Raw genomic sequence first — 48,143 nt, 5'->3', positions numbered from 1 at the left:
GTGGGGAACCCTCAGCCCACCGGGAGAGGGGATAAGGACAACATCACATCTCGATCTCTATATCGCCTTTTGCCCGGCAGCAGCAGGGCAAAATTTCCCCTTCACTGATAAAGGCTAGCGGTTCGGTCAGCCAGTCTACCTGGCCTGCGACCAGACGGCAGCGGCAGGAGCCGCAGTAGCCTTCACGACACTGGTACTCGACTTCTACCTGATGTGCTTCAAGCGCCACCAGCAGAGAAGGGTGCTCTTCCTGGCACAACACCTCTGTACCCGAAAGGCTCAGCGTTACGCGGCTCATCAGAGCTGGAAATCGCTCAGGTCGTCGGTGTTGACTTCAGAATCAATCTGACCGACCAGGTAAGAACTCACTTCCACTTCCTGCGGCGCGACCTGCACGTTATCGGACACCAGCCAGGTGTTGATCCACGGGATTGGGTTAGAGCGCGTCTGGAACGGCAGGTCGAGACCGACGGCCTGCATGCGGATGTTGGTGATGTACTCAACGTACTGGCACAGAATGTCTTTGTTCAGGCCAATCATGGAGCCGTCGCGGAACAGGTAGTCTGCCCACTCTTTCTCCTGCTGGGCCGCCAGCACGAACAGGTCGTAGCATTCCTGTTTGCACTCTTCCGCAATTTCCGCCATCTCCGGATCGTCTGCACCGCTGCGCAGCAGGTTCAGCATATGCTGAGTCCCGGTCAGGTGCAGGGCTTCGTCACGGGCAATCAGACGGATAATTTTGGCGTTGCCTTCCATCAGTTTGCGCTCGGCAAACGCGAAGGAGCAGGCGAAGCTCACGTAGAAGCGGATCGCTTCCAGGGCGTTGACGCTCATCAGGCACAGATAGAGCTGTTTTTTCAGGGTCCGCAGGTTTACGGTGACGGTTTTACCGTTCACGTTGTGCGTACCTTCGCCCAGCAGATGCCAGTAGCTGGTCATCTCGATCAGTTCGTCATAGTAGTGTGCAATGCCTTCGGCGCGCTTCTGGATCTGTTCGTTGGTGACGATATCATCAAACACCACCGCCGGATCGTTCACGATGTTGCGGATGATGTGGGTGTAAGAGCGGGAGTGGATCGTCTCGGAGAACGCCCAGGTCTCAACCCAGGTTTCCAGCTCAGGAATCGAGATCAGCGGCAGCAGCGCCACGTTCGGACTACGACCCTGAATGGAGTCCAGCAGCGTCTGGTATTTCAGGTTGCTGAGGAAGATGTGCTTTTCGTGTTCCGGCAGCGCCTGGAAATCGATACGGTCGCGGGAAACGTCAACTTCTTCCGGACGCCAGAAGAAGGAGAGTTGCTTTTCAATCAGCTTTTCGAAGATGTCATATTTTTGCTGATCGTAGCGTGCCACGTTGACCGGCTGGCCGAAGAACATCGGCTCTTTGAGCTGGTCGTTTTTCGTCTGTGAAAAGGTGGTATATGCCATTGCGGTGAGTCCTGTGGTGTTATTTCCCCTCACCCCGGCCCTCTCCCACAGGGAGAGGGGGAAAGAGTTCCCTCTCCCTGTGGGAGAGGGTTAGGGTGAGGGAATTTATTAGATCTTACATGCGCCGCTTTCGCAGCCATCGTCCTGAATTGACGGCGCCAGGTCGTCCTGGGCGTCTTCCGCACCATCACGGGTGTTGTGATAGTACAGGGTCTTCACGCCAAATTTGTAGGCGGTGAGCAGGTCTTTCAGCAGTTGCTGCATCGGAACCTTGCCTGACGGGAAGCGCGTCGGGTCGTAGTTGGTATTGGCAGAGATCGACTGGTCGATAAACTTCTGCATGATACCCACCAGTTGCAGGTAGCCATCGTTGTTTGGCATTTCCCACAGCAGCTCGTAGTTGTTGCCCAGCGTTTCGTAATCCGGTACCACCTGACGCAGCACGCCGTCTTTCGACGCTTTGATGCTGACGTGGCCGCGCGGTGGCTCAATACCGTTGGTGGCGTTGGAGATCTGCGAAGAGGTCTCGGACGGCATTAAGGCAGAGAGCGTGGAGTTACGCAGGCCGTGAGTTTTAATGGACTCGCGCAGGCCTTCCCAGTCGAGGTGCAGCGGCTCGCTGACGATCGCATCCAGGTCTTTTTTGTAGGTGTCGATCGGCAGAATGCCTTTCGCGTAGGTGGTTTCATTGAACCACGGGCACGCGCCTTGCTCTTTCGCCAGCTCGTTGGAGGCTTTCATCAGGTAGTACTGAATGGCTTCGAACGTCTGGTGCGTCAGATTGTTGGCGCTGCCGTCGGAGTAACGCTTGCCGTTTTTCGCCAGCCAGTAGGCGAAGTTGATCACGCCGATACCTAAAGTGCGACGGCCCATTGCGCCGCGTTTTGCCGCCGGGATTGGGTAATCCTGGTAGTCCAGCAGGGCGTCGAGCGCACGAACCGCCAGCACGGCCAGCTCTTCCAGCTCGTCCAGGCTCTTAATCGCACCCAGGTTGAACGCAGAGAGCGTACACAGGGCGATTTCACCGTTTTCATCGTTCACATCGTCCAGCGGTTTGGTCGGCAGGGCGATCTCCAGGCACAGGTTGGACTGGCGCACTGGCGCAACCACCGGATCGAACGGGCTGTGGGTGTTGCAGTGGTCAACGTTCTGGATGTAGATACGGCCGGTAGAGGCACGTTCCTGCATCATCAGGGAGAACAGATCGACCGCCTTCACGCGCTGCTTGCGGATGCTGTCGTCTTTTTCGTATTTGGTGTACAGACGCTCGAATTCGTCCTGATCGGCGAAGAACGCGTCGTACAGACCCGGGACGTCGGATGGGCTGAACAGGGTGATATCTTCACCTTTCAGCAGGCGGGTGTACATCAGCTTGTTGATCTGCACGCCGTAGTCCATGTGACGCACGCGGTTGCCTTCCACGCCGCGGTTGTTCTTCAGAACCAGCAGGCTTTCCACCTCCAGGTGCCACATTGGGTAGAACAGGGTCGCAGCGCCACCGCGCACGCCGCCCTGAGAGCAGGATTTTACTGCCGTCTGGAAGTGCTTGTAGAACGGGATACAGCCGGTGTGGAACGCTTCACCGCCGCGGATCGGGCTGCCCAGCGCACGGATACGACCAGCGTTGATGCCGATACCAGCACGCTGGGAGACGTATTTTACGATGGCGCTGGAGGTCGCGTTGATGGAATCCAGGCTGTCACCACACTCGATCAGTACGCAGGAGCTGAACTGACGGGTAGGGGTACGCACGCCAGACATGATTGGCGTAGGCAGAGAAATCTTGAACGTAGAGACCGCATCGTAGAAACGCTTCACGTAGTCCAGACGGGTTTCACGTGGATAATTAGAGAACAGGCAGGCGGCCACCAGAATATAGAGGAACTGAGCGCTCTCGTAGATTTCGCCCGTCACACGGTTCTGAACCAGGTATTTGCCTTCGAGCTGCTTCACCGCCGCGTAGGAGAAGTTCATGTCGCGCCAGTGATCGATAAACCCGTTCATCTGCTCGAACTCTTCTTCCGTATAGTCTTCCAGCAGATGCGTGTCGTATTTGCCCAGCTCAACCATTTTCACTACGTGATCGTAAAGCTTTGGCGGCTCGAACTGGCCGTAGGCTTTCTTACGCAGGTGGAAAATCGCCAGACGCGCAGCGAGGTACTGATAATCCGGTGCATCGCGGGAGATCAGATCTGCCGCTGCTTTGATAATGGTTTCGTGGATATCAGACGTTTTGATGCCGTCGTAGAACTGAATGTGAGAACGCAGTTCGACCTGGGATATAGATACGTTGTTCAGTCCTTCTGCTGCCCAGTCGAGAACTCGATGGATTTTGTCCAGATTGATACGCTCGGTAGTACCGTCGCGCTTTGTCACCAGCAGACTCTGATTCATGTGGGTTTTTACCTGTCCGTGAAATAAAAAAATATCCCCCGCTTATCCACAGAACCGTCTTGTGACTAACTCTGTGGATAAATACTACATATAGGGGTTTTGCGATAAGAAGAACGCTATATGGTGAGTATTCTAGTATCGAATCTTTTCAGCACAAGGGTTGATTTTGACGTTAAATTGAGGTTGTGAAAGGGTAAAAAAGGCTAAGTCCTCGTACCGTAAGGCCTGGAAGAGATGTCAATATTCCAGAAAAAAAATTCAAAATTTGATCGAGTGCTGATTTCTTCAACGGGAGGTCAGAATTGCGCAACATGATGTCGCGCAATCTTTATAAGAATAACGAATGACGTTAGTCGTTTTTGGCGGTTGTGTGCAACATATAGTTAACATCCACGCCCGGGGCAAGTTTGAATTTATCCGTCAGAGGATTGTAGTGCAGACCCGTCATGTGCTGCTCCTTAAGCCATGTCTGGTCAACCCAGCCCAGCAGTTCGGCAGGCTTGATGAACTTCTTCACGTCGTGCGTCCCTTTCGGCACCATGCGCAGCACATATTCCGCGCCTACCACGGCCATCAGCCAGGCTTTGCCGTTGCGGTTGATGGTCGAGAAGAAGACCTGTCCACCCGGTTTCACCAGTTTTGCACAGGCGCTGACGACCGACTGCGGATCGGGAACGTGCTCCAGCATCTCCATGCAGGTCACCACGTCATACTGGTGCGCATGTTTAGCCGCGTGCTCTTCCACGGTTTCCTGGACATATTCTACCTGTACGCCGGACTCCAGCGCATGAAGACGCGCAACCTGTAGAGGTTCGAAGCCCATGTCCAGACCGGTGACGGTGGCCCCTTCGCGCGCCATGCTTTCCGCCAGGATGCCGCCGCCGCAGCCGACGTCGAGCACTTTCTTACCGAACAGACCGCCGGAACGCTCCGCGATATAGCCCAGACGTAGCGGGTTAATACGATGCAGAGGTTTGAACTCACCTTCGAGATCCCACCAGCGGGACGCCACCGCTTCAAATTTGGCAATCTCTTCGTGGTCAACGTTGTGAGCCACCGGGGATTTTTCGGCATTCATGGGCGCTTTTACTCCTTATTTAGCAAGACAAATGAGTATATCAGGCAATCCCTGTGAATAAAGCGTATAGGTTTACCTGTATCACCGCGGCTGTGTTATAATTTGCGACCTTTGAATCCGGGATACAGTAGAGGGATAGCGGTTAGATGAGCGACCTTGCGAGAGAAATTACACCGGTTAACATCGAGGAAGAGCTGAAAAGCTCCTATCTGGACTATGCGATGTCGGTCATTGTTGGCCGTGCGCTGCCGGACGTCCGCGATGGCCTTAAGCCGGTACACCGTCGCGTACTATACGCCATGAACGTATTGGGCAATGACTGGAATAAAGCCTACAAAAAATCTGCCCGTGTCGTTGGTGACGTAATCGGTAAATACCATCCCCATGGTGATTTCGCGGTGTACGACACCATTGTCCGTATGGCGCAGCCTTTCTCGCTGCGTTACATGCTGGTAGATGGTCAGGGTAACTTTGGTTCTATCGACGGCGACTCCGCCGCGGCAATGCGTTATACGGAAATCCGTCTGGCGAAGATTGCCCATGAGCTGATGGCTGACCTGGAAAAAGAGACGGTTGATTTCGTTGATAACTACGACGGCACGGAAAAAATTCCTGACGTTATGCCAACGAAGATCCCAAACCTGCTGGTGAACGGTTCGTCCGGTATCGCAGTGGGTATGGCAACCAACATTCCGCCGCACAACATCACGGAAGTGATTAACGGCTGCCTGGCCTACATCGACGATGAAGACATCAGCATTGAAGGGCTGATGGAACACATCCCGGGCCCGGACTTCCCGACGGCGGCAATCATCAACGGCCGTCGCGGTATTGAAGAAGCGTACCGTACCGGTCGCGGCAAGATTTACATCCGTGCTCGCGCCGAAGTGGAAGCGGACGCCAAAACCGGCCGTGAAACCATTATTGTTCACGAGATCCCGTATCAGGTGAACAAAGCGCGTCTGATTGAAAAAATCGCCGAGCTGGTAAAAGAAAAACGCGTTGAAGGCATCAGCGCGCTGCGCGACGAGTCTGACAAAGACGGTATGCGCATCGTGATTGAAATCAAGCGCGACGCGGTGGGTGAAGTTGTGCTGAACAACCTTTACTCCCAGACTCAGCTTCAGGTCTCCTTCGGTATCAACATGGTTGCGCTACACCATGGCCAGCCGAAGATCATGAACCTGAAAGAGATCCTGAGCGCGTTTGTGCGTCACCGCCGTGAAGTGGTGACTCGCCGTACCATCTTTGAACTGCGCAAAGCGCGCGATCGTGCCCATATCCTTGAAGCACTGGCCGTTGCGCTGGCGAACATCGACCCGATCATCGAGCTGATTCGCCGTGCGCCGACGCCGGCAGAAGCGAAGGCGTCGCTGGTTGCGCGTCCATGGGATCTGGGCAACGTGGCGGCGATGCTGGAACGTGCCGGCGATGATGCTGCGCGTCCTGAGTGGCTGGAGCCGGAATTCGGCGTGCGTGACGGTCAGTACTATCTGACTGAACAGCAGGCCCAGGCGATTCTGGATCTGCGTTTGCAGAAACTGACCGGCCTTGAGCATGAAAAACTGCTCGACGAGTACAAAGAGCTGCTGGAGCAGATTGCCGAGCTGCTGCATATCCTGGGTAGCGCAGAGCGCCTGATGGAAGTGATCCGTGAAGAGCTGGAGCTGGTTCGCGATCAGTTCGGCGACGAGCGTCGCACCGAAATCACGGCCAACAGCTCTGATATCAACATTGAAGATCTGATCAACCGCGAAGACGTGGTCGTGACGCTGTCTCACCAGGGTTACGTGAAGTATCAGCCGTTGACCGACTACGAAGCACAGCGTCGTGGCGGTAAAGGCAAATCTGCGGCGCGTATTAAAGAAGAAGACTTCATTGACCGTCTGCTGGTGGCCAATACCCACGACACGATCCTCTGCTTCTCCAGCCGGGGCCGTCTGTACTGGATGAAAGTCTATCAGCTGCCGGAAGCGAGCCGTGGCGCGCGGGGTCGACCTATCGTTAACCTGCTGCCGCTGGAAGCGAACGAACGTATCACCGCCATTCTGCCGGTACGCGAGTACGAAGAGGGCGTGAACGTCTTTATGGCAACCGCGAGCGGTACCGTGAAGAAAACCGCCCTGACCGAATTCAGCCGTCCACGTTCCGCCGGGATCATCGCGGTGAACCTGAACGAAGGCGACGAGCTGATCGGCGTGGATCTGACCTCTGGTTCTGATGAAGTGATGCTGTTCTCTGCGGCCGGTAAAGTGGTGCGCTTTAAAGAGAACGCCGTGCGCGCAATGGGTCGTACGGCGACCGGCGTGCGTGGTATCAAGCTGGCGGGTGAAGACAGCGTGGTTTCCCTGATCGTTCCGCGTGGCGAAGGCGCAATCCTGACCGTCACCCAGAACGGCTACGGTAAACGTACGGCGGAAAGCGAATACCCGACCAAGTCTCGCGGCACGCAGGGCGTTATCTCCATCAAAGTGACCGAGCGCAACGGTTCCGTTGTTGGCGCGGTACAGGTGGACGACGCGGACCAGATCATGATGATCACCGATGCCGGTACGCTGGTGCGTACCCGCGTGTCAGAGATCAGCGTGGTGGGTCGTAACACCCAGGGCGTTATCCTCATCCGTACTGCGGAAGATGAAAACGTCGTCGGTCTGCAACGCGTTGCTGAGCCGGTGGATGACGAAGAGCTCGACTCTATCGACGGCAGCGTCGCGGAAGGGGATGATGAAATCGTCCCGGAAGCGGACACCGATGATGAAGCAGCGGATGACGCTGACGAGTAACGTCTCCTGACGCATAAAGGGCCGGTTTCCGGCCCTTTTGTTTTGCGCAAGCAGACAAGTGAACGTTGCGACAAGCCGCGTTTACCGCTACCTTAACCACATTCTTTTTTCCCCGATGGCGGAGCCTCGCCCCTTTGAAATACCTCGTCTCCTTTCGTACCACGTTAAAAGTCTCTCGCTATCTGTTTCGGGCGCTTGCGCTACTGCTATGGTTGCTGGTGGCACTGCTCTCGGTGTTTTACATCGTTAACGCGTTACACCAGAAAGAAGCGGAGATCCGCCAGGAGTTTAACTTAAGCTCGGATCAGGCCCAGCGCTATATCCAGCGCACGTCTGATGTGATGAAAGAGCTTAAGTATATCGCTGAGAATCGACTGACGGCGGAGAACGGCATTCTTGCCCTCCGCGGTCGGGATGAAAAAACCGAAGTACCTGATTTCGAACCGCTCTTCCCGGACTCCGATTGTTCCGCGATGGGCAAAGCCTGGCGTGGCTCACTGGAGTCCCTGTCATGGTTTATGCGCTACTGGCGCGATAATTTTTCGGCCGCTTACGATCTAAACCGCGTCTACCTGATTGGCAACGAAAATCTTTGCATGGCGGACTTCGGTCTGCGGGATATGCCCGTCGAACGCGAAGACGCGCTGAAAAGCCTGCATGAGCGCATAGTGAAATACCGCAATGCGCCTCAGGAAGAGCGCGGGAACAACATCTTCTGGATAAGCCAGGGGCCGCGCATGGGCGTCGGCTATTTCTATGCCCTGACTCCGGTTTACCTCGGAAACCGCCTGCAAGCGCTGCTGGGGATTGAACAAACCATCCGCATGGAAAACTTCTTCACGCCGGGCAGTCTGCCGATGGGCGTGACCATTCTGGATGAGAACGGCCACCCACTCATCTCCCTTACCGGGCCTGAAAACCGCCTGAAGGTGGAGCCCAGCTGGATGCAGGAGCGGTCATGGTTTGGCTATACCTCCGGGTTCCGCGAGCTGGTGCTGAAGAAAAGTTTACCGCCATCGTCGCTGAGCATTGTCTATTCGCTGCCGGTGGACAAGGTGCTGGAGCGCATTCGCATCCTGATCCTTAACGCCATTTTGTTGAACATCGCGGTAGGCGTCGCGCTGTTTATGCTGGCGAGAATGTATGAGCGGCGGATCTTTATTCCGGCGGAAGCGGATGCTCAGCGTCTGGAGGAGCACGAGCAGTTTAACCGTAAGATTGTCGCCTCGGCGCCGGTAGGGATCTGTATCCTGCGTACTCAGGACGGGACAAATATCCTCAGTAACGAGCTTGCCCATAACTACCTGAACATGCTCACGCATGAAGACCGCCAGCGGTTAACGCAGATCATCTGTGGGCAACAGGTTAACTTTGTGGATGTGCTGACCAGCACCCACACCAACCTGCAAATCAGCTTCGTCCATTCGCGCTACCGCAATGAAAACGTGGCGATTTGCGTGCTGGTGGACGTCTCCGCGCGCGTTAAGATGGAAGAGTCATTGCAGGATATGGCGCAGGCGGCGGAGCAGGCCAGCCAGTCGAAATCGATGTTCCTCGCGACCGTCAGCCATGAGCTGCGTACGCCGCTGTACGGCATTATCGGTAACCTCGATCTTCTCCAGACCAAAGAGCTGCCGAAAGGGGTCGACCGCCTGGTGACGGCGATGAACAACTCGTCCAGCCTGCTGCTGAAAATTATCAGCGATATTCTCGACTTCTCTAAAATTGAATCCGAGCAGTTGAAAATAGAACCGCGTGAGTTCTCCCCGCGCGAGGTGATGAACCATATCAGCGCCAACTATCTGCCGCTGGTGGTGCGCAAACAGCTGGGGCTGTACTGCTTTATCGAGCCGGATGTGCCGCTGACGCTGCATGGCGATCCGATGCGTCTGCAACAGGTCATCTCGAACCTGCTAAGCAACGCCATCAAATTCACCGATATCGGCTGTATTGTGCTGCATGTCTGCCGGGCAGGGGAGTACCTGACTATTCGCGTACGCGACACGGGTGTTGGCATTCCGGCGAAAGAGGTCGTTCGCCTGTTCGATCCGTTCTTCCAGGTGGGGACGGGCGTCCAGCGTAATTTCCAGGGGACCGGGCTGGGTCTGGCGATTTGCGAGAAGCTTATCAGCATGATGGATGGGGATATCTCCGTCGATACCGAGCCGGGTATGGGCAGCCAGTTCACCATCCGTATCCCGCTCTACTCGGCACACTATCCGGTGAAAACCACGGTCGACGGGCTGAGCGAAAAGCACTGCTGGCTGGCGGTGCACAACGCCTCCTTACATGATTTCCTGACCTCGATGCTGACCAGCAGCGGCGTGCGGGTCTCACGCTATGAAGGCCAGACGCCGGACGCAGATGACATGCTGATTACTGACGTTGAGCCAGACAAGGCGTGGGCGGGGCGGGGCGTGGTGATGTTCTGCCGCCGTCATATCGGTATTCCGATTGAGCGTTCGCCCGGGGTATGGGTGCACAGTGTGGCGACACCGCACGAAATGTTGGGCTTGCTGGCGCGTATTTACAGCGTACAGCTTGAGGACAGCGATGGCGCTACCGAGCTGGCTTCCCCTGATGAGCTGGCATCGGTGAATGACGATATGATGATTCTGGTCGTCGACGATCATCCGATTAACCGTCGTCTGCTCGCAGACCAGCTTGGCTCTCTGGGCTATCAGTGTAAAACGGCCAATGATGGCGTGGATGCCCTGAATGTCTTAAGTAAGAATCATATTGATATTGTGCTCAGCGATGTGAACATGCCTAACATGGACGGCTATCGTCTGACGCAGCGTATCCGACAGCTGGGGCTGACGCTGCCGGTGGTGGGGGTGACAGCCAACGCACTGGCGGAGGAGAAGCAGCGCTGTCTGGAGTCGGGAATGGACAGCTGCCTGTCGAAGCCGGTCACGCTGGATGTACTGAAGCAGACGCTATCCGTGTATGCGGAGCGGGTGCGAAAAGCGAGACAATAAAAAAGGCCCGAAAGGGCCTTTTTTATGTGTCCGACGGCACTGCGCTTGCGCGGGCCTACGGGGTCTTTAGACCGGGTAACCGCGAGGGTCACCCGGCGTAGACAGCGATGATCAATCTTTGTCCGTTGCGCTCAGCGTCACGGAAGAGAGATAGTTCAGCAGGGCGATATCGTTATCCACACCCAGCTTCATCATCGCGGATTTTTTCTGGCTACTGATGGTTTTAATACTGCGGTTCAGTTTCTTGGCGATTTCAGTAACCAGGAAACCTTCAGCGAACAGACGCAGAACTTCACTCTCTTTAGGCGAGAGACGCTTGTCGCCATAGCCACCTGCGCTGATTTTTTCAAGCAGGCGTGAGACGCTCTCAGGCGTGAATTTCTTCCCTTTCTGTAGCGCCGCCAGCGCTTTAGGCAGATCGGTAGGTGCGCCTTGTTTCAGCACAATCCCTTCAATATCAAGATCCAGAACGGCGCTCAGGATCGCCGGGTTATTGTTCATGGTCAGAACAATGATCGAAATGTCCGGGAAGTGGCGTTTAATGTATTTGATGAGCGTAATCCCATCACCGTATTTATCCCCAGGCATGGAGAGATCGGTAATGAGCACGTGCGCATCAAGTTTAGGCAGGTTGTTAATAAGGGCTGTGGAATCTTCAAATTCACCGACTACATTCACCCACTCGATCTGTTCAAGTGATTTGCGAATACCGAACAGTACAATCGGATGGTCATCGGCAATAATTACGTTCATATTGTTCATGTATAAGGCTACCTTGCTACAGCAAGCTCTTGACGTAAGCGTCAATGTCGCTGATGTATTTTTCAATGCCAGAGGCATCTTTCTCACGAATTAGATGTTCCAGCGTTTCACATAACTGCTTGCCGGGAACCAGATTAAGCATGGCAAACACCCCTTTAAGCCGGTGTGCTGTCTGTGCCAGCGCTGCAAAATCCTGCGCAACGGACTCAGTATACAACCGCTTAACATCATCTGGTACTGTATCAACGAAGAGCGAATAATATCCGCTGGCATGGAGTTCGGCATTTTCATCGCCGCCTAACGGTGACTCCAGGATCTCTTCCTGCGCCAGATTCTCTTCAATCAGTTGTAATACAGCTTCCTGCATTGCATTGCTCATATTAAAGTTGACGCGCAGCTGCCCAGGGCCGATTTTCCGCACGCCTGGCTCATCATCGCTTAAAAGCAAGCCGGAGGCAGTAAGATTAGACGGATTATCAGTTAAAAATAGATCAAATTCTTGACTCGCGAGCCTTTCGTCCGGGGTAATGCAGGACGCGCCCCAGTTTTCCAGCTGACGAACGACGATATTACGGATCTCACTGGAGGTCACGTCCACCATCACCACCACATCATCCAGCAGACGCTCTTCATCCTCTTCCTGAGGATTCGCCGCCATTTTAACATGCAAGGAGTAGCGGGTGCCGAGGGATTCGCGCGCCTTAATGTTCAGATGACCGCCCAGCTTACGCGCCAGCTGATCGCAGAGCCAGAAGGTGAGGGCATTCGCCTTACCGTAGTGGTCGCGCTGGGTATCGTTCAGGAACGGGAAGTGCAGGTTATCGATTTCGCTCACGGTGACGCCTTCGCCCGTATCCAGAATACGGAACGTCAGACGATCGTCGGTGGACTCATCGGTGCTGACTTCAAGGGTGATCTTGCCGATCTGTGTCGTGGTGACGGCATACTGAATCAACATCATCAGGATGCGACGCAGGGCATCGCGATCGCCGTGACGCTCGTCGTTGGCCGGTAAATGGTTGTTGATCAGCAGCTGGAGCCCTTTGCGCTTGATCACCGGCAGGACTTCCGGAACCACCTCATCAATCAGATCCTGGATGGAGAAGAGCGTAGGGGTGCCCTTCCAGATGTCATTCTCCAGCATGTTCGCAAGCTGGATTTCGTCCACCAGACGAACCAGCGAGTCGGCCTGGCTGCTAAGCTGTCGGCTTTCCGGCGTGCTTAAATCAGCAATCTGCGTGGCGAGTGACTTCAGCGGCTGTTTAAAGGCATCGCCAATGTTTTGCATAAACGCCGCGCGGCCATGCTGGTTTTTCTCATACAGCCTTTGCGCCTGCTTGAGCTTTTTATTCACCAGCACTTCGCGATCCTGATCGCGGATGATGAAGATTTGCGTGCGCGAGGCGACCTGACTGCGGAACTGACGGATCTCATACAGTTCATTATTAATGGTGGCCTGAATGACGCCCTGATGCTGGTCCGCCATGGCCGTAATATTTTGCAGGTTAAGATGCGGCAGAAGGTGATCGGCAATTTTGTTGCTCATCACCGTCCGGTTTGCCTCCTGATCGTGAACAAGCACCCCAAGCGGCAGCACGGAAATAATCTCTTCATTCAGGGCACGAAGAACACGCAACTCGTTGCTGGTCCCGGCTGATACCGACGTCGAGTCGCTCTGGCGGCCCGACTGGAAACGGAAGGTGCTGTAGCCAAACAGCGCCAGCGCCAGCAGGCCGATATTCAACAGCAGCGGCAGCATAATGTTTTGCAGGGTATCAAGCATCAGGGTGCCAAAAGGCACCTGCCACACCAGCCGCATACCGGTTGAGTTGAGCGATGAGGCAATCTCAATCTTCGAGCCATTAAAGGAGATCGCTACGCTGTCCGGGCCTTCTTTATCCGACGGCGTGCGCATATTTTGGGTGCTGTTGTCTGGCTCCAGTCGGAAACTGTCCAGCGGCATATCCGGCGGGATAAGATCGTTAATTGGCAGATCGAAGGCAACCACGGTCGCCAGATGGCCCGGCTGGTTAAAGGTGGTTCGCAGCGTAAAGTAGTGGCCATTCTGCCAGGCAAGACGGCGTAATGACGAGAAACTTTCGCGCTCGTCCAGCGCGTTGGCCTGTTGCAGCATTTCTGCCCGACGGGAATCGACAATGCTGCCAACGGTGGTCTCTTTGAAGCCCGACGAGAGATCCTTAAGCGGCAGGGTCGAGATCAGGATCATGCTGTTGTCCTGACCGTTCAGGTAATACATGGACCACGGTACGGTTTCGGCGCCCCACAGGGTGTCCAGATAGGAGGAGATACGCTGCGTCATCTCAAGCGTTGCGCTGTCATGCGAGCCGAAAATCAGGGCTTCCGTCTTGCGCTGCGGTTTTTCAAGGTAATACACATCCTGCTTAAGGCGCGTTTCCTGCAACCCTTCGCCTGATGAGGTGGCAGGTGCGGCGGCGATATTGTCGTAGATTTGCCAGGTCGCGTAGCGCCACGTATCAATGCGCTTATGCACCGCATGGGTGATATCGACAATTTGATAGCTTTTATCTTTAAGCCAGGTATTCACGGCGCTCTGAACCATCACTCCCATTGTGACTAACAGCACAACGATCAACAGAAGAAAGAAACGGGTGATGCTGCCCGGTAGAAGGGAGAATTTGCTCGGGGCGGTAGTTTCAGTCTGACTCATCGATGTGTTTAACCCGTAATGGCCGCGCGGTAATGGGATAGGGCAGTATAAAGGGTAATAACTGAATTTCCAGCGTCGTTATCGGTATGACCTTGACTTTTTATCTGTCGCAACCCGCTTCAACGTCATCCGTGTGAAAGATGTACAAAACCCAGTGAAATGTACAAATATGCTGTTACAACGGCAGTAAAATAGCACGAATTAACAAGAAATTAATTTTGAAAGTGAAAAGGAAAATCTGTAATCGCCGGGCGATGGATTTAGTTAATAGTCGTTATCATTACAGACGGGTAGCACATAAAATGTCTGTTGACGTAAAGAAAGGTAAAAAAAAACCGAATGCGGAGCATCCGGTTCAATTAGGGATAAACAGACATTCAGAACTGAATGACGGTAATAAATAAAGTTAATGATGATAGCGAGGGTTATTTTAGTGGTGTTGACGGGAATTTTTTTGTCATTCAGTGCTGTACTCTTTTTTAAGTTAGTCTTTTGAATTTTATAGGATATATTTTTGTTTTGATTATCCGAGCTATATTTTTAAACTTTTGATGCTTTGTGAAAGTTCCTTGAAATTTACATATTGAAACATCTTGATGGTAAAGTGAAACATCTTCAAAGTTTTCGTATCATATTCCTGTTGGATTATTCTGCATTTTTGAGGAGAATGAACTTGCCGACTGGTTAAGAGGGTTGACCAGTAAGCAGTGGTAAATAATAAGGCATATAACAGAGGGTTAATAAAATGAAAGTTAAAGTACTGTCCCTCCTGGTACCAGCTCTGCTGGTGGCAGGCGCAGCAAATGCGGCTGAAATTTATAACAAAGACGGCAACAAATTAGATCTGTACGGTAAAGTGGATGGCCTGCACTATTTCTCTGATGACGACAGTGCAGACGGCGACCAGACCTACATGCGTCTGGGCTTCAAAGGCGAAACTCAGGTTAACGACCAGCTGACCGGTTACGGCCAGTGGGAATACCAGATCCAGGGTAACTCTGGTGAGAACGAAAACAACTCATGGACGCGTGTGGCGTTCGCAGGTCTGAAATTCGCTGATGCGGGTTCATTCGACTACGGTCGTAACTACGGCGTTGTTTACGATGTGACTTCCTGGACCGACGTTCTGCCGGAGTTCGGCGGCGATACCTACGGTTCTGACAACTTCATGCAGCAGCGTGGTAACGGCTTCGCGACCTACCGTAACCAGGACTTCTTCGGTCTGGTTGATGGTCTGAACTTCGCGTTGCAGTACCAGGGTAAAAACGGCAGCCCAAGCGGCGAAGGCCAGACCAACAACGGTCGTGACGCGCTGCGTCAGAACGGTGACGGCTACGGCGGCTCTCTGACTTACGATCTGGGCGAAGGCTTCGCACTCGGTACGGCAGTCACCAGTTCTAAACGTACTGCTGACCAGAACGCTGCGGGCTACTACGGTGAAGGCGATCGCGCAGAGACCTACACCGGTGGTCTGAAATACGACGCGAACAACATCTACCTGGCTGCACAGTATACTCAGACTTACAACGCGACCCGCGTTGGCGATCAGGGCTGGGCTAACAAAGCACAGAACTTCGAAGTGGTTGCTCAGTATCAGTTCGACTTCGGCCTGCGTCCATCCGTGGCTTACCTGCAGTCTAAAGGTAAAGACATCGAAAACTATGGCGATCAGGATATCCTGAAGTATGTTGACGTGGGTGCGACTTACTACTTCAACAAAAACATGTCCACCTATGTTGATTACAAAATCAATCTGCTGGATGAAAATGACTTCACCCGTCAGACAGGTATCGGTACTGACGATATCGTCGCGCTGGGTCTGGTTTACCAGTTCTAATTGCTCATACAGCGACAAAGGGGCCATCAGGCCCCTTTTTTCATGCTTTTTTAGGGTCTTACAAATACGCTGTTTTAGTGTACTCTTGCCGCCCTGGCATGAGGATAATAACCAATGGATATGACTTTTTTACGCGCCAGCGTTCTGGCGACTTTTTTACTCCTGACCGCGTGTGACTCTTCTACACAGCCCGCAAAAATCGACGCACCCGCCGCGACGGTGCTGGAAGGGAAAACCATGGGGACCTTCTGGCGCGTCAGCGTGATGGATATTGATAAGTCCCGCGCTGAAGAACTACGCGGTAAAATTCAGGCGCAGCTGGATGCCGACGATCAGCTACTCTCTACCTATAAAAATGACTCAGCGCTGATGCGTTTCAATCGCTCCAGCAGCACCTCGCTGTGGCCGGTGAGCGAAGCAATGGCCGATATCGTCACGGAAGCCATGCGCGTGGGCTACAAAACCAACGGCGCAATGGATGTGACCGTTGGGCCGCTGGTGAACCTGTGGGGATTTGGCCCCAACAAGCAGCCGGTGACCACACCCGATCAAGCCGCCATCGACGACGCCCGCGCGCGTACAGGGTTACAGCATCTGGCGGTGATCTCCCAGTACGGTCAGCAATACCTGCAAAAAGACATTCCCGACCTGTTTGTGGATCTCTCCACGGTAGGCGAGGGGTATGCTGCGGATCATCTCGCGGCCCTGATGGCGCAGGAAGGTATTCCCCGTTATCTGGTTTCCGTCGGGGGCGCGCTCGTCAGCCGGGGCATGAACGCCAGCGGCAGGCCGTGGCGAGTGGCCATCCAAAAACCAACCGATCAGCAGAACGCGGTGCAGGCGATTGTCGACATCAACGGGCACGGTATCAGCACCTCCGGAAGCTACCGCAACTATTACGAGCTGGATGACAAACGTATCTCGCATGTGATTGATCCGCAAACCGGACGCCCGATTACCCACAACCTGGTGTCCGTGACGGTGATAGCGCCAACTGCGCTGGAAGCCGACGCCTGGGATACCGGATTGATGGTGCTCGGCACGGAGAAGGCCAAAGAGGTGGTGCGTCAGGAAGGGCTGGCCGTCTATATGATCACCAAAGAGGCTGACGGGTTTAAAACCTGGAGTTCACCGCAGTTCAACAGCTTCCTGGTGAGCGAAAAAAATTAAAAAGCAAGGTTGCGGGTTTTTGTTCGGTGGCGTTCAGGCAAGCTGAGCGTATGCTTGTAAGAGGAGCCGATGATGAAAAACACAACCTATCTTACCGATGAGGATCGCTGGCAGGCTGTTCTGGCCCGCGATCCGCGTGCGGATAACCAGTTTGTCTTTGCCGTGCAGACGACCGGCATTTATTGTCGTCCGTCCTGCCGTGCCCGCCACGCGCTGCGTAAAAATGTCTGCTTTTATCCTGATGCTCACCAGGCCGCGCAGGCGGGTTTCCGCCCCTGTAAGCGCTGTAGGCCGGACCAGGTCGACCCTATGGCGCAGAAAAAGGCCAACGTTGCGCTGGCCTGCCGACTGCTTGAGCAGGATGCCGCGCTGAACCTGGAGGCCCTGGCGCAGCAGGTTGGCATGAGTCCGTTCCATTTCCACCGCTTGTTTAAATCCGTCACCGGCATGACGCCGAAAGCATGGCAGCAGGCCGCGCGTGAACAACGCCTGCGTAGCCTGCTTGCACAGGGCGGTAAAATCACCGACGCCGTACTGGCCGCTGGCTTCCCGGACGGCAGCAGCTACTACCGTAAAGCCAACGGCGCGCTGGGCATGACGGCGAAACAGTACCGTAACGGAGAGGCTGCGGTCCGCTATGCCATCAGCGACTGCTCGCTGGGCCACTGTCTGGTGGCGGAAAGCGAGCGCGGGATCTGCGCAATACTGCTGGGTGATGACGACGCCGGGCTGACGGCTGAGCTGCTGTCACTGTTTCCGCTTGCCGTCCGCGAACCGATGGAAGGCGCATTTGCCGGGCGTGTTCGTCAGGTGATTGCCTCTGTCGACAGCCGCGCGACGCCGTTGACGTTACCGCTGGATATCCGGGGTACCGCTTTCCAGCAGCAGGTCTGGCAGGCGCTGCGGGCTATCCCCTGCGGTGAAACGGCGAGCTATCAGCAGGTGGCGAAGGCCATTGGTAAACCCAATGCCGTACGTGCCGTGGCGGGGGCCTGCGGAGCCAACAAACTGGCGATAGTTATCCCCTGTCACCGCGTGGTGCGTAACGACGGTGCGCTGTCGGGTTATCGCTGGGGCGCAGCGCGTAAGGTGCTATTGTTGAAACGTGAGGCGAACAACCCGGAGGGATAATGCTCGATCTTTTTGCTGATGCTGAACCCTGGCAGGAGCCGCTCGCGCCGGGGGCGACGATCCTGAGACGTTTTGCGCTTTCCCGCGCGGCGGCGCTGTTCGACGGTATTGATACCGTCACCGCCCGTTCGCCGTTTCGCCATATGGTCACGCCGGGCGGGTATACCATGTCCGTGGCGATGACCAACTGCGGCGAACTGGGATGGGCGACGAATGAGCGGGGCTATGTATATGCCGCGAACGACCCGCTGACGGATAGGCCGTGGCCGCCGATGCCGGAGGCGTTTCAGGCGCTGTGTCACGATGCCGCCGTCGCGGCCGGCTATCCTGATTTTCGTCCCGATGCCTGTCTGATCAACCGCTATGCCGTCGGGGCAAAGCTCTCCCTGCATCAGGATAAGGACGAGCCTGACCTGCGCGCGCCGATTGTGTCGGTATCCCTTGGGCTGCCCGCTGTCTTTCAGTTTGGCGGCCTGCGGCGCAACGACCCGCTTAAACGGCTGATGCTGGAGCATGGCGATGTGGTGGTCTGGGGCGGTGAATCACGGCTTTTTTATCACGGTATTCAGCCGCTTAAAAATGGCGATCACCCGGTGGCGGGGGCGTTTCGCTACAACCTCACGTTCCGCCAGGCAGCGTACAGAGAATAAAAATAAGAATTATTCTTGATGTGTGTGAAAGGCAGTTTACACTGCTGGCTGATTTTTCTTGTCCGGATTGCTCTGCATGCAACTACTTCTTCTTGTCTGGCGGCAGTATCGCTGGCCTTTTATCGCGGTGATGGCGCTAAGCCTTGCCAGCGCGGCGCTGGGGATCGGCCTGATTGCCTTCATTAACGTGCGTTTGATCGAAATGGTCGACACGTCACTCTCCGTCCTGCCGGAATTTCTGGGTTTACTGCTGCTGCTGATGGCAGTCACGCTCGGGTCACAGCTGGCGCTGACCGCGCTCGGCCACCACTTCGTTTTCCGTCTGCGCAGCGAGTTCATCAAACGGATCCTTGATACTCAAGTGGAACGCATCGAACAGCTGGGAAGTGCTTCTCTGCTGGCGGGGCTGACCAGCGATGTGCGCGCCATTACCATCGCCTTTGTGCGCCTGCCGGAGCTGGTGCAGGGGATCATCCTGACCTTTGGCTCGGCAGCCTATCTCGCCTGGCTCTCCAGCAAAATGCTGGCGGTAACGGCGCTGTGGATTGTTATTACCATCTGGGGCGGGTTCCTGCTGGTATCACGCGTCTATAAGCACATGGCGGTGCTGCGCGAAACGGAAGACAAGCTCTATAACGATTATCAGACAGTGCTGGAAGGGCGCAAAGAGCTGACGCTGAACCGCGAGCGCGCCGAACATATCTTCAACCATCTCTATATCCCGGATGCGCACGAATATCGTCATCACATTATTCGCGCCGATACGTTCCACCTGAGCGCCGTGAACTGGTCCAATATCATGATGCTGGGTGCCATTGGCCTGGTGTTCTGGATGGCGAACAGCCTGGGGTGGGCGGATACCAACGTGGCGGCAACGTACTCCCTGACGCTGCTGTTTTTACGCACGCCGCTGCTGTCGGCCGTTGGCGCACTGCCGACGCTGCTGAGCGCACAGGTGGCCTTCAACAAGCTGAAGAAGTTCGACCTTGCGCCGTTTAAGGCTGAGTTCCCGCGCCCGCAGGCCTTCCCGAACTGGCAAACGCTTGAGCTGCGTAACGTGACCTTCCGCTATCAGGATAACGCCTTCTCCGTGGGGCCGATAAATCTGATCATTCACCGCGGCGAACTGCTGTTCCTGATCGGCGGTAACGGCAGCGGCAAATCCACGCTGGCGATGCTGCTGACGGGCCTCTACCAGCCGCAATCAGGCGAAATTTTGCTGGATGGCAAAGCGCTGAGCGCGGAGAAACCGGAGGACTACCGCAAGCTCTTTTCGGCGGTATTTACCGACGTCTGGCTGTTCGACCGGCTGCTGGGCCCGGAAGGGCAGCAGGCGGATCCGGCGCTGGTGGAGAAGTGGCTTGCGCATCTGCAAATGTCACACAAGCTGGAGCTACAGGATGGCAAAATCCTGAATCTCAAGCTGTCGAAAGGGCAGAAGAAGCGCGTGGCGCTGCTGCTGGCGCTGGCCGAAGAGCGCGACATCATCCTGCTGGATGAATGGGCCGCCGATCAGGACCCGCACTTCCGTCGCGAGTTTTATCAGGTCCTGCTGCCGCTGATGCAGGCGATGGGGAAAACCATTTTTGCCATCAGCCATGACGATCACTACTTCATTCACGCCGACCGTCTTTTGGAGATGCGCGACGGCAAACTGAGCGAGCTGACCGGCGATGAGCGCGATGCGGCGTCACGGGACGCGGTGGCGCGCACGGCCTGATTGCAATTGTGCCGGGTGGCCCCCGGCACACTCATTTTTCATATATGCCGTTTTTTTCTCCATCCCGACCCGCCGTTTATTCTTATTTACATATCCCCGCGCTATGCTTAACGCCAACTCATTTAATGGATTTATGATTGATGTCGGTATTAAAGAAAAACAGCGCCAGGCAGCGTGACCAGGAGCGTGCGCGGCTCATCTGGCTCCTGACGACCGATAAAGCGGTCACGTCAACGTTATTGGGTAAGCTAACCCTGGCTGAGCAATATGATGTCGGCACGCTGGCCGACGATATTGCTGAGGTAGGTGCGCTGGTTGCACATTTACCACCTCCGGATCTGGCGGACACCCTGGAGGCATTGCCTTCCGAGGAGCGCCACGCCCTGTGGCGGCTGGTGCAGGATCACGAGCGCGGTCAGGTGCTGCTTGAAGCCTCGGAAAACGTCTGGGATGACCTTATCGATGAGATGAGCGACCGGGACATCCTCGACGCCCTGCAAACGCTGGATATCGATGAGCAGATTTACCTCGTTCAGCATCTTCCGCGCAACCTGACCGGACGCCTGCTGGCTTCCCTGCCTGCCGAGGAGCGGGCGCGCGTGCGTCAGGTGATGCACTACGAGAAAAACAGCGTCGGCGCGATCATGGAGTTTGGCGTCATCACCGTGCGTCCGGACGTCACCCTGGGTACGGTGCAGCGCTATCTTCGTCGCTTGGGCAGTATGCCGGACAACACCGATAAACTGTTCGTCACCTCGCGGGATAAGACCCTGCTCGGGGAGCTGGAGCTTAAAACGATCCTGCTGAACAGCACCCAGCAGCGGGTAAGTGAGGTCATGGAAACCGAGCCGATGGTCTTCTCGCCGGAAGACGATGCCGAAAAAGCCGCGCGTACCTTCGAACGTGATGACCTGGTGAGCGCGGCGGTGGTGGATTCGGTGGGCAAGCTGATGGGGCGTCTGACCATTGATGAGATCGTTGACGTGGTCTATGAAGAGACCGATAACGACCTGCGTGCCCTTGGCGGTATCAGTGCCGAAGACGATGTTCATGCCTCCGTCGGCAAGGCCGTCAAAACCCGCTGGGCGTGGCTCGCCATCAATTTATGCACCGCGTTCGTGGCGTCCCGCGTTATTGACGGCTTCGAACATACCATTTCCCAGCTGGTGGCCCTGGCGTCGTTGATGCCGATTGTGGCGGGGATCGGCGGGAACACCGGCAACCAGACAATCACCATGATCGTTCGCGCCCTGGCGCTGGAAAACATTCAGCCGGGTAATTTTTCGTGGCTGATTTTCAGGGAGATGGGCGTCGCGCTGATTAACGGCCTTGTCTGGGGCGGCATCATGGGCGGCATTACCTGGTGGCTGTACGATGATATGGCGCTGGGCGGGGTCATGATGCTGGCGATGGTGCTGAACCTGCTGGTGGCGGCGATGATGGGCGTGATTATCCCATTAACGATGACCCGGCTGGGGCGCGACCCCGCGGTGGGGTCGAGCGTGATGATCACCGCCATTACCGATACCGGCGGTTTCTTTATTTTTCTTGGACTGGCGACGATTTTTCTTCTGTAGCCAGCGCTTTTTGCTTCAGCCGGGCAGGGAGGATGAACATCATCACAATCCCGCCCAGCACGCCAATCGCCAGGTTGCCGGTGGAAACCGTTGCCACAACCGTCACCAGCATCACGACGGTTTCAGCCACCGGCGCGTTTTTCAGCGTTCCGGGCTGAACGCTATGCCAGCTAAAGGTCTTGACGGCCACAATGGCCATAATACCCGCCAGTACCGCCATCGGGATTTTGGCCATCACCTCGCTGAGCGCCGTAACCAGCACAAGCAGTACGATACCCGCCGCAAGGGTGGAGATACGGCTTCTGCCTTTCCCCATCTCCACGTTAACGATGGTCTGCCCAATCATCGCGCAGCCCGCAATGCCGCCGTAGAACCCGGCCATAATATTCCCCACGCCCAGACCGATGCTCTCGCGGCGCTTGCTTGAAGGGGTAACGGTCAGTTCATCCACCAGTTTTGCCGTCAGCAAGGATTCCAGCAGGCCAACAAAAGCGATACTTAGCGCACACGGCCAGATAATGCTCAGGGTTTCCAGATTGAGCGGCACCAGCAGTTGCGTAAAGCCCGGCAAACCGCCGCTCATGGAGCCTTCATCCCCTACCGTTGGCAGGATTTGCCCGCTGGTGACGGTGAACAAAGTCAGCAGCACAATGGCAATCAGTGGGGAGGGTACGCTTTTAATATAGCGTGGCACCCACAGCACAATCAGCAGCGTCAGCACGAACAGGCCCACTATCAGCGGGCTTCGGCTCCAGAAATGGGGCACCTGGGCAAAGAAAATCAAAATGCCAAGGGCGTTAACAAACCCGGTCATCACCGACTGGGGAATAAAGCGCATCAGCCGCGCCATTCCCAGCGCGCCGAACAGGATCTGAATCACGCCAGCCATCACCACCGCGGGCAGAATGTACTGTACGCCGTGTTGATGGACCATCGGGCCAATCACCAGCGCGACGGAACCGGCCGCCGCCGTCACCATGGCCGGACGCCCGCCGAGCAGGGAAAGGGCGAAACAGAGCACCACGGAGGCGATAAGGCTCACTTTCGGATCCACGCCCGCGACCACGGAAAACGAAATCACTTCCGGGATCAGCGCCAGCGCGGTAATCACGCCGGCCAGGGTTTCGCGCATCAGACGTTGAGGCGAACGTAAAACGGTGGCGACATGGCCTTCTTGGGGTACAGACGAGTGAGGTAATGACATAACAATTCGCTGGTAGGGGCAGGCTTCCGTGCGCGCGATCACAAAGTGCAGCATCATAGCCAGGAAAATCGTCGGGTGCCAGCCTGTATGCCAAAACCCTACAAACAATCCATCATTAAATTTCACAATTACAATAATTTCGTAACCTTTAAACAATATTTAAAAGTTGCTACCGTGCCACCGCAGCGTGTTTCACCTGTAATTTCAACGCATCAAGCACTATTCAACTAAGGCATAAATGATGAAAAAAATGACTGCCGTGCTCTTTTCTCTGGCCGTGGGGCTGAACGCCGTCTCGCTGGCGGCGAAGGCTGACGCACCAAAAGAGCAGGAAACGGATGTCCTTTTAATTGGTGGCGGCATCATGAGCGCCACGCTGGGCACATATCTTCAGGAATTAGAGCCGAACTGGTCCATGACCATGGTCGAGCGCCTTGATGGCGTGGCGCAGGAAAGCTCTAACGGCTGGAATAACGCCGGGACGGGGCACTCGGCACTTATGGAACTGAACTATACGCCGCAGAAAAAGGACGGTTCCATTAGTATCGAGAAGGCGGTAGAGATCAACGAAGCGTTCCAGATCTCACGTCAGTTCTGGTCTCACCAGGTAAACAGCGGTGTGTTGCACAATCCGCACTCCTTCATCAACACCGTACCGCACATGAGCTTTGTGTGGGGCGATCAAAACGTCAACTTCCTGCGTGCGCGCTACGCTGCCCTGCAACAGAGCACGCTGTTCCGCGGGATGAAATACTCTGAAGATCACGCTCAAATCAAAGAGTGGGCGCCGCTGGTTATGGAAGGCCGCGATCCGAACCAGAAAGTGGCGGCGACCCGCACTGAAATTGGTACTGACGTTAACTACGGTGAAATCACCCGTCAGCTGGTGACCTCTCTGAAGAAAAAAGAGAACTTTAACCTGCAACTCAGCTCCGAAGTACGTGGTTTCAAGCGCAACGCGGATAACAGCTGGAGCGTGACCGTTGCCGATCTGAAAAACAACGAAGCCGAGCATGTGATTAAGGCGAAGTTCGTGTTTATCGGTGCTGGCGGCGCGGCGCTGAAACTGTTGCAGGAGTCCGGTATTCCGGAAGCGGACGACTACGCCGGCTTCCCGGTTGGCGGCCAGTTCCTGGTGTCGGAAAACCCTGAAGTGGTTAACCGTCATCTGGCTAAAGTGTACGGTCAGGCTTCTGTTGGTGCGCCACCGATGTCCGTTCCCCATATCGACACCCGTATGCTGGACGGTAAGCGCGTGGTGCTGTTCGGGCCGTTCGCTACATTCTCTACCAAGTTCCTGAAAAACGGTTCCCTGTGGGATCTGCTGAGCGCGACCACGACGTCAAACGTCAAGCCAATGATGGACGTGGGACTGGATAACTTCGATCTGGTGAAATACCTTATTAGCCAGGTGATGCTCTCTGATGAAGAACGCTTCGAGGCGCTGAAAGAGTACTATCCGCAGGCGAAGAAAGAAGACTGGCGTCTGTGGCAGGCGGGTCAGCGTGTGCAGATCATCAAACGCGATCCGAAAGAGGGCGGCGTGCTGCGTCTGGGTACCGAAGTAGTAAGCGATAAGGATGGCACTATTGCCGCGCTGCTGGGAGCATCCCCGGGGGCGTCTACCGCTGCGCCAATCATGCTACACCTGATGGAAAAAGTGTTTAAGGACAAAGTATCCAGCCCGGAATGGCAGGCGAAGCTGAAAACCATTATTCCATCCTACGGTACGAAGCTGAACGGTAACGTTGACGCCACGGAACAAGAGCTGGAATACACCAGCCGCGTTCTGCAACTGCAATACGTCAAACCGCAGGCTGCGGATGCTGCGCCGAAGGCAGAGCTGAAGCCGCAGGCGGAAAGCAAGCCGGTGGCGGATATCGCGCTGTAAGCTAAACGCAAAACGGTAACATCCGTTACCGTTTTTCGTGTTTTCTCCCTCTCCCACCGGGAGAGGGTTGGGGTGAGGGCACCAGAACGCACCCTTTCCAGGTCGGGTAAGCGTGAGCGCCACCCGACTTATTTTTAACGAACTACTGCTTGTCCTACCGTCTCATCCGCCTTCCATACGCGATATTTCACATCCACGTTTTCCGGCGTATAAACGACAATCGGCAGCTTGCTGTTATAGCGCAGCAGACTGTTATCACCCAGATAGGCGGTGATAAATTTCTTCTCTTTCTTGCCGTCCGGGCACGCCATCATGGTGGAGACTGGCGAGGTTACTTTGTCGAAGACATAGTAGTCATAACCCCAGCCTTCCAGCGTTTTGCTTTCCAGTTGGCCGCCCAGACGATGCTGGTTGCAGTCCACTTCCAGCGTCTGGCCGATTAACAGCTCGACTTTGAAATTCCCTTCATTCTGCTGAGCCGGGAGCTGAATAACCTGGCGCTTCATCCCTTTGTCCGCTTGCGGATACGGGGCATCTTTTTCCAGCGGCTGCTCTTTTGGGGTTTCGCTGGCAAAAGCGCTGGTGCTGGCGCACGCAGCGGCGATAAGGGCGATGGCAAATTTAGGTGCGTTTTTCACTGTCATTCCTTTTTGTTAAAACGATCCCGGAAAGACTAACATAATGTATGTGAATGGTTGGCGTAATTTACTCACATTTTCATTTTAAACGGAGTAAAGCACTGCTTTCGTGCTCTTTTATTGGTGTTTAATGCTGCAGTGGAGTCGGTGCAGAGATCGTGTTATTTTACGCGTTAATTATTGTTATTCATCTGTAAAGGGAGAAGAGATGGTACGGGAAAAACTGAAGACACCTGAAGGCCGCAAGTTCCTGCTGGCGTTACTGGTTGTGTTTATGATTGCTGCTGCATGCGTGGGGCGAGCAACCATTGTCGGCGTGATCGAGCAGTACAACATCCCGCTCTCTGCGTGGACAACCAGCATGTTTGTCCTGCAATCAGCGATGATCTTTGTTTACAGTCTGGTGTTCACCGTCCTGCTGGCGATTCCGCTGGGGATTTTCTTTCTCGGTGGGCGTGAGAAGCACTAAGCATTGTGCATGCGAAGACAGGCAATAAAAAACCAGCCATAAGCGGCTGGTTTTTTTGTGTAGTTTTGGTCGGCACGAGAGGATTTGAACCTCCGACCCCCGACACCCCATGACGGTGCGCTACCAGGCTGCGCTACGTGCCGACGCATAAAAGGAATACTACTCGATTCCTTTTTGATTGCAAGGGGGAAGCAACGCTAACTGATTCATAAATAATCAGTTAGCGATAAAGCGCTTCTCGTCTGTCAGCACCTGCAACAGCAAGCTGAGCTGCGGTTTCTGGTCTTTCAGCTTCTCACCTTCGAGGCTGTACGTCTGGTAATTGCCGTTGCTGTTCAGCACAAGGGACAGCGTCGGCGTGGTCACCACCAGCGTGTTTTCGCCAGCAGCCGTGACCCAGTTATGACGCCGCGTGGCGCTAAAGAGGTCTTGTCCCTGCGAGTATTCAATTGCCGGCGTGCTAACGTGCAGCAGCCGCTGCATTAACGTGGTCATGACGTCTTTATGGTCGGTCAGCATGTTGATGCGTTGCGCGGGAGTGCCCGGCCAGTGGATCACCAGCGGGACATGCAGGTTCGGACGCGACCAGTCCATGCCCTTCGCTTCGTCGCCGAGCGGCACGCCATGCCCGGCCGTGATAATGACGACCGTATTGTCCAGCTTGCCCGCGTCGCGCAGGGCGGTCAGCACGCGAGCGATCTGCGCATCGACATCACCCGCCGCACGGCTATAGCGGCGCGCGAAGCCTTTCTGATTGCTGTCATCAAGATTTGTGCCGTTAAACGCAACCCAGGAGAACCAGCGGTTATCTTCCTGTGCATAGCGCTTCAGCCAGTCTATCCACTGGTCAGCAGTCCGATCGTCAGACTGGCTCTGCGCGGCTGGCAGTGAGAAATCAGACAGCAGCGCCTGGCGGTACAGCGAGCTGTTGAAACCATCAGAGGCGAACAGCCCCAGCTGGTAGCCCTGCTGATTAAGCCCGGTAATCAATGCAGCCGGAATACGGGCCGACAGCACGCCGTCCATATAGCTCGGTGAAATACCGTAGAACAGACCGAAAATACCCGCGTCGGTCGAATTACCGGAACTCATATGCTGAGTGAATACGATGTTGTTCTCAGCGAATTCAGCCAGGGCAGGCATCTGCTTCTCATAGCGAGAATAGTTCAGGCCATCGACGGTAATCAGCAGCACGTTCTGACCGCGCCCCATGTCGCGATATTTCAGATCGCTCAGGGGATACTGCACGCTGACCGCTTCCGGATTACCCTGTTCGACCAGACGACGCTGATATTCCTGCGCGTCCAGCAGACCGTGTTTTTCAAGGAAACGACGTGCCGTCATCGGATAGGAGAGCGGCAGATTCGCGCGCTGCATGGTAATAGGGCGGTAGAAGTTCGCATCTGCCCAGATATACATCAGGTGCGAACCGATAAATGAGGCGAAAAAGAGCGCCGCGACGGGCTTCGCATAATGTCGGCGTCGGGTCAGGCTGCGGAGCTTTTGCCAGCTCCACGTCGCAAACAACATTTCGATCAGCAGGATAATCGGCACGCTGATAAACATCAGCTGCCAGTCGCGGGCGGTCTCGTTCTGATCCGGGTTAATCACCAGCTCCCAGACGACAGGATTCAGGTGCAGGTGGAACCGGGTAAAAACTTCGCTGTCGATAAGCAACAGCGTCATGCCCGCCGTCGCAAGAATGGCGGACAGGAAGCGCATCAGCCGCTGCGACATGACGATAAACGTCAGTGGGAACAGGATCAGCAGATAGGTGGCGAAGACCAGAAAGCTAAAGTGACCAACAAGGCTCATCCACGAGTAGATACGCCCGGTTAACGTGGTTGGCCAGTCCGCCACAAACAGATAACGGCAGCCGAGCACCATCGCCAACAGAATGTTGAACAGGGCAAACCAGTGCCCCCAGCTGACCATCTGGGAGACTTTTTCACGGTAGCGCTGACGATTCGTCACCATAAACTGTTGTTCGTTTCCCTTAGTGTGCCTGGTCGTCGCTAACGGATGACTGCAAAGCCAGGGCGAAAGATTTGGCGATCGCCTGACGCTGAGCCGGAGCAACGCTGGTATTGATCAGGTTGGTAACCATATTTCCCAAAACCATCAGGGAGAGATCGGTTGGCGTTTTATGTTTTTCCAGTACGTTGACCAGCTCACTGAGCAGTTGTTCAACGTGTTCGTCACTGTAGCGGGAATGTTGTGGCATAAATCAAAATCAGTTTGTTGAGAGAAGGGCGACATATTACCGTAGCAACAGCTTTTTTTCCCCTTTTTTATCTTCTGTTGCACACATGCGTTGGTGGTGGTTGAATACCGCCCGGTCTAAAAGGAGAGTTTATCATGAGTCTGGAAATCAACCAGATTGCCTTGCACCAGCTTATCAAGCGTGATGAGCAAACCCTTGAAGTGGTGCTACGCGATTCGTTACTGGAACCAACGCCTACCGTTGTCGAGATGATGGCGGAGTTGCATCGCGTCTACAGCGCGAAAAATAAAGCCTATGGCTTGTTCAGCGAAGAGAGCGAGCTGGCGGATAGCCTGCGCCTGCAACGTCAGGGCGAAGAGGATTTCCTGGCATTCAGCCGCGCTGCAACTGGCCGTCTTCGTGACGAACTGGCGAAATATCCCTTCGCCGATGGCGGTATCGTCCTGTTCTGCCACTACCGCTATCTGGCGGTAGAGTATCTGCTGGTCACCGTGCTGAATAATTTAAGCAGCATGCGTGTGAACGAGCAGTTGGATATCAGCTCAACGCACTATCTGGATATCAACCATGCGGATATTGTGGCGCGTATTGATTTAACTGAATGGGAAACCAATCCGGAATCGACGCGCTACCTGACCTTCCTTAAAGGCCGCGTGGGCCGCAAAGTGGCCGATTTCTTTATGGACTTCCTCGGTGCCAGTGAAGGGCTGAACGCCAAAGCGCAGAACAAAGGTCTGCTCCAGGCGGTGGATGACTTTACCGCTGAGGCGCAGCTGGATAAATCTGAGCGTCAGACCGTGCGTCAGCAGGTTTACAGCTACTGTAACGAGCAGTTACAGGCCGGGGAAGAGATTGAGCTGGAGTCGCTGTCCAAAGAGCTGGCGGGCGTCAGCGAAGTCAGCTTCCAGGAATTTACCGCAGAAAAAGGCTATGAGCTGGAAGAGAGCTTCCCGGCGGATCGCAGTACGCTGCGTCAGCTGACGAAATTTGCCGGTAGCGGCGGTGGGTTAACCATTAACTTTGATGCCATGCTGCTCGGGGAACGTATCTTCTGGGATCCGGCGACCGACACGCTGACCATTAAAGGCACGCCGCCGAATCTGCGCGATCAGCTCCAGCGTCGCACCTCAGGCGGTAAGTAGCGGCCATAAAAAAACCCCGCAGAAGCGGGGTTTTTCTCGACAGGTTTGCGATTACGCGCGAACGAAGTCGATGTGAGACAGTTTTGGCTTGAACGGGTGACGCTGAACAGCCTGAACTTTCACTTTTTCTTCTTTACCGCCAACAACGATGGTCAGAACTTCGCTGTAGAATTCAGCTTTGTTCTGCATGTTCCACACTTTGTCGTGATCCAGTTCGATTGCAACTGGAGCAGCTTCGCCACCGTAAACGATAGCCGGGAACTTGTTAGCGTTACGCAGGCGGCGGCTCGCACCCTTACCCTGCACGTTACGTACTTCTGCTTCGATAGTGAACATTGATTTCTCTCTGTATTTAAAACCCTGCTACAGGCGACCCAGCAGCAGGTGAGTGTTCTGCCTCACGGATGTGAAGCGGGCGGCATTTTATACTCAAATGGCTCGCGCATCAACGAAAAGTCCCGTTAACCGCGCAATTCGTTTGCCCGGCGAAAGCGTCCTTCATAGTCAAAGACCTTCTCACGCACCTGCCAGAACTGCCCTTTTTTACGGGCGACAACAAAATCAGGATGGCGCAGCAGCGCCTGCTGGCGCACGATATCGGCAACGGTTATCCAGCGCAGCGGCACGCCGGGCGTGCGGGTATGCGGGCGGATAAAGAGCTGTTCGAACGCGGTGCGCTGGGCGGGCGTCTGGACCCTGAACCGCTCGCTGACGTCTGCGCCGTCCTCGTCGTAATAGGTAATCTTTAGCCACTCGCCTTTTTCATCCGCACCGGGCTGTAAGACCATGCCGGAACAGCGCAGCACCAGCGCATCTTTCAGTTTCAGCGCCGCTTTCAGCATGTCATCCGGGTCGACCAACACCGTGTCACACTCCCGACAGCGGCGGGCAGCGATATCGTTCTCGGCGTTGCACTGCGGGCAGTTTTTGAAGCGGAAGCGGAAATCACACTGTTCGCGATGGCCTTCATCGTCTTCAAACCAGCCCTGACAGCGGCGGCCAAAATGTTCGATCAGCGTGCCGTCGGCGGTAGTTTTGCCCCAGAAAGTGTTGGCAAACCCGCAGGCCGGACAAAACACCTGTACCGGCACGTTGTCGCTCTTGCCTTTTGGCGTGCCCACTTCCGGGGAGTAGAGATCGTGCGGATTACCGGCATAATCGAGGATCAGACAGTCGGTTTTGCCCGGTGCCAGGCGCAGGCCACGGCCGACAATCTGCTGGTACAGGCTGACGGATTCGGTTGGGCGAAGAATCGCAATCAGGTCAACGTGCGGTGCGTCAAACCCGGTGGTTAATACGGAGACATTCACCAGGTAGCGGAACTGCTGGGCTTTGAAAGCCTCAATCAGGCTGTCGCGCTCCGGCCCGGGGGTTTCACCGGTAATTAACGCCGCGTCGTTGGTGGGCAGAAGCCCCGTGATTTCACGCGCGTGTTCGACGGTAGCAGCAAAAATCATCACCCCTTTGCGCGTTTGCGCAAACTCTTCAATCTGGCTGATGATATGCGGCGTGATCCGCTTCTGTTTTTTCAGCTCATGGTTAAGATCCGCCTCGCTGAACAGCCCGTTGCTCTGCGCCTGTAAGCGGCTGAAATCGTACTGCACGACCGGCATATCCAGCCGCTCCGGTGGCGTCAGATAGCCATGCTTGATCATGTAGCGCAGCGGAAGCTCATAGATACAGTCGCGGAACAGGGCCTTTTCATCGCCACGCACCATGCCGTGATAATGAAACTGATAAATCCAGCCCTTGCCCAGACGAAATGGCGTGGCGGTCAGGCCAAGCAGGCGTAAGTGAGGGTTCACCTCTTTCAGATGAGTGAGGATTTGCTGATACTGGCTGTCGTCGTCATCGCTGATGCGGTGACACTCATCGACAATCAGCAGGGAAAACTCGCTGCGAAACAGGTCCAGGTTGCGCGCAACGGACTGTACGCTGCCAAACACCACTTTCCCGTGGCTCTCTTTGCGCTTCAGCCCGGCGGCAAAAATATCGGCCTCCAGGCCGAGCGCGCAATATTTGGCGTGGTTTTGCGCCACCAGCTCTTTTACGTGCGCCAGCACCAGCACGCGCCCGCGAGCCAGGCGCGCCAGTTCGGCAATCACCAGGCTTTTACCGGCTCCGGTCGGGAGCACGATGGCGGCGGGTTCCCGGTGTTTGCGAAACCAGGCGAGGGTGGCATCAACGGCTTCTTGCTGATAGGGGCGTAGTGTGAACGTCATGGCTTCTCTATTCAGTTAACTCGCATATAGTATGCCACGAAACTTTTTCCCTTGAGTGGCGCAACCAGACCATTATACTGAACTGTTTCTGACTGCTTCTTTTTCGGACGCGTAGTCCGACTTCCAGCACCATTAAGGCTAAAAAGATTTCATGCGACTTGATAAGTTTATCGCTCAGCAACTCGGCGTAAGCCGCGCTATTGCCGGGCGTGAAATTCGCGCCAGCCGCGTAACCGTGGACGGCGACATTGTGAAAGACAGCGCTTTTAAACTCCAGCCTGACCACCAGGTGGAGTATGACGGCAACCCGCTGACCCAGCAGAATGGCCCGCGCTACTTCATGCTCAACAAACCGGAAGGTTACGTCTGTTCAACGGACGATCCGGATCACCCGACGGTGCTCTACTTCCTCGACGAACCTGTGGCGCACAAGCTGCATGCGGCAGGGCGACTGGATATTGATACCACCGGCCTGGTGCTGATGACCGATGACGGTCAGTGGTCGCACCGCATCACCTCCCCGCGCCATCACTGTGAGAAAACCTATCGGGTGACACTTGAGTCGCCGGTCTCGGATGACACGGCAGAGCAATTCGCGAAAGGCGTTCAGCTACATAATGAAAAAGATCTGACCAAACCGGCGGTGCTGGAAGTCATTACCCCAACGGACGTCCGTCTGACCATCAGTGAAGGCCGTTACCACCAGGTGAAACGGATGTTTGCCGCCGTGGGCAACCACGTTGTGGGGCTGCATCGTGAACGTATCGGCGCGATTGAACTCGATCCAGACCTGGCGCCAGGGGAATATCGCCCGCTGACGGAAGAAGAGATTGCCAGCGTCGGGCTGCTTTCACGCTAAATTCAGGAGAACCCTGTGACCACCAGGCCACACTCGTCGTTTAAAATCGTATTTATCCTTGGCCTGTTGGCCATGCTGATGCCGCTGTCTATCGATATGTATCTGCCCGCGCTGCCGGTGATTTCCGCGCAGTTTGGCGTACCGGCAGGCAGCGCACAGATGACGCTCAGCACCTACATTCTTGGTTTTGCGCTCGGCCAGCTCTTTTATGGCCCAATGGCAGACAGCCTGGGGCGCAAACCCGTTATTCTGGGCGGGACGTTGATATTTGCCGCGGCGGCGGTGGCCTGCGCGCTGGCGCAGAGTATCGATCAGCTGATCGTGATGCGTTTCTTTCATGGCCTGGCTGCGGCTGCGGCAAGCGTGGTGATTAACGCGCTGATGCGCGACATCTACCCGAAGGAAGAGTTCTCACGCATGATGTCGTTCGTCATGCTGGTCACAACCATTGCGCCGCTGGTCGCCCCCATGGTGGGCGGGGCGGTGCTGGTGTGGTTCAGCTGGCATGCGATTTTCTGGATCCTGGCGATTGCCGCGCTGCTGGCCTCGGTGATGATCTTCGTCTTTATCGATGAAACGCTGCCGGTCGAGCGCCGTCAGAAGTTTCACGTCCGCACCACGCTTGGCAACTTTGCCTCGCTGTTTCGCCATAAGCGCGTGCTGAGCTATATGCTTGCCAGCGGCTTTAGCTTTGCCGGGATGTTTTCGTTCCTGAGCGCGGGGCCGTTTGTGTACATCGAACTGAACCATGTGTCACCCCAGCACTTTGGTTACTACTTCGCGCTGAATATCGTGTTCCTGTTTGTGATGACCATTATCAACAGCCGCTTTGTCCGGCGGGTCGGGGCGCTGAATATGTTCCGCGCCGGGCTGTGGATCCAGTTCGTGATGGCTATCTGGCTGGTATTGAGCGCATTGTTGGGCGTAGGTTTTTGGGCGCTGGTGGTGGGCGTGGCGGCGTTTGTTGGCTGCGTCTCGATGGTCTCATCCAACGCGATGGCGGTGATCCTCGACGAATTCCCGCATATGGCGGGCACCGCCTCGTCGCTGGCAGGGACGTTCCGTTTCGGGATTGGCGCGATTGTCGGGGCGCTGCTCTCAATGGCGACGTTTAATACTGCCTGGCCGATGCTGTGGGCGATTGCCCTCTGCGCGACTTGCTCCATCCTCTTCTATCTTTACGCCAGCCGGCCCCGTAAGACGGCGCATAAATGAGCACTTAAGGCCCGAAACGGGCCTTTTTGTTGACCCATATCAACCAACCCTCGGTTCGTTTACCCGGTGTTTGTTTCTTTTATGTAAAATCTATTTATGTAAAAAGTCACATCATTGTATTTAAAAAGGTTGAGTTAGATCGCAGAAACGGGTACATATAGCGCCGACGCGAGCCTGCAACGCCTATAAAATCCGCTAAACAGTGCAGGTTGGCGATGATGTGTTACTATAAATGTAAATAAATTGTGAAGTAAATTTGCTTCCGGGGATCTGAACGTGAATACATTACAACTCTCCATTGTCCATCGCTTGCCCCAGAGCTATCGCTGGTCGACGGGTTTTGCAGGTTCGAAAGTTGAACCGATTCCGCAAAGCGTTGCCGGGGAGGATAATTGTCTGGTGGCGCTCAAGCTGCTTAGCCCGAGCGATGAAAATGCGTGGCCGGTTATGGAACGTCTCAGCCAGGCGCTGACGGACATCGAAGTAGACAGCTCCGTGCTGGAATGCGAAGGTGAGCCGTGCCTGTTTGTTAACAGCCAGGATGAATTTGCTGCGACCTGCCGTCTGAAAAACTTCGGCGTGGCGATTGCCGAACCGTTCTCCGGTCAATATCCTTTCTGAGTGCTAGTCAGCGGACAATAGCTGGCGCGTGTAATCCTGCGCAGGCGCAGTGAATACGCGCTGGCACTCTCCCTGCTCAACGACTTCTCCCTGCCGCAATACCACCACCTGATGGCAAAGCGCACGCACCACCTGTAAATCGTGGCTGATAAAGATATAGGCCAGCCGATGCTTTTCCTGTAGCCCCTTCAGCAGCGCCAGAATTTGCGCCTGCACGGTGCGGTCCAGTGAAGAGGTAGGCTCGTCCAGCACGATCAGCTCCGGTTTCAGGATCAACGCGCGGGCAATCGCTATACGCTGGCGCTGTCCGCCGGAAAACTCAGCCGGATACCGGTGCCGGGTCTCGGGATCTAAACCCACTTCCGCCATCACCCGCTTCACGTCGATTTCACGCTGTTGTGCCGTCAGCGCGGGCTGATGAACGCGCAGGCCCTCTTCAATAATCTGCAATACGCTCAGCCGCGGGTTCAGCGAAGAGTTCGGATCCTGAAAGACCACCTGCATCCGCGGGCGGACGGGCAGCATTTGGCGGCGGCTCAGGTTTTGCAGCGGCATGCCGTCAAAGAGAATGCTTCCCTGCGAGGCGATCAGGCGCAGCAGCGCCAGGCCGGTGGTGCTTTTGCCCGAACCGGATTCGCCCACAAGCCCAAGCGACTCGCCCGGACGCAGAGAGAAGCTCATGTTTTTCAGAACATGATTGTGATCGACCACGCGACGCAAAATGCCTTTGCGGATCGGGAATGACACCGACAGGTCCTTAACCTTCAGCAACGGTGCGCTGTCAGCGTTAAGCGGAACCGGGTCGCCAGAGGGTTCGCTATCGAGCAGGCGCTGTGTATACGGGTGCTGAGGCGCGCTCAGCAGGGCAGTTGCCCTGTTCTGTTCGACGCAGCGGCCGTTTTGCATCACGGCCACCGCGTCAGCGAGCTTTTTCACGATGCCCAGGTTATGCGTAATAAACAGCAGGCTCATGTTCAGCTCGTCGCGCAGTTCACGCAGCAGTTGCAGAATTTGCGCCTGCACCGTGACGTCCAGCGCGGTGGTGGGTTCATCCGCAATCAACAGTTCGGGGCGCGTCAGCAGCGCCATCGCGATCATCACGCGCTGGCGCTCGCCGCCGGAAAGCTGATGCGGGAAATCGTTCAGCCGTTTCGCCGCATTACGAATGCCGGTGCGTTCAAGGCAGTCCAGAATTTCCCCCCGCGCTGCCTCTTTACGCATTCCCCGATGAAGTGACAGCACTTCATAGAGCTGTTTTTCCAGCGTATGCAATGGATTGAGCGACACCATCGGCTCCTGAAAAATCATGGCAATCTTATTGCCACGAATGCCGCGCAGGGTTTGCTCATCAGCGTTCAGCAGGGATTGTCCATGGAACAGAATATCCCCCTGCGGATAGCTGACCGGCGGGGAAGGGAGCAGGCGCAGCACCGACAGTGCCGAAACGCTCTTACCGGAGCCGGATTCCCCGACCAGCGCCAGCGTCTCTCCGCGCTGGATCTGCAACGATAAATCCGTCACCACCGGGCGAGATTCGCCCTGCTTTGAAAACGCAATCGACAGATTTTCTATGCTCAGAAGAGGCCGGGTCATGTCATACCGCCTTGTTGGGATCGAAGGCATCGCGCACGGCTTCGCCAATAAAAATCAGCAGGGAAAGCAGCACAGCCACGGAGAGGAATGCGGCGATGCCCAGCCAGGGGGCCTGGAGGTTGTTTTTGCCCTGCAACAGCAGTTCGCCAAGAGACGGCGAGCCCAGCGGCAAACCGAAACCAAGAAAATCAAGCGACGTCAGGGTGGTAATGGAGCTACACAAAATAAACGGCAGGAAGGTGAGGGTCGCCACCACCGCATTGGGAAGCATGTGACGGAAGATAATTGCGCGATCGCTCACGCCTAATGCCTGCGCGGCGCGAATATAATCGTAATTTCGCGTGCGCAGAAACTCCGCGCGCACCACGCCGACCAGTGCCATCCAGCCGAACAGGACGGTGATGCCTAACAGCCACCAGAAGCCAGGCTGTACTACGCTGGACAGCAGGATAATCAGAAACAGCGTCGGCATACCGGACCAGACTTCAATTACGCGCTGCCCCCACAAATCGATTTTTCCACCGTAATAGCCCTGCACGGCGCCCGCCACGACGCCCATCACGCTGCTAAAGAGCGTCAGAAGCAGCCCAAACAGGAGCGAGATGCGGGTGCCATAGAGGATGCGCGCCAGCACATCGCCGCCGTTGGCGTCCGTTCCCAGCCAGTTCTGCGAGGAAGGCGGGGAAGGGAAGGGGGTGGACGTGGCGTAGTTAATACTGTTCGCGCCAAAGCGAATCGGTGCCCAAAGCGCCCAGCCGTGCTGCGCGATCTGTTCACGTAACCAGGGATCCTGATACTCGGCTGGCGTCGCAAACGGACCGCCAAAATCGCTTTCGCTATAGGTAGTAAGCACCGGCACGTACCAGCGATCTTTGAAATGCACCAGCAGGGGTTTATCGTTGGCAATCAGTTCGGAACACAGACTTAAGGCGAACAGGACGGCGAAGATCCACAGCGACCAGTAGCCGCGACGGTTGTGGCGAAAGCGCGCCCAGCGGGCCTGATTGACGGGGCTTAAACGCAACATCAGCGGCCCTCAAAATCGATACGGGGATCGACCAGCGTATAGCTGATATCGCTGATGATATTCAGCAGCAGGCCGATCAGGGTGAAAATGTACAGTGTGCCAAACATCACCGGGTAATCACGGGAGACGGTGGCCTCATAGCCGAGCAGCCCTAAACCGTTGAGAGAGAACATCACTTCTATCAGCAGAGAGCCGGTAAAAAACATACTGATGAACGTGGCGGGAAAACCGGCAATCACCAGCAGCATGGCGTTACGAAAAACGTGCTTCCACATAATCTGCTTTTCACCGACGCCTTTGGCGCGCGCGGTGACGACGTACTGTTTGCGGATCTCATCAAGAAAGGCATTTTTGGTCAGCATCGTAAGCGCCGCAAAACCGCCGATAACCGTCGCCAGCACCGGAAGCGTGATGTGCCAGAAGTAATCGGTGATTTTCTGATACCACGGCAACGTGCTGAAATCCGCAGAGACCAGCCCGCGCAGCGGGAAGAGGTCGAAATAACTGCCGCCAGCGAAAAAGACAATCAGCAGCACGGCAAACAGAAACGCCGGGATAGCGTAGCCGATGATAATGAACGTGCTGCTCCAGATATCAAAACGGCTACCGTTGTAGACCGCTTTGCGGATCCCCAGCGGAATGGAGACCAGATAAATAATCAGCGTCCCCCACAGTCCGAGCGTGATGGAAACCGGCAGGCTTTGCTTGATCAGGGTTAGCACCGAGGCGCTGCGAAACAGGCTGTCGCCAAAATCGAAACGGACATAATCCCAGAGCATCCTGAAATATCGCTCGTGCAGCGGCTTGTCAAAACCATAGCGATGGGTGATCTCGGCGATCACCTCCGGATCCAGTCCCCGACCGCCCCGGTAGTGGCTTTCGCTGATATTGCCCACGCCCGTCCGGGCATGGCTGGCCCCCATTCCTTCACCGCCGCCGCCCGGCATGCCGCCAGCGTGACCAAATTCTATGGCCGCAATCGCCTGGTCCACCGGGCCGCCGGGGGCAATCTGCACGATAAAAAAGTTAATGGTAATGATGGCCCATAGCGTCGGGATAACCAGCAGCAGCCTGCGGATAAGATAAGCGCCCATCGTCACTCCTCAACGCCGCGCTGCGGGCAGTTTTGCGGCTTTATTCACGTCATACCACCACGTATCAAAACCAAGCGTATAAACCGGGCGAACGGCGGGCAGGGAGAATTTGTCCCAGCGGGCCACGCGATCTTCACCCATGTACCACATCGGCAGCATGTAATAGTTCCAGGTTAACACCCGGTCAAGCGCGCGCCCGAGCGGCAGAAGTTTCTCTTTATCGCCCTGAGCGGCAACGATTTTCGCGATCAGCGCATCAATCACCGGACTCTTTACCCCCGGAGCGTTGTAGGAGGAGTCGATATACCCCGATGCCCAGGAGATTTGCAGGTCTGAACTCGGCCACGGCTGGGCAGCCCACAGGGTTTGCATCATGTCGTAATCGCGACTGCGCTTGCGGTTGGTCAGCTGGGCAATATCGACCTGGCGGATATTCATGGTCACCCCAAGACGGGCAAGGTTCTTCTTAAACGGCAGCACCCACTGATCGTTTGCGCCGGAGGCAATCAGCAGTTCGAAGCTGAGCGGCTTACCAGTTTTAACATTTACTCGTAGCCGATTTTTCAACACCCAGCCAGCGTCATCCAGCAGTTTGCTGGCTTTCAGCAGGTTGTCCCGGTCGAACCCGTTTCCGTCGGATTTTGGCGGTTCAAATAGGCGGGTGAACACTTCCGGCGGGAGCTCCGCTTTCATTGGGGCCAGCAAAACCAGCTCGTCCGCGTGGGGATAATCGCGGGCGGCATATTCAGTATTCTGGAAATAGCTGTTCGCCCGGCTGTAGGCTCCGTAAAACAGCGCTTTGTTCATCCATTCGAAATCAAACGCCAGGGTAATAGCTTCACGCACCCGACGATCGGAAAAAACCGGGCGCTGAATATTAAACGCCAGCCAGCGCGTGTCCTGCGCGGATTCGTTTTTATGTTCGTCTTTAACGATATAGCCTTTCGCGAAATTTTTTCCGATATACCGGGTCGCCCAGTTTTTGGCGCTGTTCTCGACACGTAAATCAAATGCGCCTGCCTTAAATGCCTCGAAGGCCACGTTATCATCCAGGTAGTAGTCGTAGCGGATTGTATCGAAGTTCCAGCGGCCCCGGTTTACCGGCAGCGTGGCTGCCCAGTAATCTTTCACGCGGGAATAGATCACGTACTGGCCCATTCGCCAGTCGGTAATGCGATACGGTCCTCCGGCCAGCGGCGGGGAAGAGAGGGGATCGCTCAGCTTATGGTTTTTCCAGAATGATTCGGGCATGACGGGCAGGGAGAACAGGCTCAGCATATTCTCTTTGTTTGGCTCAGGGAGTTCGATTCGCACGGTCAGCGGGGCGATGGCTTTCACCGTGGTGCCCTTGTACACCAGACGAAACTGCGGCACGCCTTCGGTCATAAATTTATGAAAGGTGAACGCCACATCGCGGGCGCTAACCGGCGTACCGTCGTGAAAACGCGCCCGCGGATTAATCGCGATTTCTGCCCAGCTAAAATCATCGGCGTAACGCACGTTCTCAGCGACCAGGGGATAATAGCTGCCGGGCTCGTCGTCGGAGGTGACGAACAGCGTGTCATAGAGGGATTCGGTACGTGCTGCCGCCACGCCGCGCAGGGCGAAGCGGTTAAAGTTGTCAAACGTTCCGGTCGCGGAAAGCGTCACGTTCCCGCCTTTCGGGGCGGCGGGGTTCACATAATCGTAGTGAGTAAAGTTGACCGCATACTTCGGCTCGCCAATGACGGCAAAGGCCGTGCTCTCTTTGATGGTCTGCGCCTGGCTCGACAGGCTCACCAGCGCCAACAGCATCAATACAACGCGCATAATCATAGTGCGGCGGATCCCTTTGTTCACAGGCAGGCTCGGTTGAGGAGAATAATAAGGGACAGCGCCGTGATTGTGAAATTATTCCCCGAGCGTGATGTCGGGTTGCCACGTCCTGAACTGCTCCAGCGGCATTGGTCGGCCGATCCAGTAGCCCTGAAGATAGTTCACGCCATGCTCGCGCAGCCACGCCGCCTGCTCGGGCGTTTCAACACCCTCGGCGACGGTTAACATATTCAGGCGTTCTGCCAGCGTCAGCACCGCGTCAAGCACTGGCGAGGTAACGGTTTCAGTCCCGATGGCATTCACGAAGCCACGGTCAATTTTCAGGTAATCCATCGTGAAGCGTTCCAGATAGATCAGCGCGCTGTGGCCGGTGCCAAAATCATCGATGGCGATTTCAAAACCTTCATTGTGCAGCCATTCAAACAGCTGATTTGCCTCGCGGTGGTTGATCATGTCGCGCTCGGTTATTTCCAGCACAATCTGGAAGTGATCGGGCGGAAGGGCAGCGGCAAACGCGCGCATATCCTCCTTAAAGTTTTCCGCATGCAGATGACCGGGCGCGATGTTGATCCCAAACTTGGCCCCAGGCGGGAGCACCGTTTGCAGGACAGGGGCATCGCGGATAATCAGGTCAAAAAGATGCAGCGTCAGCGGGACAATCAGCTTCTGCGCTTCAGCGAAGTTAATAAAGGCATCCGGTGGAATTTCGCCCATCACCGGGTGCTTCCAGCGCATCAGGACTTCCAGCCCGGTCATTCTGAGCGACTGCGCATCCACGACGGGCTGATAGACCACGTAGAACTGGTCGTGCTTGATGGCCGTAAGGATCTCTTTCCCGGGATTCAGACGGATAGTGAGAATATAGAAATTCAGCAGACCTGCCGCAATACCGCAGACCAGGCCGAAGAACACGGCGTAGAGCAGTTCATCGGTCTTCCAGGCTTGCGCATAGACGTTAACGGTCAGAGGAATATTTTTCAGCGTGGCGGTGCGGGCAGGGACCTCAGGCAAATCCCGCGCCTGAACCAGCATTCCGGACTGGGTGGATAACGCGGAGTCGCCAATGACGATCGATATTCCGGAAAATTCATCCTGACGTGACGTATAAAGAAGGTAAGGCGTCAGGTTGATGTTCACGGAGGTAAATACGCCGCCGTCTTTTACCAGCGGATTGCGATACCAGATAGCGATCGCGGGTTTATCCGGCAGCATGGGCGTACCCGGCAGGAGCGCGATATCAACAGGTTTGCTGATGTGTAGCTGAGGGATAAGCGTTTCCATTGGGGTATTCATCGGACCTGTTGCCGAAGAGCAGAAGGCCTGTTTATCCCGGACCAGCAAAAAGGCGCGCACGTTAATACTGAAGGCCGCGCGTGAGGTGAGCGCCGCACTGACCTCTTCACAGCTGTTCAGCGTGAGCGGCTGGAGCGTATCAATAGAGGTTTTAAGCTCGTCGAAAAAGTTCTCCATGTAGACGCTTAAATCCGTAATGAGGGTATCGTACCTGACTTCTCGCTTGTGATAACTCCAGTAAAACTGTAACGCACTCAGAAGCAGGGCGGTAAACAACCCCGTCAGAATACTGAGAAACAGTATCTTGCGGTTGCTGGAGAAGTAGCGGGTAAACATAGATGTCGTGATTCCTGAAATGACGCGGGATGTCTATCAGTGTAACGGGCAAAAAAAAACACTGCCGGAGCAGTGCTTTTTTAATCGTATCGCCAGCCAAGGGATAACCAACGATACGACAGCAATATTAACTACGGCTCAGAACGCGGCGAGCTTCGTTGTAGCGCTTCTTCCAGTAAGGTTCGTTCATGCTGGAAATCGTCACACCACTGCTGGTGGAAGCATGGACAAACTGATCGTTACCGATATAGATGCCAACGTGTCGACCGGTTGAACCTGCTCTGAACAGGACTAAATCGCCCGTCCGCAGTTTAGTGCGCGAAATGGACTTGCCCATTTCCTGCTGTTCATAAGTAGAACGCGGAAGGTCTAACCCAAACTGCTCACGGAAAGTACGCTGTACGAATGCGGAGCAATCGATGCCTTTCTTGGTGCTGCCGCCCAGGCGGTAACGCACGCCTTTCCAGTCAGCATACTGATCCATAATACGCGACTTAACGTCGAGATTACGTACCATATTTTCAAATTCATCCTGAGAGGCTTGCAGTGAAGAGGAATCTTCCATTCCCACAACACGCGTCTCAGGATGCATATTCTTCGCGGTGTTCGTCGTACTACATGCCGAAAGCAGAACCGCCACTGCAATCGCCGGGATCCCCCGCAAGATATATCTCAAAATTGGTTGAGATTTGACCATTTTGTTTGTTTTCCCTTGAAGTCCTTAACGAAAATATCGTTATAAAAATGCCAACCGTGACGAGACTAATTATCTGTTCACAATGAGACAATTCTTTATGGTGAAATCTGTGGCACAACGCACAAAATTATTCACCACGATAATAATTATCTCAATGGGGCAAAACGAGTTCGAGGTTAACCGATTGCAAAGGGCATTGCGAGCAAAAAAGACCGTTTTTTTATAAGAAAATGTGATACACAACGTTACAGTGCGGAATTGCTCAAAATGCCGCCATTCATACCGGTAATCCCTGCAATTGCTTCATTTTTATCACGAATTGTATGACGGAATGATGACAGCGCTGAATGATGCCGGAAAGAAGTGACTCAGGGATCGAAAACGATCCCTGATGAATGGTGTTAATTAGCGTTATTTATTTGTTTCAGACTTGTTTAAATTTGCCGGGAAGATAGCGATCAAAAATACTTATTACGCGATCGCTCAGGGGAGTCATCAGCACCCAGGGTAAACCAATTAACACCGCCGTGAGGGAGCCTACGGCGATATCTGTCAGCCAGTGAGCGCCAATCATCACCCGCGGGAATGCAAATACCACCACAATAACCAGGGCGATGGCGAAGGCTTTTTTACCGAAATAGCGCAGCATGAAGCCAGCAAAAATCAGCAGCATCATACCGTGGTCGCCCGGGAAGCTGTCCTTCGAGGCGTCTTTGGTTGGAATATGAAGCAGCTCGCTGACGCGGTTAATATTCGGGAAAGAGAGCGACGGACTGGCGCGTTTAACCGGCATCAGATGCTGCGCCAGCTGGTTGATAATCACGGCTGCCAGCAGCATGACCAGGCCGATAATCAGAATACGGCGACGACCCGTTTTGTCCTCCTTCAGCCAGAAGGAGAGCATCAGACAGCCCATTGCCAGCAGCGAACAGCCGTCAAACGCGCGGTTGTTGGTGATCGCCACCAGCCACAGGAAGGCTTCACTCTTCGCCAGCGCTTGGTTAAAGAAGTGGAACAGCCCGGAATCCAGCGGGAACCAGAAACCGTGATCCGCCGGGATATACCAGGAGAAAAAGAGCGCCAGACCGGCAGCGTTGAGCAATAAAATAGCAGGAAGTCGAGTCGTCATAGTCTTCAGCAATGTGTGAAATCAGGGGCAACGTTAGCCGCCCAAACTTAAACGAAGCTTCAACAGGCTTGACTGGAGGGCATTCCAGTCGGTATTAACCGCACTAATTAACTCTATCCGGCTGTCGGGTGGCGCGACGTTCTGGGTTTCTATAAAGAAATCCTCGCCCTGACGATTAATGCGCACCAGACCATCCGGGGTGCGCATGATCCCTTTTACCCGCTCAACCGGCGCCAGTCTCGCCCATTCCAGTATACCAATGGTGTCGAAAACCGTATCGGCATCGAAGATCCAGCCGCAGGCCTGGTGTCCCTGGCCGCTGTTCAGATTTCGACGCCAGCGCTGATGTTCCGGCAGGCTCAGCGCAGCCAGACCTTGCTTCGCGCCGTGGCTATGCGAATGCTCTGCGCTGGCAGGCAGTTGCGTCTGGTTGAGGCGGGGAAGATCGAGCAGGGCGCCATCAATGTTGCCCTGGGTGGTCTGCACATACTGACGTCCACCGCCAGCCTGCTGCCACCAGGCATTGAACGCGGCCTGACTCTCAGCCGTCGCGCGATCGGATTTATTCGCCACGATGATATCTGCCGAGGCGAGCTGGTCGCGGAAATTGTCGTTATTGATCGCTTTTTCATCCAGCAGCTGGCGGGGGTCGAGCAGGCAAAGCGTCGCACGCAGCTCAAGCCACGGCTCGTAGACCGGGGCGGTCAGTAAATCAAGAATTTGCTTCGGATGACCCAGCCCAGTGGGTTCAATCAGCAGACGGTCAGGCTTGCCCTGACGCAGCAGCGTATTCAGCCCGACCTGCATCGGCAGACCATTCACGCAGCACATACACCCGCCCGGGATCTCTTTCACCATCGCGCCGCTGTCGGCGAGCAACGCGCCGTCGATCCCCACTTCGCCAAATTCGTTGACCAGCACGGCCCACTTTTCCGCCGGATCTTTATTGGCCAGCAAATGCAGAATGGACGTAGTTTTACCGCTGCCGAGAAAACCGGTGATCAGGTTGGTTTTGGTCACGTGCGCTCCGATAAATAATTGTGATGTAGTAACAACTATCTATCATCCTGACGAAAAAATCGGGCATTGAGAAGAGGGAGGGCGAACGGAGCGTAAAACCGTTCGCCTTAAACGCAATAATCGCTAAATTTTTAACGTTTCGATAACGGCCTGACGCGCGCCGAGCCGGACGAGGCGCTGGTACGCGCCGGTGATTGCCTCGACAAAGACAGGGTTTTTCGGCAGGTCGTCGCCAAAGATTTCTTTTAGCGTCAGCAGGGCGCTAACGCGTTCTGCGTCACTGCTGGTAGCGACAATGGCCTGAAACTTGTCGCTCAGCGGATCGCGCACGTCAATGGCGTTGCCCTGGTCGTCCGTCCCGCTGACGTAGCGCATCCAGCCTGCGACGCCCAGCTCCAGTAATGGCCAGGCGGTGTTACGCTCAAGATGCATGCGGATCCCATCCAGCATGCGCTGAGGCAGCTTCTGACTGCCGTCCATAGCGATTTGCCAGGTGCGGTGCTGTAGCGCCGGGTTGGCGAAGCGGTCAAGCAGGCTGTCAGCATAGGCTGTCAGATCGACGTTGGTGATGCGCAGCGTAGGGGCCTGCTCATTCAGCATCAGCCTGCGGGCAGCCTCGCGGAAGCTGTCGTCCTGCATACATTCATTTATGTGCGCGTAGCCGGCAAGGTAGCCCAGATACGCCAGGAAGGAGTGGCTGCCGTTCAGCATCCGCAGCTTCATCTGCTCCCAGGGCAGGACATCCTCAACCATCTGTACGCCTGCAACCTCCCATTCCGGACGCCCGGCGACAAAGTTATCTTCCACTACCCACTGAATGAACGGTTCACAGCTGATGGCGCAGGGATCTTCAACGCCAAGTTCCTGGGTGATTTCCGCGAGTGAGGCGTCAGTGGCGGCGGGCACGATTCGGTCGACCATGGTGCCAGGGAAGCTCACGTGCGCCTCGATCCATCCGGCCAGCTCTGCGGATCGCTTTCCGGCCATGCCGAGAACGGCATTTTTCACCACGTGGCCGTTGTCGGGAATGTTGTCGCAGGAGAGCACGGTAAACGCTGGCAGGCTGCGCTCGCGGCGGCGATGAAGCGCTTCGACCAGAATACCCGGCGCGGAATGCGGCTCAGACGGATGCTCAAGATCGTGCAGAATGCGGCTGTTGTGCATATCCAGTTTCCCCGTCGCCGGATCGATGCAGTAGCCTTTTTCGGTAATGGTGAGGGAGACAATGGCCACCTGCGGTTCGCAGAACTTCTCAATAATGGCTGCCAGCGAGTCGAGTTTTGCGTTCAGGCACTCTTTTACCGCACCGATAATAATGGGCTGATTGCCTTCGGCACCTTTCTCCAGCACGGTAAACAGATGATCCTGCGCGCGGAGCTGGCGCATGAGAACATCGCCGCTAAAGAGGCTAATCTCACAAATACCCCAGTCGCCTCCTTTGGCGTTCAGCACCCGGTTTGTTAACAACGCCTGATGCGCCCGGTGGAACGCGCCAAAGCCGAAATGGACGCTGCGGGAGCGTAACTGCTCGCGATCGTAGCGGGGCTGCTGGACATGAGCAGGAAGCGCGGTGGAGGCAATAGTCTTCATGTAGTACACACCTGATTAACCATTAATTAACAATGCCAGTGTAAAGTTATATGACAACAAATTAAATTGGTAAGCCGTAAATATCCCGGTTATGTGAGTTTGATCAATCAATGTCGCGCGCTGTGTTGACCACTTCGATTAAACATGTATGGTAGTCGTCATTGAGGTAATCCATATTGGTATAACAACTTGAGAGGGTGGGGCAATGGAACAAACCTGGCGTTGGTACGGGCCGAACGATCCGGTTTCTCTTGATGATGTGCGTCAGGCTGGCGCAACGGGTGTGGTCACGGCGCTGCATCATATTCCGAACGGTCAGGTGTGGCCGGTGGAGGAAATCCAAAAGCGTCAGGCACAGCTGGCAGAGAAGGGTCTAACCTGGTCTGTCGTGGAAAGTATTCCGGTTCACGAAGATATCAAAACCCACTCCGGTGAGTGTGAAACCTGGATTGCGAATTATCAGCAGAGCATTCGTAACCTGGCGGCCTGCGGTATTGATACCGTCTGCTATAACTTTATGCCAATTCTGGACTGGACGCGTACCGACCTGGAATATGAAATGGCCGATGGTTCGAAGGCGCTGCGTTTCGATCAAATCGCTTTTGCGGCTTTCGAGCTACACATTCTGAAGCGTCCGGGGGCGGAAGCAGACTACACCGCCGAAGAGCAGCAGCAGGCGCTGGCGTGGTTCAATGCCGCCAGTGAAGCGGACATTGAGAAGCTGGTTCGCAATATTATCGCGGGCCTGCCGGGGGCGGAAGAGGGCTATACCCTCGATCAGTTCCGCGCGCGCCTGGCGGAATATGGCGATATCGATAAAAACCAGCTGCGTGAAAACATGGCGCACTTCCTGCGCGCTATCGTGCCGGTGGCAGAAGAAGCGGGCGTGCGGCTGGCGGTCCATCCGGACGATCCTCCGCGCCCAATCCTCGGCCTGCCGCGTATCGTGTCGACCATTGAGGATATGCAGTGGCTAAAAGAGACGGTGGACAGCATCTACAACGGCTTTACCATGTGTACGGGCTCTTACGGCGTGCGTGCGGATAACGATCTGGTGCGGATGATCGAAACCTTTGGGGATCGCATTCATTTCACTCACCTGCGTGCAACCTGCCGTGAAGAGAATCCAAAAACCTTCCATGAAGCAGCCCACCTTGGCGGCGACGTGAACATGGTTGCGGTGGTGGATGCCATTCTCTCTGAAGAAGTACGTCGTAAGCAGGCGGGGGATGTACGTCCTATCCCGTTCCGTCCGGATCACGGGCATCAGATGCTGGACGATCTGCGCAAGAAAACGAATCCAGGGTATTCGGCGATTGGCCGTCTGAAAGGGATGGCGGAAGTGCGCGGTATTGAGCTGGCGCTGAAAATGACGAAGTATCCAGAGCTTCTGTAAGCCTGATTGCCCGGTGGCGCTACGCTTACCGGGCCTACGAAAAACCGGCTCTGAGGCCGGTTTTTGTGTTTTTGTAGGCCGGGTAAGGCGCAGCCGCCACCCGGCAAACGCCACAATCAGTCAGCGCGACCCATATAGCGTTTTTCTTCGATATGGATACGGATTTTCTCGCCCGCTGACAGGTATTCTGGCACCTGTACGACCAGACCGGTAGTCAGGGTAGCCGGTTTGTTACGCGCGCTTGCAGACGCGCCTTTGATGCCCGGTGCCGTTTCAACGATTTCCAGATCAACGGTCTGCGGCAGCTCCAGCGCCAGCAACACGCCATCCCAGGTCAGCACCTGCATGTCCGGCATTCCACCTTCAGGAATAAACAGCAGCTCTTCTTCAATCTGATCTTTGGTGAAGATATACGGGGTGTAATCTTCTTTATCCATGAACACGTATTCGTTGCCGTCGATATAAGAA

At 55.3% G+C, this 48,143-nt stretch carries 37 protein-coding genes and 1 tRNA gene (1 of these 38 running past the window's edge); 15 read left to right on the top strand and 23 right to left on the bottom strand.

Annotation, left to right across the window (positions count from 1 at the left end; all coding sequences use genetic code 11):
• Positions 1–43 precede the first annotated feature (43 nt).
• The 4 genes from yfaE to ubiG form a co-directional block, all read right to left on the bottom strand.
• Positions 44–298 (bottom strand): class I ribonucleotide reductase maintenance protein YfaE, encoded by a 255-nt coding sequence (gene yfaE / locus CKK19_RS03605; RefSeq protein WP_003859419.1) that lies wholly within the window; start codon positions 296–298, stop codon positions 44–46.
• Positions 298–1,428 (bottom strand): class Ia ribonucleoside-diphosphate reductase subunit beta, encoded by a 1,131-nt coding sequence (gene nrdB, locus CKK19_RS03600; protein ID WP_022648802.1) that lies wholly within the window; start codon positions 1,426–1,428, stop codon positions 298–300. The genes yfaE and nrdB overlap by 1 nt, the downstream gene beginning before the upstream one ends.
• 108 nt (positions 1,429–1,536) lie before the next feature.
• Positions 1,537–3,822 (bottom strand): class 1a ribonucleoside-diphosphate reductase subunit alpha, encoded by a 2,286-nt coding sequence (gene nrdA, locus CKK19_RS03595; RefSeq protein WP_023300610.1) that lies wholly within the window; start codon positions 3,820–3,822, stop codon positions 1,537–1,539.
• A 349-nt stretch (positions 3,823–4,171) separates the two neighbouring features.
• Complete coding sequence (gene ubiG / locus CKK19_RS03590) at positions 4,172–4,900, bottom strand: bifunctional 2-polyprenyl-6-hydroxyphenol methylase/3-demethylubiquinol 3-O-methyltransferase UbiG (RefSeq protein ID WP_006811346.1); 729 nt, start codon at positions 4,898–4,900, stop codon at positions 4,172–4,174.
• A gap of 146 nt (positions 4,901–5,046) precedes the next feature.
• Between ubiG and gyrA the strand changes: the two genes are divergently transcribed.
• A complete protein-coding gene (gene gyrA, locus CKK19_RS03585; protein WP_032623886.1) occupies positions 5,047–7,683 on the top strand; it encodes a DNA topoisomerase (ATP-hydrolyzing) subunit A in 2,637 nt (878 codons plus the stop codon).
• A 134-nt stretch (positions 7,684–7,817) separates the two neighbouring features.
• Complete coding sequence (rcsC, locus tag CKK19_RS03580) at positions 7,818–10,664, top strand: two-component system sensor histidine kinase RcsC (RefSeq protein WP_180257119.1); 2,847 nt, start codon at positions 7,818–7,820, stop codon at positions 10,662–10,664.
• Between the two features lie 111 nt (positions 10,665–10,775).
• Here rcsC and rcsB read toward each other — a convergent pair whose 3' ends face one another.
• On the bottom strand, positions 10,776–11,426 hold the full coding sequence (rcsB, locus tag CKK19_RS03575) for a response regulator transcription factor RcsB (protein WP_003859405.1): 651 nt from the start codon (positions 11,424–11,426) through the stop codon (positions 10,776–10,778).
• A 16-nt stretch (positions 11,427–11,442) separates the two neighbouring features.
• On the bottom strand, positions 11,443–14,115 hold the full coding sequence (gene rcsD / locus CKK19_RS03570) for a phosphotransferase RcsD (protein ID WP_063844523.1): 2,673 nt from the start codon (positions 14,113–14,115) through the stop codon (positions 11,443–11,445).
• 745 nt (positions 14,116–14,860) lie between these two features.
• On the opposite strand from rcsD, the gene CKK19_RS03565 reads away from it, so the two are divergent.
• From CKK19_RS03565 to mgtE, 6 genes are all read left to right on the top strand, one after another.
• A complete protein-coding gene (locus tag CKK19_RS03565; protein ID WP_023306624.1) occupies positions 14,861–15,952 on the top strand; it encodes a porin OmpC in 1,092 nt (363 codons plus the stop codon).
• A gap of 114 nt (positions 15,953–16,066) precedes the next feature.
• The gene (gene apbE, locus CKK19_RS03560) at positions 16,067–17,122 is read left to right on the top strand and encodes an FAD:protein FMN transferase ApbE (RefSeq protein WP_063853868.1); all 1,056 of its coding nucleotides are present in this window, start codon (positions 16,067–16,069) and stop codon (positions 17,120–17,122) included.
• Positions 17,123–17,194: 72 nt separating this feature from the next.
• On the top strand, positions 17,195–18,253 hold the full coding sequence (gene ada / locus CKK19_RS03555; protein WP_023300604.1) for a bifunctional DNA-binding transcriptional regulator/O6-methylguanine-DNA methyltransferase Ada: 1,059 nt from the start codon (positions 17,195–17,197) through the stop codon (positions 18,251–18,253).
• The gene (gene alkB / locus CKK19_RS03550; protein WP_023300603.1) at positions 18,253–18,903 is read left to right on the top strand and encodes a DNA oxidative demethylase AlkB; all 651 of its coding nucleotides are present in this window, start codon (positions 18,253–18,255) and stop codon (positions 18,901–18,903) included. Before ada ends, alkB begins: the two co-directional genes overlap by 1 nt.
• 76 nt (positions 18,904–18,979) lie before the next feature.
• The gene (locus tag CKK19_RS03545) at positions 18,980–20,623 is read left to right on the top strand and encodes a multidrug ABC transporter permease/ATP-binding protein (RefSeq protein WP_063853867.1); all 1,644 of its coding nucleotides are present in this window, start codon (positions 18,980–18,982) and stop codon (positions 20,621–20,623) included.
• A 140-nt stretch (positions 20,624–20,763) separates the two neighbouring features.
• The gene (mgtE, locus tag CKK19_RS03540; protein WP_006811337.1) at positions 20,764–22,200 is read left to right on the top strand and encodes a magnesium transporter; all 1,437 of its coding nucleotides are present in this window, start codon (positions 20,764–20,766) and stop codon (positions 22,198–22,200) included.
• Here mgtE and CKK19_RS03535 read toward each other — a convergent pair.
• Complete coding sequence (locus CKK19_RS03535) at positions 22,163–23,458, bottom strand: SulP family inorganic anion transporter (protein ID WP_045308675.1); 1,296 nt, start codon at positions 23,456–23,458, stop codon at positions 22,163–22,165. The genes mgtE and CKK19_RS03535 overlap by 38 nt on opposite strands.
• A gap of 187 nt (positions 23,459–23,645) precedes the next feature.
• On the opposite strand from CKK19_RS03535, the gene mqo reads away from it, so the two are divergent.
• On the top strand, positions 23,646–25,295 hold the full coding sequence (gene mqo / locus CKK19_RS03530; protein WP_063199016.1) for a malate dehydrogenase (quinone): 1,650 nt from the start codon (positions 23,646–23,648) through the stop codon (positions 25,293–25,295).
• Positions 25,296–25,429: 134 nt separating this feature from the next.
• Here mqo and eco read toward each other — a convergent pair whose 3' ends face one another.
• Complete coding sequence (gene eco, locus CKK19_RS03525; protein ID WP_063853865.1) at positions 25,430–25,939, bottom strand: serine protease inhibitor ecotin; 510 nt, start codon at positions 25,937–25,939, stop codon at positions 25,430–25,432.
• 202 nt (positions 25,940–26,141) lie between these two features.
• On the opposite strand from eco, the gene CKK19_RS03520 reads away from it, so the two are divergent.
• Positions 26,142–26,402: a DUF2534 family protein gene (locus CKK19_RS03520; protein WP_006811332.1), complete on the top strand. Its 261-nt coding sequence runs from the start codon at positions 26,142–26,144 to the stop codon at positions 26,400–26,402.
• Between the two features lie 66 nt (positions 26,403–26,468).
• Here CKK19_RS03520 and CKK19_RS03515 read toward each other — a convergent pair.
• The 3 genes from CKK19_RS03515 to CKK19_RS03505 form a co-directional block, all read right to left on the bottom strand.
• Positions 26,469–26,545, bottom strand: a tRNA-Pro gene (locus tag CKK19_RS03515).
• A 73-nt stretch (positions 26,546–26,618) separates the two neighbouring features.
• Positions 26,619–28,379, bottom strand: coding sequence for an LPS biosynthesis-modulating metalloenzyme YejM (yejM, locus tag CKK19_RS03510; RefSeq protein ID WP_022648735.1), 1,761 nt, complete (start codon positions 28,377–28,379; stop codon positions 26,619–26,621).
• Positions 28,380–28,398: 19 nt separating this feature from the next.
• A complete protein-coding gene (locus tag CKK19_RS03505; RefSeq protein WP_038984002.1) occupies positions 28,399–28,626 on the bottom strand; it encodes a YejL family protein in 228 nt (75 codons plus the stop codon).
• A gap of 134 nt (positions 28,627–28,760) precedes the next feature.
• Between CKK19_RS03505 and yejK the strand changes: the two genes are divergently transcribed.
• The gene (gene yejK, locus CKK19_RS03500) at positions 28,761–29,768 is read left to right on the top strand and encodes a nucleoid-associated protein YejK (protein WP_017693031.1); all 1,008 of its coding nucleotides are present in this window, start codon (positions 28,761–28,763) and stop codon (positions 29,766–29,768) included.
• A gap of 51 nt (positions 29,769–29,819) precedes the next feature.
• Here the strand turns inward: yejK and rplY are convergent, their stop codons facing one another.
• Together rplY and CKK19_RS03490 are read right to left on the bottom strand one after the other, a co-directional pair.
• Positions 29,820–30,104, bottom strand: coding sequence for a 50S ribosomal protein L25 (rplY, locus tag CKK19_RS03495; RefSeq protein ID WP_022648733.1), 285 nt, complete (start codon positions 30,102–30,104; stop codon positions 29,820–29,822).
• A 125-nt stretch (positions 30,105–30,229) separates the two neighbouring features.
• Positions 30,230–31,990, bottom strand: coding sequence for a DEAD/DEAH box helicase (locus CKK19_RS03490; RefSeq protein WP_063853863.1), 1,761 nt, complete (start codon positions 31,988–31,990; stop codon positions 30,230–30,232).
• Between the two features lie 151 nt (positions 31,991–32,141).
• Here CKK19_RS03490 and rsuA point away from each other — a divergent pair, with 151 nt between their 5' ends.
• From rsuA to CKK19_RS03475, 3 genes are all read left to right on the top strand, one after another.
• Positions 32,142–32,849 carry a 16S rRNA pseudouridine(516) synthase RsuA gene (gene rsuA, locus CKK19_RS03485; RefSeq protein ID WP_022648731.1) on the top strand — a complete coding sequence of 236 codons (708 nt, stop codon included), beginning with the start codon at positions 32,142–32,144 and terminating at the stop codon, positions 32,847–32,849.
• A 15-nt stretch (positions 32,850–32,864) separates the two neighbouring features.
• Complete coding sequence (locus tag CKK19_RS03480) at positions 32,865–34,064, top strand: Bcr/CflA family multidrug efflux MFS transporter (RefSeq protein ID WP_022648730.1); 1,200 nt, start codon at positions 32,865–32,867, stop codon at positions 34,062–34,064.
• A 276-nt stretch (positions 34,065–34,340) separates the two neighbouring features.
• Complete coding sequence (locus CKK19_RS03475; protein ID WP_003859372.1) at positions 34,341–34,685, top strand: YejG family protein; 345 nt, start codon at positions 34,341–34,343, stop codon at positions 34,683–34,685.
• Positions 34,686–34,688: 3 nt separating this feature from the next.
• Here CKK19_RS03475 and yejF read toward each other — a convergent pair whose 3' ends face one another.
• The 9 genes from yejF to CKK19_RS03430 form a co-directional block, all read right to left on the bottom strand.
• Positions 34,689–36,278 carry a microcin C ABC transporter ATP-binding protein YejF gene (gene yejF / locus CKK19_RS03470; RefSeq protein WP_063853862.1) on the bottom strand — a complete coding sequence of 530 codons (1,590 nt, stop codon included), beginning with the start codon at positions 36,276–36,278 and terminating at the stop codon, positions 34,689–34,691.
• Between the two features lies 1 nt (position 36,279).
• Positions 36,280–37,305, bottom strand: a complete 1,026-nt coding sequence (locus tag CKK19_RS03465; RefSeq protein WP_045308660.1) for a microcin C ABC transporter permease — start codon at positions 37,303–37,305, stop codon at positions 36,280–36,282.
• On the bottom strand, positions 37,305–38,399 hold the full coding sequence (locus tag CKK19_RS03460) for a microcin C ABC transporter permease YejB (protein WP_003859369.1): 1,095 nt from the start codon (positions 38,397–38,399) through the stop codon (positions 37,305–37,307). Before CKK19_RS03460 ends, CKK19_RS03465 begins: the two co-directional genes overlap by 1 nt.
• Positions 38,400–38,408: 9 nt before the next feature.
• Positions 38,409–40,214 (bottom strand): extracellular solute-binding protein, encoded by a 1,806-nt coding sequence (locus tag CKK19_RS03455; protein WP_038416428.1) that lies wholly within the window; start codon positions 40,212–40,214, stop codon positions 38,409–38,411.
• A gap of 75 nt (positions 40,215–40,289) precedes the next feature.
• A complete protein-coding gene (locus tag CKK19_RS03450; RefSeq protein ID WP_063853861.1) occupies positions 40,290–41,843 on the bottom strand; it encodes a cyclic di-GMP phosphodiesterase in 1,554 nt (517 codons plus the stop codon).
• A 127-nt stretch (positions 41,844–41,970) separates the two neighbouring features.
• A complete protein-coding gene (mepS, locus tag CKK19_RS03445) occupies positions 41,971–42,540 on the bottom strand; it encodes a bifunctional murein DD-endopeptidase/murein LD-carboxypeptidase (protein WP_003859364.1) in 570 nt (189 codons plus the stop codon).
• Positions 42,541–42,964: 424 nt separating this feature from the next.
• Positions 42,965–43,669, bottom strand: a complete 705-nt coding sequence (locus CKK19_RS03440) for a phosphatase PAP2 family protein (RefSeq protein WP_023306616.1) — start codon at positions 43,667–43,669, stop codon at positions 42,965–42,967.
• 33 nt (positions 43,670–43,702) lie between these two features.
• On the bottom strand, positions 43,703–44,689 hold the full coding sequence (locus CKK19_RS03435) for a CobW family GTP-binding protein (protein WP_045308657.1): 987 nt from the start codon (positions 44,687–44,689) through the stop codon (positions 43,703–43,705).
• Between the two features lie 123 nt (positions 44,690–44,812).
• Positions 44,813–46,279: a mannitol dehydrogenase family protein gene (locus CKK19_RS03430; protein ID WP_063853860.1), complete on the bottom strand. Its 1,467-nt coding sequence runs from the start codon at positions 46,277–46,279 to the stop codon at positions 44,813–44,815.
• Between the two features lie 205 nt (positions 46,280–46,484).
• Between CKK19_RS03430 and uxuA the strand changes: the two genes are divergently transcribed.
• Entirely contained in the window at positions 46,485–47,675 is a 1,191-nt protein-coding gene (gene uxuA, locus CKK19_RS03425; RefSeq protein ID WP_022648722.1) for a mannonate dehydratase, read from the top strand.
• A gap of 116 nt (positions 47,676–47,791) precedes the next feature.
• Here uxuA and yeiP read toward each other — a convergent pair whose 3' ends face one another.
• A protein-coding gene (yeiP, locus tag CKK19_RS03420; RefSeq protein ID WP_003859355.1) for an elongation factor P-like protein YeiP crosses the window boundary here: on the bottom strand, positions 47,792–48,143 show its 3' portion. Its footprint extends 221 nt past the window's final position; only the last 352 of its 573 coding nucleotides appear in the window; its start codon lies beyond the right edge, outside the window; it ends in the stop codon at positions 47,792–47,794.

The sequence above is a fragment of the Enterobacter sp. CCUG 70166 genome (assembly GCF_020224095.1).
Classification (GTDB): Bacteria; Pseudomonadota; Gammaproteobacteria; order Enterobacterales; family Enterobacteriaceae; genus Enterobacter; species Enterobacter intestinihominis.
Note: the sequence above shows the minus strand (reverse complement) of the source record. Positions and strands in the feature narration are given on the sequence as shown.

Bases quoted from the DNA above. Each gene is read 5' to 3' on its own strand.
- rcsD (WP_063844523.1), bottom strand. From the start codon at position 14,115: ATGAGTCAGACTGAAACTACCGCCCCGAGCAAATTCTCCCTTCTACCG.
- ubiG (WP_006811346.1), bottom strand. From the start codon at position 4,900: ATGAATGCCGAAAAATCCCCGGTGGCTCACAACGTTGACCACGAAGAG.
- yfaE (WP_003859419.1), bottom strand. From the start codon at position 298: ATGAGCCGCGTAACGCTGAGCCTTTCGGGTACAGAGGTGTTGTGCCAG.
- CKK19_RS03465 (WP_045308660.1), bottom strand. From the start codon at position 37,305: ATGTTGCGTTTAAGCCCCGTCAATCAGGCCCGCTGGGCGCGCTTTCGC.
- eco (WP_063853865.1), bottom strand. From the start codon at position 25,939: ATGACAGTGAAAAACGCACCTAAATTTGCCATCGCCCTTATCGCCGCT.
- apbE (WP_063853868.1), top strand. From the start codon at position 16,067: ATGGATATGACTTTTTTACGCGCCAGCGTTCTGGCGACTTTTTTACTC.
- alkB (WP_023300603.1), top strand. From the start codon at position 18,253: ATGCTCGATCTTTTTGCTGATGCTGAACCCTGGCAGGAGCCGCTCGCG.
- CKK19_RS03430 (WP_063853860.1), bottom strand. From the start codon at position 46,279: ATGAAGACTATTGCCTCCACCGCGCTTCCTGCTCATGTCCAGCAGCCC.
- uxuA (WP_022648722.1), top strand. From the start codon at position 46,485: ATGGAACAAACCTGGCGTTGGTACGGGCCGAACGATCCGGTTTCTCTT.
- CKK19_RS03490 (WP_063853863.1), bottom strand. From the start codon at position 31,990: ATGACGTTCACACTACGCCCCTATCAGCAAGAAGCCGTTGATGCCACC.
- yejF (WP_063853862.1), bottom strand. From the start codon at position 36,278: ATGACCCGGCCTCTTCTGAGCATAGAAAATCTGTCGATTGCGTTTTCA.
- rplY (WP_022648733.1), bottom strand. From the start codon at position 30,104: ATGTTCACTATCGAAGCAGAAGTACGTAACGTGCAGGGTAAGGGTGCG.
- CKK19_RS03545 (WP_063853867.1), top strand. From the start codon at position 18,980: ATGCAACTACTTCTTCTTGTCTGGCGGCAGTATCGCTGGCCTTTTATC.
- rcsB (WP_003859405.1), bottom strand. From the start codon at position 11,426: ATGAACAATATGAACGTAATTATTGCCGATGACCATCCGATTGTACTG.
- yejM (WP_022648735.1), bottom strand. From the start codon at position 28,379: ATGGTGACGAATCGTCAGCGCTACCGTGAAAAAGTCTCCCAGATGGTC.
- CKK19_RS03455 (WP_038416428.1), bottom strand. From the start codon at position 40,214: ATGATTATGCGCGTTGTATTGATGCTGTTGGCGCTGGTGAGCCTGTCG.
- CKK19_RS03450 (WP_063853861.1), bottom strand. From the start codon at position 41,843: ATGTTTACCCGCTACTTCTCCAGCAACCGCAAGATACTGTTTCTCAGT.
- mgtE (WP_006811337.1), top strand. From the start codon at position 20,764: ATGTCGGTATTAAAGAAAAACAGCGCCAGGCAGCGTGACCAGGAGCGT.
- CKK19_RS03535 (WP_045308675.1), bottom strand. From the start codon at position 23,458: ATGCTGCACTTTGTGATCGCGCGCACGGAAGCCTGCCCCTACCAGCGA.
- CKK19_RS03520 (WP_006811332.1), top strand. From the start codon at position 26,142: ATGGTACGGGAAAAACTGAAGACACCTGAAGGCCGCAAGTTCCTGCTG.
- CKK19_RS03460 (WP_003859369.1), bottom strand. From the start codon at position 38,399: ATGGGCGCTTATCTTATCCGCAGGCTGCTGCTGGTTATCCCGACGCTA.
- mepS (WP_003859364.1), bottom strand. From the start codon at position 42,540: ATGGTCAAATCTCAACCAATTTTGAGATATATCTTGCGGGGGATCCCG.
- ada (WP_023300604.1), top strand. From the start codon at position 17,195: ATGAAAAACACAACCTATCTTACCGATGAGGATCGCTGGCAGGCTGTT.
- gyrA (WP_032623886.1), top strand. From the start codon at position 5,047: ATGAGCGACCTTGCGAGAGAAATTACACCGGTTAACATCGAGGAAGAG.
- CKK19_RS03505 (WP_038984002.1), bottom strand. From the start codon at position 28,626: ATGCCACAACATTCCCGCTACAGTGACGAACACGTTGAACAACTGCTC.
- CKK19_RS03440 (WP_023306616.1), bottom strand. From the start codon at position 43,669: ATGACGACTCGACTTCCTGCTATTTTATTGCTCAACGCTGCCGGTCTG.
- nrdA (WP_023300610.1), bottom strand. From the start codon at position 3,822: ATGAATCAGAGTCTGCTGGTGACAAAGCGCGACGGTACTACCGAGCGT.
- mqo (WP_063199016.1), top strand. From the start codon at position 23,646: ATGAAAAAAATGACTGCCGTGCTCTTTTCTCTGGCCGTGGGGCTGAAC.
- nrdB (WP_022648802.1), bottom strand. From the start codon at position 1,428: ATGGCATATACCACCTTTTCACAGACGAAAAACGACCAGCTCAAAGAG.
- rsuA (WP_022648731.1), top strand. From the start codon at position 32,142: ATGCGACTTGATAAGTTTATCGCTCAGCAACTCGGCGTAAGCCGCGCT.
- CKK19_RS03565 (WP_023306624.1), top strand. From the start codon at position 14,861: ATGAAAGTTAAAGTACTGTCCCTCCTGGTACCAGCTCTGCTGGTGGCA.
- yejK (WP_017693031.1), top strand. From the start codon at position 28,761: ATGAGTCTGGAAATCAACCAGATTGCCTTGCACCAGCTTATCAAGCGT.